The organism is Blastococcus sp. SYSU D00922, assembly GCF_054050495.1.
Genome location: NZ_JBJGZL010000001.1, coordinates 1 through 55,538, shown reverse-complemented (window position 1 = coordinate 55,538; position 55,538 = coordinate 1). Strand labels below are relative to the sequence as shown.

Annotated in this window: 58 protein-coding genes and 1 rRNA gene (1 of these 59 running past the window's edge); 30 read left to right on the top strand and 29 right to left on the bottom strand. The window is 74.2% G+C overall.

All coding sequences use genetic code 11. From position 1 onward, the window contains the following. From ACI78T_RS00295 to ACI78T_RS00280, 4 genes are all read right to left on the bottom strand, one after another. A protein-coding gene (locus ACI78T_RS00295) for a right-handed parallel beta-helix repeat-containing protein (protein WP_456556095.1) crosses the window boundary here: on the bottom strand, positions 1-1,078 show its 5' end (the start). The gene continues 1,469 nt to the left of window position 1, outside the view; the window shows 1,078 of its 2,547 coding nt (coding positions 1-1,078); its start codon is at positions 1,076-1,078; its stop codon lies beyond the left edge, outside the window. Positions 1,079-1,230: 152 nt separating this feature from the next. Beyond that, positions 1,231-1,635, bottom strand: coding sequence for a rhodanese-like domain-containing protein (locus ACI78T_RS00290; protein WP_456556094.1), 405 nt, complete (start codon positions 1,633-1,635; stop codon positions 1,231-1,233). Beyond that, positions 1,635-2,849 carry an MFS transporter gene (locus ACI78T_RS00285; RefSeq protein WP_456556093.1) on the bottom strand — a complete coding sequence of 405 codons (1,215 nt, stop codon included), beginning with the start codon at positions 2,847-2,849 and terminating at the stop codon, positions 1,635-1,637. The genes ACI78T_RS00290 and ACI78T_RS00285 overlap by 1 nt, the downstream gene beginning before the upstream one ends. Positions 2,850-3,001: 152 nt before the next feature. Then, complete coding sequence (locus ACI78T_RS00280; RefSeq protein WP_456556092.1) at positions 3,002-4,816, bottom strand: phosphoenolpyruvate carboxykinase (GTP); 1,815 nt, start codon at positions 4,814-4,816, stop codon at positions 3,002-3,004. Between the two features lie 234 nt (positions 4,817-5,050). Between ACI78T_RS00280 and ACI78T_RS00275 the strand changes: the two genes are divergently transcribed. Then, positions 5,051-6,211: an NADH:flavin oxidoreductase/NADH oxidase gene (locus ACI78T_RS00275; RefSeq protein ID WP_456556091.1), complete on the top strand. Its 1,161-nt coding sequence runs from the start codon at positions 5,051-5,053 to the stop codon at positions 6,209-6,211. A gap of 56 nt (positions 6,212-6,267) precedes the next feature. Continuing rightward, complete coding sequence (locus tag ACI78T_RS00270) at positions 6,268-6,684, top strand: hypothetical protein (RefSeq protein WP_456556090.1); 417 nt, start codon at positions 6,268-6,270, stop codon at positions 6,682-6,684. Here the strand turns inward: ACI78T_RS00270 and ACI78T_RS00265 are convergent. Next, entirely contained in the window at positions 6,669-7,178 is a 510-nt protein-coding gene (locus ACI78T_RS00265) for an SRPBCC family protein (RefSeq protein WP_456556089.1), read from the bottom strand. The two genes, ACI78T_RS00270 and ACI78T_RS00265, sit on opposite strands and share 16 nt — an antisense overlap. Next, positions 7,175-7,504 carry an ArsR/SmtB family transcription factor gene (locus ACI78T_RS00260; protein ID WP_456556088.1) on the bottom strand — a complete coding sequence of 110 codons (330 nt, stop codon included), beginning with the start codon at positions 7,502-7,504 and terminating at the stop codon, positions 7,175-7,177. Before ACI78T_RS00260 ends, ACI78T_RS00265 begins: the two co-directional genes overlap by 4 nt. Positions 7,505-7,580: 76 nt before the next feature. Here ACI78T_RS00260 and ACI78T_RS00255 point away from each other — a divergent pair, with 76 nt between their 5' ends. The 3 genes from ACI78T_RS00255 to ACI78T_RS00245 all read left to right on the top strand — a co-directional run bounded on the left by ACI78T_RS00255 (position 7,581) and on the right by ACI78T_RS00245 (position 9,077). Beyond that, a complete protein-coding gene (locus tag ACI78T_RS00255; RefSeq protein ID WP_116450744.1) occupies positions 7,581-7,790 on the top strand; it encodes a hypothetical protein in 210 nt (69 codons plus the stop codon). A gap of 74 nt (positions 7,791-7,864) precedes the next feature. Further along, a complete protein-coding gene (locus ACI78T_RS00250) occupies positions 7,865-8,107 on the top strand; it encodes an acyl carrier protein (protein ID WP_456556087.1) in 243 nt (80 codons plus the stop codon). Between the two features lie 7 nt (positions 8,108-8,114). Beyond that, the gene (locus ACI78T_RS00245; RefSeq protein WP_456556086.1) at positions 8,115-9,077 is read left to right on the top strand and encodes an NAD(P)H-dependent flavin oxidoreductase; all 963 of its coding nucleotides are present in this window, start codon (positions 8,115-8,117) and stop codon (positions 9,075-9,077) included. Here the strand turns inward: ACI78T_RS00245 and ACI78T_RS00240 are convergent. The 4 genes from ACI78T_RS00240 to ACI78T_RS00225 form a co-directional block, all read right to left on the bottom strand. Next, positions 9,074-9,766: a DsbA family oxidoreductase gene (locus tag ACI78T_RS00240; protein WP_456556085.1), complete on the bottom strand. Its 693-nt coding sequence runs from the start codon at positions 9,764-9,766 to the stop codon at positions 9,074-9,076. The genes ACI78T_RS00245 and ACI78T_RS00240 overlap by 4 nt on opposite strands. 49 nt (positions 9,767-9,815) lie before the next feature. Continuing rightward, a complete protein-coding gene (locus ACI78T_RS00235) occupies positions 9,816-10,823 on the bottom strand; it encodes a cation diffusion facilitator family transporter (protein ID WP_456556084.1) in 1,008 nt (335 codons plus the stop codon). Positions 10,824-10,879: 56 nt separating this feature from the next. Then, positions 10,880-11,257, bottom strand: a complete 378-nt coding sequence (locus tag ACI78T_RS00230) for an FKBP-type peptidyl-prolyl cis-trans isomerase (protein WP_456556083.1) — start codon at positions 11,255-11,257, stop codon at positions 10,880-10,882. A 68-nt stretch (positions 11,258-11,325) separates the two neighbouring features. Next, positions 11,326-12,606 carry an MFS transporter gene (locus ACI78T_RS00225; protein WP_456556082.1) on the bottom strand — a complete coding sequence of 427 codons (1,281 nt, stop codon included), beginning with the start codon at positions 12,604-12,606 and terminating at the stop codon, positions 11,326-11,328. 99 nt (positions 12,607-12,705) lie between these two features. Here ACI78T_RS00225 and ACI78T_RS00220 point away from each other — a divergent pair, with 99 nt between their 5' ends. The 5 genes from ACI78T_RS00220 (at position 12,706) to ACI78T_RS00200 (ending at position 19,631) form a co-directional block, all read left to right on the top strand. After that, positions 12,706-13,095: a VOC family protein gene (locus ACI78T_RS00220; protein ID WP_456556081.1), complete on the top strand. Its 390-nt coding sequence runs from the start codon at positions 12,706-12,708 to the stop codon at positions 13,093-13,095. Beyond that, positions 13,095-14,798 carry a glycoside hydrolase family 13 protein gene (locus ACI78T_RS00215; protein WP_456556080.1) on the top strand — a complete coding sequence of 568 codons (1,704 nt, stop codon included), beginning with the start codon at positions 13,095-13,097 and terminating at the stop codon, positions 14,796-14,798. Before ACI78T_RS00220 ends, ACI78T_RS00215 begins: the two co-directional genes overlap by 1 nt. Positions 14,799-14,852: 54 nt before the next feature. Continuing rightward, entirely contained in the window at positions 14,853-16,094 is a 1,242-nt protein-coding gene (locus tag ACI78T_RS00210; RefSeq protein WP_456556079.1) for an MFS transporter, read from the top strand. 95 nt (positions 16,095-16,189) lie between these two features. Beyond that, on the top strand, positions 16,190-18,559 hold the full coding sequence (locus ACI78T_RS00205; RefSeq protein ID WP_456556078.1) for a heavy metal translocating P-type ATPase: 2,370 nt from the start codon (positions 16,190-16,192) through the stop codon (positions 18,557-18,559). A gap of 70 nt (positions 18,560-18,629) precedes the next feature. Further along, positions 18,630-19,631, top strand: a complete 1,002-nt coding sequence (locus tag ACI78T_RS00200; RefSeq protein ID WP_456556077.1) for a DNA polymerase III subunit beta family protein — start codon at positions 18,630-18,632, stop codon at positions 19,629-19,631. A gap of 62 nt (positions 19,632-19,693) precedes the next feature. Here ACI78T_RS00200 and ACI78T_RS00195 read toward each other — a convergent pair whose 3' ends face one another. Beyond that, positions 19,694-20,953, bottom strand: a complete 1,260-nt coding sequence (locus ACI78T_RS00195; protein WP_456556076.1) for an acyl-CoA dehydrogenase family protein — start codon at positions 20,951-20,953, stop codon at positions 19,694-19,696. Positions 20,954-21,070: 117 nt separating this feature from the next. Here ACI78T_RS00195 and ACI78T_RS00190 point away from each other — a divergent pair, with 117 nt between their 5' ends. Then, positions 21,071-21,730, top strand: coding sequence for an NUDIX domain-containing protein (locus tag ACI78T_RS00190; RefSeq protein WP_456556075.1), 660 nt, complete (start codon positions 21,071-21,073; stop codon positions 21,728-21,730). 49 nt (positions 21,731-21,779) lie between these two features. Here ACI78T_RS00190 and ACI78T_RS00185 read toward each other — a convergent pair whose 3' ends face one another. Further along, positions 21,780-23,738, bottom strand: coding sequence for an acetoacetate--CoA ligase (locus tag ACI78T_RS00185; protein ID WP_456556074.1), 1,959 nt, complete (start codon positions 23,736-23,738; stop codon positions 21,780-21,782). Positions 23,739-23,764: 26 nt separating this feature from the next. On the opposite strand from ACI78T_RS00185, the gene ACI78T_RS00180 reads away from it, so the two are divergent. The 7 genes from ACI78T_RS00180 to ACI78T_RS00150 all read left to right on the top strand — a co-directional run bounded on the left by ACI78T_RS00180 (position 23,765) and on the right by ACI78T_RS00150 (position 30,092). After that, positions 23,765-24,160 carry a DUF2237 family protein gene (locus ACI78T_RS00180; protein WP_456556073.1) on the top strand — a complete coding sequence of 132 codons (396 nt, stop codon included), beginning with the start codon at positions 23,765-23,767 and terminating at the stop codon, positions 24,158-24,160. 29 nt (positions 24,161-24,189) lie between these two features. Continuing rightward, positions 24,190-24,684 (top strand): glutathione peroxidase, encoded by a 495-nt coding sequence (locus tag ACI78T_RS00175; protein WP_456556072.1) that lies wholly within the window; start codon positions 24,190-24,192, stop codon positions 24,682-24,684. A gap of 74 nt (positions 24,685-24,758) precedes the next feature. Further along, on the top strand, positions 24,759-25,811 hold the full coding sequence (locus ACI78T_RS00170) for a FecCD family ABC transporter permease (RefSeq protein WP_456556071.1): 1,053 nt from the start codon (positions 24,759-24,761) through the stop codon (positions 25,809-25,811). Then, positions 25,808-26,875, top strand: coding sequence for a FecCD family ABC transporter permease (locus ACI78T_RS00165; RefSeq protein ID WP_456556070.1), 1,068 nt, complete (start codon positions 25,808-25,810; stop codon positions 26,873-26,875). Before ACI78T_RS00170 ends, ACI78T_RS00165 begins: the two co-directional genes overlap by 4 nt. Beyond that, a complete protein-coding gene (locus ACI78T_RS00160; RefSeq protein WP_456556069.1) occupies positions 26,872-27,693 on the top strand; it encodes an ABC transporter ATP-binding protein in 822 nt (273 codons plus the stop codon). The genes ACI78T_RS00165 and ACI78T_RS00160 overlap by 4 nt, the downstream gene beginning before the upstream one ends. Before the next feature lie 85 nt (positions 27,694-27,778). Beyond that, positions 27,779-28,783, top strand: coding sequence for an ABC transporter substrate-binding protein (locus ACI78T_RS00155; RefSeq protein ID WP_456556068.1), 1,005 nt, complete (start codon positions 27,779-27,781; stop codon positions 28,781-28,783). A 103-nt stretch (positions 28,784-28,886) separates the two neighbouring features. After that, a complete protein-coding gene (locus ACI78T_RS00150) occupies positions 28,887-30,092 on the top strand; it encodes an MBL fold metallo-hydrolase (RefSeq protein ID WP_456556067.1) in 1,206 nt (401 codons plus the stop codon). Here the strand turns inward: ACI78T_RS00150 and ACI78T_RS00145 are convergent. Next, positions 30,089-31,036 (bottom strand): LacI family DNA-binding transcriptional regulator, encoded by a 948-nt coding sequence (locus ACI78T_RS00145; RefSeq protein ID WP_456556066.1) that lies wholly within the window; start codon positions 31,034-31,036, stop codon positions 30,089-30,091. The genes ACI78T_RS00150 and ACI78T_RS00145 overlap by 4 nt on opposite strands. 244 nt (positions 31,037-31,280) lie before the next feature. Between ACI78T_RS00145 and ACI78T_RS00140 the strand changes: the two genes are divergently transcribed. Further along, complete coding sequence (locus ACI78T_RS00140) at positions 31,281-32,837, top strand: GAF domain-containing protein (protein ID WP_456556065.1); 1,557 nt, start codon at positions 31,281-31,283, stop codon at positions 32,835-32,837. Between the two features lies 1 nt (position 32,838). Here the strand turns inward: ACI78T_RS00140 and ACI78T_RS00135 are convergent, their stop codons facing one another. Further along, positions 32,839-33,702 carry an Fpg/Nei family DNA glycosylase gene (locus tag ACI78T_RS00135; protein ID WP_456556064.1) on the bottom strand — a complete coding sequence of 288 codons (864 nt, stop codon included), beginning with the start codon at positions 33,700-33,702 and terminating at the stop codon, positions 32,839-32,841. Between the two features lie 115 nt (positions 33,703-33,817). On the opposite strand from ACI78T_RS00135, the gene ACI78T_RS00130 reads away from it, so the two are divergent. Then, on the top strand, positions 33,818-35,029 hold the full coding sequence (locus ACI78T_RS00130) for a glycosyltransferase family 87 protein (RefSeq protein ID WP_456556063.1): 1,212 nt from the start codon (positions 33,818-33,820) through the stop codon (positions 35,027-35,029). Here the strand turns inward: ACI78T_RS00130 and ACI78T_RS00125 are convergent. Genes ACI78T_RS00125 through ACI78T_RS00115 form a run of 3 tightly spaced genes read right to left on the bottom strand, consistent with a single transcriptional unit; the run spans position 35,019 to position 37,463 of the window. Beyond that, positions 35,019-36,512 carry a malic enzyme-like NAD(P)-binding protein gene (locus ACI78T_RS00125; RefSeq protein WP_456556062.1) on the bottom strand — a complete coding sequence of 498 codons (1,494 nt, stop codon included), beginning with the start codon at positions 36,510-36,512 and terminating at the stop codon, positions 35,019-35,021. The two genes, ACI78T_RS00130 and ACI78T_RS00125, sit on opposite strands and share 11 nt — an antisense overlap. A gap of 37 nt (positions 36,513-36,549) precedes the next feature. Further along, positions 36,550-36,990 carry an SRPBCC domain-containing protein gene (locus tag ACI78T_RS00120; protein WP_456556061.1) on the bottom strand — a complete coding sequence of 147 codons (441 nt, stop codon included), beginning with the start codon at positions 36,988-36,990 and terminating at the stop codon, positions 36,550-36,552. Continuing rightward, positions 36,987-37,463, bottom strand: coding sequence for a DUF309 domain-containing protein (locus tag ACI78T_RS00115; protein WP_456556060.1), 477 nt, complete (start codon positions 37,461-37,463; stop codon positions 36,987-36,989). The genes ACI78T_RS00120 and ACI78T_RS00115 overlap by 4 nt, the downstream gene beginning before the upstream one ends. A 108-nt stretch (positions 37,464-37,571) precedes the next feature. On the opposite strand from ACI78T_RS00115, the gene ACI78T_RS00110 reads away from it, so the two are divergent. The 5 genes from ACI78T_RS00110 to egtE are packed head-to-tail and all read left to right on the top strand — an operon-like array spanning position 37,572 to position 41,562. Beyond that, positions 37,572-38,390 carry a DUF4397 domain-containing protein gene (locus tag ACI78T_RS00110; RefSeq protein ID WP_456556059.1) on the top strand — a complete coding sequence of 273 codons (819 nt, stop codon included), beginning with the start codon at positions 37,572-37,574 and terminating at the stop codon, positions 38,388-38,390. Positions 38,391-38,401: 11 nt separating this feature from the next. Next, the gene (locus tag ACI78T_RS00105; protein WP_456556058.1) at positions 38,402-39,058 is read left to right on the top strand and encodes a sortase domain-containing protein; all 657 of its coding nucleotides are present in this window, start codon (positions 38,402-38,404) and stop codon (positions 39,056-39,058) included. Between the two features lie 44 nt (positions 39,059-39,102). Continuing rightward, positions 39,103-39,705: an RNA polymerase sigma factor gene (locus ACI78T_RS00100; protein WP_456556057.1), complete on the top strand. Its 603-nt coding sequence runs from the start codon at positions 39,103-39,105 to the stop codon at positions 39,703-39,705. Beyond that, positions 39,686-40,441: an anti-sigma factor domain-containing protein gene (locus tag ACI78T_RS00095; protein ID WP_456556056.1), complete on the top strand. Its 756-nt coding sequence runs from the start codon at positions 39,686-39,688 to the stop codon at positions 40,439-40,441. Before ACI78T_RS00100 ends, ACI78T_RS00095 begins: the two co-directional genes overlap by 20 nt. Continuing rightward, positions 40,441-41,562 carry an ergothioneine biosynthesis PLP-dependent enzyme EgtE gene (gene egtE / locus ACI78T_RS00090; protein WP_456556055.1) on the top strand — a complete coding sequence of 374 codons (1,122 nt, stop codon included), beginning with the start codon at positions 40,441-40,443 and terminating at the stop codon, positions 41,560-41,562. The genes ACI78T_RS00095 and egtE overlap by 1 nt, the downstream gene beginning before the upstream one ends. Positions 41,563-41,610: 48 nt before the next feature. On the opposite strand, the gene ACI78T_RS00085 is transcribed toward egtE, so the two are convergent. From ACI78T_RS00085 to alc, 4 genes are all read right to left on the bottom strand, one after another. Further along, the gene (locus ACI78T_RS00085; RefSeq protein WP_456556054.1) at positions 41,611-42,984 is read right to left on the bottom strand and encodes an 8-oxoguanine deaminase; all 1,374 of its coding nucleotides are present in this window, start codon (positions 42,982-42,984) and stop codon (positions 41,611-41,613) included. Between the two features lie 76 nt (positions 42,985-43,060). Beyond that, positions 43,061-44,647, bottom strand: a complete 1,587-nt coding sequence (locus ACI78T_RS00080; RefSeq protein WP_456556053.1) for a methyl-accepting chemotaxis protein — start codon at positions 44,645-44,647, stop codon at positions 43,061-43,063. 82 nt (positions 44,648-44,729) lie between these two features. Continuing rightward, positions 44,730-45,041, bottom strand: coding sequence for a DUF4333 domain-containing protein (locus ACI78T_RS00075; RefSeq protein ID WP_456556052.1), 312 nt, complete (start codon positions 45,039-45,041; stop codon positions 44,730-44,732). An 80-nt stretch (positions 45,042-45,121) separates the two neighbouring features. Then, positions 45,122-46,243 carry an allantoicase gene (alc, locus tag ACI78T_RS00070; RefSeq protein WP_456556051.1) on the bottom strand — a complete coding sequence of 374 codons (1,122 nt, stop codon included), beginning with the start codon at positions 46,241-46,243 and terminating at the stop codon, positions 45,122-45,124. An 85-nt stretch (positions 46,244-46,328) separates the two neighbouring features. On the opposite strand from alc, the gene ACI78T_RS00065 reads away from it, so the two are divergent. Then, entirely contained in the window at positions 46,329-46,487 is a 159-nt protein-coding gene (locus ACI78T_RS00065) for a hypothetical protein (RefSeq protein WP_456556050.1), read from the top strand. Here ACI78T_RS00065 and allB read toward each other — a convergent pair whose 3' ends face one another. Genes allB through ACI78T_RS00030 form a run of 7 tightly spaced genes read right to left on the bottom strand, consistent with a single transcriptional unit; the run spans position 46,488 to position 52,164 of the window. Beyond that, positions 46,488-47,798 carry an allantoinase AllB gene (allB, locus tag ACI78T_RS00060; protein WP_456556049.1) on the bottom strand — a complete coding sequence of 437 codons (1,311 nt, stop codon included), beginning with the start codon at positions 47,796-47,798 and terminating at the stop codon, positions 46,488-46,490. Continuing rightward, positions 47,795-48,499: an urease accessory protein UreD gene (locus ACI78T_RS00055; RefSeq protein ID WP_456556048.1), complete on the bottom strand. Its 705-nt coding sequence runs from the start codon at positions 48,497-48,499 to the stop codon at positions 47,795-47,797. The genes allB and ACI78T_RS00055 overlap by 4 nt, the downstream gene beginning before the upstream one ends. Continuing rightward, complete coding sequence (ureG, locus tag ACI78T_RS00050) at positions 48,496-49,167, bottom strand: urease accessory protein UreG (RefSeq protein WP_456556047.1); 672 nt, start codon at positions 49,165-49,167, stop codon at positions 48,496-48,498. The genes ACI78T_RS00055 and ureG overlap by 4 nt, the downstream gene beginning before the upstream one ends. A gap of 18 nt (positions 49,168-49,185) precedes the next feature. Further along, entirely contained in the window at positions 49,186-49,812 is a 627-nt protein-coding gene (locus ACI78T_RS00045; protein WP_456556046.1) for an urease accessory protein UreF, read from the bottom strand. Further along, complete coding sequence (locus ACI78T_RS00040) at positions 49,812-51,533, bottom strand: urease subunit alpha (RefSeq protein WP_456556045.1); 1,722 nt, start codon at positions 51,531-51,533, stop codon at positions 49,812-49,814. The genes ACI78T_RS00045 and ACI78T_RS00040 overlap by 1 nt, the downstream gene beginning before the upstream one ends. Further along, a complete protein-coding gene (locus ACI78T_RS00035) occupies positions 51,533-51,865 on the bottom strand; it encodes an urease subunit beta (RefSeq protein ID WP_456556044.1) in 333 nt (110 codons plus the stop codon). Before ACI78T_RS00035 ends, ACI78T_RS00040 begins: the two co-directional genes overlap by 1 nt. Beyond that, positions 51,862-52,164 carry an urease subunit gamma gene (locus tag ACI78T_RS00030; RefSeq protein WP_135100328.1) on the bottom strand — a complete coding sequence of 101 codons (303 nt, stop codon included), beginning with the start codon at positions 52,162-52,164 and terminating at the stop codon, positions 51,862-51,864. The genes ACI78T_RS00035 and ACI78T_RS00030 overlap by 4 nt, the downstream gene beginning before the upstream one ends. 173 nt (positions 52,165-52,337) lie before the next feature. On the opposite strand from ACI78T_RS00030, the gene ACI78T_RS00025 reads away from it, so the two are divergent. From ACI78T_RS00025 to ACI78T_RS00010, 4 genes are all read left to right on the top strand, one after another. Beyond that, a complete protein-coding gene (locus tag ACI78T_RS00025) occupies positions 52,338-52,700 on the top strand; it encodes a GntR family transcriptional regulator (protein ID WP_456556043.1) in 363 nt (120 codons plus the stop codon). Beyond that, positions 52,697-53,629, top strand: a complete 933-nt coding sequence (locus ACI78T_RS00020; RefSeq protein WP_456556042.1) for an ABC transporter ATP-binding protein — start codon at positions 52,697-52,699, stop codon at positions 53,627-53,629. Before ACI78T_RS00025 ends, ACI78T_RS00020 begins: the two co-directional genes overlap by 4 nt. Then, complete coding sequence (locus tag ACI78T_RS00015; RefSeq protein ID WP_456556041.1) at positions 53,626-54,324, top strand: hypothetical protein; 699 nt, start codon at positions 53,626-53,628, stop codon at positions 54,322-54,324. Before ACI78T_RS00020 ends, ACI78T_RS00015 begins: the two co-directional genes overlap by 4 nt. Before the next feature lie 91 nt (positions 54,325-54,415). Beyond that, a complete protein-coding gene (locus tag ACI78T_RS00010; protein WP_456556040.1) occupies positions 54,416-55,351 on the top strand; it encodes an alpha/beta hydrolase family esterase in 936 nt (311 codons plus the stop codon). 67 nt (positions 55,352-55,418) lie between these two features. On the opposite strand, the gene rrf is transcribed toward ACI78T_RS00010, so the two are convergent. After that, positions 55,419-55,535 (bottom strand): 5S ribosomal RNA (rrf, locus tag ACI78T_RS00005). Positions 55,536-55,538 lie beyond the last annotated feature (3 nt).

Sequence of the window (55,538 nt, the reverse complement as noted above, 5' to 3'; positions counted from 1 at the left end):
GCCTCTTGCCGGCGGGCACGGTCACGGTCTCGTGGTACGTGCCGCCCCGGAGGACGACGGTGGCGCCCGACGGGGCGGCGGCGATCGCGCGGCCGAGGGTGCGCCAGGGTGCGGCGGCGGTGCCCGCAGCGGCGTCGTTGCCCGACGGCGCGACGGAGTAGGCCCCCGTCGGCACCGGGTACCGCGCGGTGCCCACGGTGGCAGATCCGGCCGCCGCGGTCGCGCGCGCTGTCGGCGCCGGGCCCGGACCGGCCACCGGCGACTGGGGCGGGGGCGGCGGCGCTGCGGGCTCATCGGGCGCGGGTGGGACCACCGGAGCGGGTGGGACGGCCGGAGCAGGGTCACCCGGCGCGCCGGTGGTGACCGCGACGTCGTCCACCCGCAGGGTCAGGGGCACCGAGCCGCGGGACAGGTAGCTGTCGAGCCCGACACCCCCGGCCGCCTGCCACCCGGTCGTGCCGTCGACCGCGGACACCGTCCACGACGCGGGCTCGGCCGCCGAGGCCTGCCACACCTTGGCCCGCACCGTGCTCGGCGAGACACCGGAGACCTGCACGCGCACCCGCACGGGCTGGGAGCCGGCGACGGCCGGAACGGTCACCGGCTGGACGAGAACGGTCTCCGTCCAGCGGATGTCGTGCCGGGTGAGGGCGGTGGTCACGCCCCCGTCGGGCAGCCAGCGGACCTTCGCCTGGTACTGGCCGACACCGGGCACCTGGCGGCCCGCCACCGACACGAACAGCCCCGTCCCGGTCGGCAGCCGGCTCGGCGCCAGCGTCGTGACGATGTCGGTCGTCGTCCCGGAGACGGGGAGCCCGGCGCGCTGCGTGACACCGTCCGTCGTCATCGAGATGGTTCCGGCGCCGCCGGAGACGGCGAAGCGGGACGTGTCGCTGACGGTCCACCGCCCGCCGGTGTCGGCCGCCCCCCAGCCTCCGCTCACGGAGCGGGAGAAGGTGTCGGCGGCGGCCGGACCGGCGGCCTGGGCCGGCGCACCGATGGCGCCGAGCGGCGCCAGCGCGGCGACAGCGACCAGGACGACGGCTCGGCGCAAGCGGGACGGGACAGGTGCGGGCACGGGTGCAGGCGTGGCCATACGGCGAGGTCCAGACGTGGGAACGGCGATCCGCGGGGGGAAGCTGGGACCCTGTTGCGTCCGGACTGCTTCCGGACCGGGGCCAAGACCCTACGCGACGCCTGCGGTCCGTGGGGCCCGTGTGGCCCGCGGGATCAGGCCGCTGCGCCCGCCCGGCGCACCCCGACGACCGGCAGCCCGGCCGCGGCCCAGGCCTCGAAGCCACCGACCACGTCGACGGCGCGGTGGAGCCCGAGCGTGCGCAGGGTGTCGGCGACGAGGCTGGAGCTGTACCCCTGGTTGCAGATCACGACGACGTCGAGGTCGTAGCCGGTCACCTGCGGGATGCGGTCCCGGCTCGCCGGGTCCAGCCGCCACTCGAGCACGGTGCGGTCGACGAGGACGGCGCCGGGTACGTCGCCGTCCCGGCTGCGCTGCTCCCAGGGCCGGGTGTCGACGAGGAGGGCGCCGGCGGCCAGGCGGGCCGCCGCCTCCTGCGGGGAGACGCGGTCGATGCGGCGGCGCACCTGCGCGAGCAGCTCGTCGATGCTGCGCGCCATCAGCGGACCAGGGCGGGGGACGAGGAGTGCTCCGCCGGGATGTGCAGCAGCTTCTGGCAGGCCACGACGACCACGGCGGCGATCGCGGCGGCGACGGTGGCCACCAGGAACGAGGCGTTCGCCCCCCAGACGTCGACGATCTTCCCCGCGACGGAGGCGCCGACGGCGACCCCGAGGCCGAGCGCGGTGCCGATCCAGGTGAACGCCTCCGTCACCGCCGAGCGGGGCACGAGCAGCTCGGCGAGGGTGAACGAGCTGATCAGCGAGGGCGACACCGCCACGCCGGCCACCACCACGAACGGGAGCATCAGCCAGACGTCGGTGACCAGCATCAGCGGGATGCTCAGCAGGGTCAGCAGGACGAGGACCCCGGCCAGCCGGATGCGCAGCGGCAGCCGCCAGTGCACCGTGCCCCAGCCGATGCCGCTGGCCATGGACCCCACCGCCAGCCCGGCGATGAGGACGCCGGACAGCGACTTCGCGTCCTCCTGGTCGGCGAAGGCCACCAGCGCGATCTCCAGGCAGCCGAGGATCGCGCCGACCGCGGCCCCCACGACGAACAGCACGCGCAGGCCCTTGGTACGGATGGCCGAGGGGCCCTGCCGCGCCTCGTGCCCGTGCGGCGGCGGTTCCGTGCGCCCCTGGGCGGCGAACAGCAGGCTGCCGACGGTGGCGAGGGTGAAGGCGGTGACGACGCCGCTGGTCGAGTGCCCCGTCGTGGACAGGAACGTGACCAGCACCGGGCCGACGATGAAGACGAACTCGTCGACGACGGACTCCATCGCCAGCGCCGTCGGCAGGCGGTGGCTGCCGCGCAGGAGGTGCGTCCAGCGCACGCGGATCATCGAGGAGACCGGCGGGATGCAGGCGCCCGCGAGGCCGGCCGAGGCGAAGACCGTCCACAGCGGCCAGTCGTCCTTCACCGCGGCGAGGAAGCAGATCCCGGAGACGACGAAGACCGCCAGCACCGGGAGCAGGACCCGCCGCTGGCCGTGGGTGTCGGCCCACCGGCCCAGGAGCGGACCCGCCGCGGCGGTCGTGACGGCGCCGGCCGCGGCGACCGCGCCACCGAGGCCGTAGGAGCCCGTCTCGTCGGCGACCAGGAGGACGCAGCCCAGCCCCACCATCGACAGGGGCAGCCGGCCGATGAACGCGGCGAGCACCATCGGCAGGGCGTGCGGGGTGCGCAGCACCTGCAGGTAGGGATTCGCCACGAGCGGGGGAGCCTCCGTCACACGTCATGGGGCATCGCCACGCTACCGATCCCGGACCCGCCCGTCTCGTCGGGACGCCGGCGGGGCGGGCGGCCGCGGACGAGGAAGGGCCCGGACCGCCACGCTGCGGTCCGGGCCCTGGTCTCGTGGGTTCAGGCGAGCCGGCTCTTGAGGATCTCCAGCTCGTCCCACATGGTGCTGGGGAGCTTGTCGCCGAACTTCTCGAACCACTCGGTGATCTGCGGGATCTCCTCGCGCCACTCCTCGGGCTTGACGGCGAGGGCCTTCTCGACCTGCTCGGGCGTCATGTCCAGACCCGAGACGTCGAGCGAGTCGACCGTCGGCACGTGGCCGACCGGGGTCTCGACGGCGGCCGCCGTCCCCTCGAGGCGCTCGACGACCCACTTGAGGACCCGGCTGTTCTCGCCGAAGCCCGGCCACAGGAAGCCGCCGTCCTCGTCGCGGCGGAACCAGTTCACGTAGAAGATCCGCGGCAGCTTGGTCGAGTCGGCCTGCTTGCCGGTGTTCACCCAGTGGGCGAAGTAGTCACCGGCGTTGTAGCCGATGAACGGCAGCATCGCGAACGGGTCGCGGCGGACCACGCCGACGGCGCCGGTGGCCGCGGCCGTCGTCTCCGACGACAGCGTCGCGCCCATGAACACGCCGTGGTTCCAGTCCCGGGCCTCGCTGACCAGCGGGATCGTGGTCTTGCGGCGGCCGCCGAACAGGATCGCCGAGATCGGCACGCCCTTCGGGTCCTCGTACTCCGGCGCCAGGATGGGGCACTGGGTGATGGGGGTGCAGAAGCGGCTGTTCGGGTGGCTGGACAGCTCGTCGCTCTCCGGCGTCCAGTCCCGGCCCTTCCAGTCGGTGAGGTGCGCGGGCGGCTCCTCGGTCATGCCCTCCCACCAGATGTCGCCGTCGTCGGTGAGGGCGACGTTGGTGAACACCGAGTTGCCCTTGTCGATGGTGCGCATCGCGTTGGGGTTGGTGTCCCAGCCGGTGCCCGGCGCGACGCCGAACAGGCCGTACTCGGGGTTCAGTGCGTAGAGCCGACCGTCCTCGCCGAACCGCATCCAGGCGATGTCGTCGCCGAGGGTCTCGACCTTCCAGCCGGGGATGGTCGGCTCGAGCATCGCCAGGTTGGTCTTGCCACAGGCCGACGGGAAGGCGGCGGCCACGTAGTAGGTCTTCTGCTGCGGGCTGGTCAGCTTGAGGATCAGCATGTGCTCGGCGAGCCAGCCCTCGTCGCGGGCCATGACCGAGGCGATGCGCAGCGAGTAGCACTTCTTGCCCAGCAGCGCGTTGCCGCCGTAGCCCGAGCCGTAGGACCAGATGGCCCGCTCCTCGGGGAAGTGCACGATGTACTTCGTGTCGCTGCAGGGCCACGGCACGTCGTCCTGGCCGGGCTCCAGCGGGGCGCCGAGGGAGTGCATGGCCGGCACGAACGGCCGGTCCTCGCCCATGGCCTCGAGGATGTGCGAGCCGATGCGGGCCATCACGCGCATGGAGACGACGACGTACTCGGAGTCGGTGAGCTCGACGCCGAACATCGGGTTCTCGGCCTCGACCGGGCCCATGCAGAACGGGATGACGTACATCGTCCGGCCGCGCATGGAGCCGCGGTACAGCTCCGTCATGATCGACTTCATCTCGCCCGGGTCCATCCAGTTGTTGGTCGGCCCCGCGTCGGCCTCGTCGACCGAGCAGATGTAGGTGCGGTCCTCCACCCGCGCGACGTCGCTGGGGTCGGAGGCGCACCAGAAGGAGTTGGGCTTCTTCTCGAGGCGGGTGAAGGTGCCGGCGTCGACCAGCTTCTGGGTCAGCCGCTCCCACTCCTCGTCGCTGCCGTCTACCCACACCACCTGGTCCGGGGTCGTCAGCTCGGCCATCTCCCGGACCCATGCCAGGAGGCGGGCATGCGTGGTGGGTGCGTTGTCGAGACCGGGGGTGGCCACTGAAGTCACGGCGTCTCCATCCTCTGGGTAGCCGGGCGGATCCGGCACCGGCGCTGGTGCTTGGCTCTGTCTGCGGGCCCCGGCATCGGTGCTGGGTGCAACGATCGGGATCAGGTGAGGTTACCGACGTTCTAGACGTCTGTAACCGTGAGAGATGTTACGTCTAGGACGTCTGGTCTTCAGGTCGGAAGGCCCTGGTGGAGGGGTGGAAGACGACGCCCCGCAGGCGTGTTGGCTCGCAGCGTGAGCACCCCAGCCCTCTTCACGCCTCTGACCCTGCGCGGCGTCACGCTGCCCAACCGGCTCGTCGTCGCGCCCATGTGCCAGTACGCGGTCACCGACGGCATCGTCGGCGACTACCACCTGGCCCACCTGGGCCGGTTCGCGCTGGGCGGGTTCGGGCTCGTCGTCGTCGAGGCGACGGGAGTGACCCCCGAGGGCCGGATCAGCCACGGGGACACCGGCCTGTGGTCCGACGAGCAGGTCCCGGGGATGGCGCGGGTCGTCGACTTCCTGCACGCGCACGGGTCCACGGCCGGCATCCAGCTCGCCCACGCCGGCGCCAAGGCCTCCAGCAAGCGGCCCTGGGACGGGGAGGGACCGGTGACGCCGGAGAACGCGTCCCCGGGCGAGGAGCCGTGGCAGACGGTGTCCGCCAGCGCCGTGCCGGTGGCGCCGGGCTGGCCCACCCCGCACGCGCTCACCGTCGACGAGCTGGCCGAGGTCCGCGAGGCGTTCGTCGCGGCCACGCGGCGCTCCCTGGCCGCGGGGTTCGACGTCGTCGAGGTGCACGCCGCCCACGGCTACCTGCTCAACCAGTTCCTCTCCCCGCTGACCAACCGCCGCGACGACGAGTACGGCGGCTCCCGCGAGGGCCGCATGCGGTTCCCGCTCGAGGTGGTCGAGGCAGTACGCGCCGTCTGGCCCGAGGACCGACCCCTGTTCGTGCGCGTCTCCTCCGTCGACGGGTCGAAGGACGGCGTCACCGTGGAGGACACCGTCGCCTTCGCGCGGGAGCTCAAGGCGCGCGGTGTCGACGCGATCGACACCTCCGGCGGGGGCCTCGGCGGCGGCTGGCAGCACCCGATCGGCTACGGCTACCAGGTGCCGCACGCCGCGCGGATCCGCGCCGAGGCCGACATCGCCACCATGGCGGTCGGGCTCATCGTCGATGCCCGTCAGGCCGAGGCGGTCCTGGAACAGGGCTTCGCCGACCTGGTGGCCGTCGCGCGCGAGGCGCAGGACGACCCGAACTTCGCCGCGCGTGCCGCGCGGGAGCTCACCGGCAGCCACGACGTCTACCCGGTGCAGGCCGGCCCCCGGTTGGCCTCGCGCGACCGGCTGCTCGGCCGGCTCGGCCCGTGGACGGGCCCGCACCCGGTCCAGGTGACCGAGCCCGTCTGAGAGCGGGCGCGCGGAACACCCCACGAGGACGGCGACAGCCCCTACGGTGCGGCGCCATGGCGCACCGCAGGGCGCTCGTCGCCGCCTCCGCCGTCCAGCTCGCCGCCGGCCTCGCCGGCCAGGTGGTCGCCCTCCGGCGGCGCAAGCACTACGACATCCCGTTCATGACCGGCAGCCCGGCGAACGTCGGGCGGGACTCCTGGTGGCTCGGCACCGCCTTCAGCGCGCCGTCCTACATGCTCGGGAGCCAGGCGTGGGCCATCGCGACGCTGCGCCGGAGGCCGGAGGAGCGGGCCCGCGCGGCGCTCCGCCTGCTCGGCACCAGCATGATCCCCGGCTACCTGCTGGAGCGGCAGTGCCGGCGACGGCTCACCCCCGGCAGCCTGGACCGGGTCGAGACGCCCATCGTGGCCGTGGGCCTGGCCGGCTCGGTGGCCATGGCGCTGCTCGGCCGTCCTCAGCTGCGGCCGTAGCCGGGCCCCACCTCGGCCAGGAACGCGTCCCAGTCCCCCGGCGCCGAGGTGCCGGCGACCTCCGCGCCGAACTTGTCCAGGTACCAGTGCCAGCCCATGGCGAAGTCGACGACGTCGGCGTCGGCGGGGAAGACCTGGACGAAGCGCAGCCAGGTCCGCCCGTCCTCGGCGGTCAGGTCGAGGTCGACGCGCCAGTTCTCCGTCTGCTCCTGCGTCCACTCGACGACCAGGCGGCGGGGCGGGTCGCACTCGAGGATCGTCATCGGCTCCCCGGTGTGCTCGCCCTCCTCGTGCGTCATGACGAAGGTCCCGGTGCCGCCGGGGCCGCGGGCGCCGTCGTAGCGGCCGATCCAGCGGGCCAGGCGCTCCGGCTCGGTCAGCGCCGACCAGACGTCCTCGATCGGATCGGGCCAGGAGCGGCGGAACTCCACCCGTTGCCGCCCGTCGTCCAGGCGGGTGACGGCCCCCCGGCGGGCCTCCGGATCCTGTGTCATGCGCCGTCTCCTGTCCGTCGGGCCCGCCGTCCGCGGGCGATCTCGGTGTCCAGTGCGTCCAGCCGCCGCGCCCAGAGGTCGCGGTAGGGCTCCAGCCAGTCGTCGATCTCGCGCAGGGGCCGCGGGTCGAGCGCGTAGAGCCGCCGCTTGCCGTCGGCACGCGAGGTGACCAGGCCCGCCTCGCGCAGCACGCGGAGGTGCCTGCTGACCGCGGGCCGGCTGACGGGGAAGCGGTCGGCGAGGTCGCCGGCCGCGACCTCGCCGTGGGCGAGCAGGGCCACCAGCTCGCGCCGCACCGGGTCGGCCAGGGCCGCGAGCGCCTCCACAGCACATGCGTAACACATCGGTTACGCGTTTCGCCAGAGGTTTCCGCCCGTGGACGGCCGGGGCATGCGAGCGGGCATGTCCGTCACCGATCCCGACGTCCCGGATCCGCTCAACGACCCCCGCACCCTCCAGGCCGATCCCGGCGCCCACGGCCAGGGCGACGACCTCGCCTCGGCCGCCGACGACCCCGAGACGGCCGGCGAGGACGAGCTGGCCACCAGCCAGAACCTCCCCGACGAGGCCGGCGGCGGCGACGTCACCGGCGGGATGGCGTCCGAACCCTGACCTCCATGTGACGGAGCGGTCCGTCGCGGGTATCCGCGCGCCCGTACCGACCGCTCCGAGCACGAGGAGGACCGATGGCCACGGGTGAGACCGGTTTCGAGGACGTCTACTACGACCTCATCTCCGTCCAGTACCACTCGCTCAAGGCCGGGCACGACTACGGCCAGTACGTCCGGGACGCCGAGAACGCCGGCCTCGACGACGTCGCGGCGTTCTTCCGCGAGGTGATGGATCAGGACTCCGCGCGGGCCCGGCGCTGCCACGAGTTCCTGGGCCGGCTGCAGGGCACCGACCAGGCCGGACCGGCCGCGCAATGATGGCCGGGTGATCCGGACCCCGCTGACCCGCTGGTTCGACCTGACGACGCCGGTCATCGGTGCGCCGATGGCCGGCGTCTCCGGCGGGGCGTTGGCCCGCGCCGTCTCCGAGGCCGGTGGCCTCGGCATGATCGGGGTCAGCGGCCGGCACAGCGCCGAGTTCGTCACCGAGCAGTGCGCGCTGCCGGCGGAGGCCCAGCTGCCCTTCGGCGTCGGGCTGATGATCTGGACGCTCGCCGACCGACTCGAGCTGTTCGAGGCGACGGTCGCCGCGCAGCCGAGCCTGGTGTCGATGTCCTTCGGGGACCCGGCGCCCTGGGTCGGGCCGCTGCACGACGCCGGGATCGCGGTGGCGGCGCAGGTGAACACCGTCGCCGACGCCCGGCGCGCGGTCGACGCGGGCGTCGACGTCCTGGTCGCCCAGGGCAGCGAGGCCGGCGGGCACACCGGGCAGCGCGCGCTGCTGCCGCTGCTGCAGGAGGTCCTGGCGCTCACCGACCGGCCGGTGGTCGCGGCCGGCGGCATCGCGACCGGCCGCGCGATGGCGGCGATGCTGGTCGCCGGGGCGGCCGGCGTCTGGGTCGGGACGGCGCTGCTGGCCTGCACCGAGGGGCTCAACGGCCCGGCCGCCCGCCACCGCATCCGCGAGGCCACGGGCGACGAGACCGTGCTGACCCGGGCGTTCGACGTCGCGGAGGGCATCGCCTGGCCCGAACGCTGGCCCGGCCGGGCGCTGGTCAACGACTTCAGCCGGGAGTGGCACGGCCGGGAGACCGAGCTCGTGGCCGACGACGCCGCGAGGGCCCTCGTCGTCGAGGGCCGGCGCACCGGCGATCCGGCGCACGCCCCGCTCTACGCCGGGGAGGCGGTCGGCCTGGTCACCGCCGAGCGGTCAGCCGTGGACGTCGTCCGGGAGCTGGACGCCGACGCCGAGAAGTCGTTGCGCGCCGTGTCGACGCTGCTGGGCTAGACGGCGCAGGTCCCGTCCTCGCAGCCCTCGGCCGCGGGGACGGTGAGCAGCGGGTGCGCGTCGGCCCAGGCCCGCTCGAGGATCTGCAGCAGCAGCTCGGCCGGCTGGGCGCCCGCGGCGCCGTACTTGCGGTCGACGACGAAGAACGGGACGCCGGTCGCGCCGAGCGCCTGGGCCGTCGCGCCGTCCTGGCGAACTGCCGCCAGGAAGCGGCGGTCGGCCAGCGCCTCGCGGACCTCGGTCTCGTCGAGGCCGACCTCGAGGGCCAGCGGCACCAGGTCGTCGACGGAGAAGACCGTGCGGCCCTCCTCGAAGTACGCGTGCAGCAGGCGCTCCTTGAGCTCGTTGCGCTTGCCGTGCTCATCGGCGAGGTGGAGGAGCTCGTGGGCGAGGAGGGTGTTCCCGCTGATCCCGTCGGCCAGGTGGTACTCGAGGCCCTCCCCGGCGGCGATCTGCTCGACGCGGGCCATGTTGGCGCGCATGTCCTCGACGCCGGCGCCGTATTTGGCGGCCAGCGCGGGGAGCGTCGGGTGCGTCTCGCCCTCGGGGACGGAGGGGTCGAGCTGGAAGGACCGCCACACGACCTCGACCTGGTCCCGGTGCGGGAACTGCTCGAGGGCGCTCTCCAGGCGGCGCTTGCCGATGTAGCACCAGGGACACACGACGTCGGACCAGACCTCTACCTGCATGCTCGGCGCAACCTCGTTGCCGCTTCAAGCATTCCGGCCGCGGCGCGGGTCACCCGGCCGGAGGCGGGTGCACCTCCGCGCGGGCCCGGCCGTCGCCCCGGGTGGGGTCCAGGAAGACGTACCGGACGCCCGAGTGCCTGGCCACGAGCCGTCGCTCGGCCTCGTCGGAGGCCCCTTCGATGTCGGCGACCGTCACGGTGTCGTCGAAGTCGACCTTCGCCATCACGATGAGCTGGCCGGGGCCGATCACCGTCGTGAGCAGCACCGGCACGTCGCTCACCTGGTCCAGCGCGGCGATCTCCTGGCGGAGCTGTTCCTGCAGGGCCGGCGGGATCGACTGGCCGATCAGCAGCGAGACGTTCGCCCGGGCCAGCGCGCCGGCGACGACCAGGAGGAGCACGCCGATCGCGATGGCGGCCAGGCCGTCCCAGACCGGGTCGCCGGTCACGTGCTCGAGGGCGAGGCCCGCTCCGGCCAGCACCAGACCGACGAGCGCGGCGCTGTCCTCGAAGGTCACCGCCTTGACCGTGGTGTCCGACGTCTCCCGCAGGTAGCGGCGGGGCGTCGTCCCCCACGTGCGGGCGGAGCCGCGGACCTGGCGCACCGCCTTGAGCCAGGAGGCGCCCTCCAGCACGAAGGAGATCGCCAGCACGACGTAGGCGATGAGCGGGTCGCCCTGCTCCTCGCCCTCGAGGATGGTGGTGACGCCCTGCCAGAAGGAGAACCCGGCGCCGAGGGTGAACGTGGCCAGGCAGGCCAGCAGCGCCCAGAAGTAGGTCTCCCGGCCGTAGCCGATGGGGTGCCGCTCGTCCGGCGGCCTGCCGCCGCGCTTGAGCGCGACGAACAGGAGCACCTCGGTGATCGTGTCGGCCAGCGAGTGGGCGGCCTCGGAGAGCATCGCCGAGGAGTGGCTGATCAGGCCACCGACCAGCTTCGCGACGGCGATGCCGAGGTTGGCCAGCCCCGCGACGAGGACGGTGCCGGTGGACTCGTTCCCGGTGCTGTCGGTGGAGTCCTCGGCCAGGACGTGGTCGGGAGCCGGCGCCGGTTGCGTCACCGCCGCGCGATGCCCCGCGGGAGGTCACGCCATGCGCGTCCTCCCGCGGGTCGTGCTCAGCGGATGCCGACGAGGTCCACCACGAAGACGAGGGTGGCGCCGGGCTTGATCACGCCGCCGGCTCCACGCTCGCCGTAGGCCTTGTGCGCCGGGATGGTGAGCCGGCGGCGGCCGCCGACCTTCATGCCGACGATGCCCTCGTCCCAGCCCTGGATGACCATGCCCACGCCGACCCGGAACTCCAGCGGGTCGCCGCGGTCCCAGGACGCGTCGAACTGCTCGCCGCCGTCGTGGGTGACCCCCACGTAGTGCGCGCTCACGAGGTCCCCGGCCTTGGCCTCGGGGCCGTCGCCGACGACCAGGTCCTCGATCACCAGGTCGTCGGGGGCGGGCCCGGTCGGCGGCTCGACGTCCGGTCGGCTCAGCTCGGCCACGGTTCTCCCTCCTGCACCGGGTCTCTCCCGGCACCGCACCCATCCAAGCAGCGCCGGTGGGGGCCCGCTCAGACCCGGTCGAGCGGTCCGGCCCCCGCCGGCGTCGGGACGACGTCCAGCGGGTGGGCGGTCTCGTCGGCGGGCAACCGCGCGGCGAGGATCGTGATCACGGCGAGGACCGGCGGCCCGAGCCCGGCGAGGAGGAACGTCGCGGTCAGCCCGATGACCTCGCTCACCGTGCCGGCCAGCGCCATCGACAACGGCATGAGGCTCAGCGAGAGGAAGAAGTCCAGGCTGGAGACCCGGCCGAGCAGCGCGGGCGGCACCCGGCGCTGCAGGAGGGTGCCCCAGATGACCATGCCCGCCTGGAAGGTCCCGCCCATGACGGCGCCGGCCAGGATCATCGGCCAGAGGTCGGTGGCGAAGGCGAAGACGACCATCGGCACGCAGCCCACGCCCCACAGCGCGTTCATCACCGACAGGTAGCGCCGGGGCAGCCGCAGGGAGGCGACCGTGAGCGACCCGACGGCCCCGCCGATGCCCCACGCGGCCAGCACCCACGCGTGCTGGCTGGGCCCGCCGCCGATCTCGCGGATCGCGAAGGGCACCAGCACCTCGAACGGCCCGATGAACAGCAGGATCATCAGCGCGGCGAACAGGAGCGTCGCCAGCAGCCACCGCGTGCCGACCATGTAGACGAAGCCCTCGCGCACGTCACCGAGCAGCGAGCTCTCGCCGGCGCCCTCCCGGCGCACCGGCGTCCGCGGCAGGGCCGCGAGGCAGGCCGCGGCGGCCAGCGAGGCCACGGCCGTCACCGCGAGCGCCGCGCCCGGCGAGAAGGCGGCGACGAGGAAACCCGCGGCCGCCGGCCCGGCGGCCTGGGCCAGCACCGGGCGGACGACGCCCTCGAGCCCGTTGGCGGCGAGCAGGTCGCCCTCGGGGACGAGCGCCGGCAGCAGCGCCGAGTAGGCCGGGTAGTACATGCCGAGGAGGACGCCGTCGACCAGCGACACCGCGCCCAGCTGCCACAGTTCCAGCACCCCGGCCAGCGAGAGGGCCGCGGCCACCGCCACCACGGCCGCCTGCAGCAGCGCGACGGCGAGCAGGATCTGCCGCTGCGGGATCCGGTCGGCGAGCGCGCCCCCGAGCAGCGTCGTGACCAGCATGCCTCCGGCACTGAGCCCCGTGACCAGCGAGAGCGCCGCGGGTCCGCCGTCCAGGGCCATGACCTGCCAGACCATGCCGATGGCCCACAGCCCCTGGGTGAGCAGCGCGAAGACCAGGGACAGCGCCAGGAGGCGGTAGGAGCGGTGCCGCAGCGGCGACAGCGCCCGCGGCAGGGTGGTCACCCCGTCATCGTCGGCGAGGGGTACGACGGGTTGCACCCGATTTCGCGGTCGGCGCAGGCCCGGGTGCTTCCCGTCCCCAGCCGCCACTAGCGTCGCGGCATGCTCGATCACCTGGCACTGCAGTGCACCGACGTCGGCGCCGCGGCGGACTTCTACACGCGCGTGCTCGCGCCCTGCGGGGTCCGGGAGCTGATGCGCTACGAGTCGCCGGGCGGTGGCGCCGTCGTCGGGCTCTGCGGGCCGGACAGCTTCCCCCGGCTGTGGCTGGGCACCGCCGTCGACACCGGCCACCGGCCGGTGCACCTGGCCATCTCGGCGCCCTCGCGCGAGGCCGTGGACGCGGTGTTCGCGGCGGCACGCGACGCCGGGACGGAGATCCTGCACGAGCCGCGCGTCTGGCCGGAGTACCACCCGGGCTACTACGCCGTGTTCTTCCGCGATCCCGACGGCAACAACGTCGAGGCGGTCCACCACACGTTCCCCGGCTGATGGAGCCTGCCCCGTGGTGGACCAGCGCGGTCGCCTACCAGGTCTACCCGCGCTCCTTCCAGGACTCCGACGGCGACGGCATCGGTGACCTCGGCGGCGTCCTGCGGCGGCTGGACCACCTGAGCGACCTGGGCGTCGACGTCCTCTGGCTCTCGCCGGTCTACCCCTCTCCTCAGGCCGACAACGGCTACGACATCAGCGACTACCAGGGCATCGACCCGCTGTTCGGCACGCTCGAGCAGCTCGACGAGCTGATCGCCGCGCTGCACGCGCGCGGCATGAAGCTGCTGATGGACCTGGTGGTCAACCACACCAGCGACGAGCACCCGTGGTTCGTCGAGTCCCGCTCGTCGCCGTCCTCACCCAAGCGCGACTGGTACTGGTGGCGGCCGCCCCGGGCCGGGTTCGCCGGCGGCGACCCGGGTGCCGAGCCGACGAACTGGCAGTCGTTCTTCTCCGGCCCGGTGTGGGAGTTCGACGAGGCCAGCGGCGAGTACTACCTGCACCTGTTCGACCGGAAGCAGCCCGACCTCAACTGGGAGAACCCGGAGGTCCGGCAGGCGGTCCACGCGATGATGCGGTGGTGGCTCGACCGCGGGGTCGACGGCTTCCGCATGGACGTCATCAACATGATCAGCAAGGACGTCGCGGAGGACGGGCACCTGCACGACGGCCCACCCATCCCAGGGACGTCGCTCGGGGACGGGTCGGCGTCCTACCTCTGCGGGCCGCGCATCCACGAGTTCCTGGCCGAGTTGCACCGCGAGGTCTTCGCCGGGCGTGACGGAGCGTTCCTCACCGTCGGCGAGATGCCGGGCGTGACCGTCGAGGAGGCGCGGCTGTTCACCGACCCCTCCCGGGCCGAGGTGGACATGGTCTTCCAGTTCGAGCACGTGGGGCTCGACCATGGGACGTCGAAGTGGGACCTCCGCCCGCTCCGCATGCGCGACCTCAAGGCGTCGTTCGGCCGCTGGCAGGCCGGCCTCGCCGACGTCGGCTGGAACTCGCTGTACTGGGACAACCACGACCAGCCGCGGGCGGTCTCCCGGTTCGGCGACGACAGCCCGGAGTACCGGCGTGACTCCGCCACCTGCCTCGCCACGCTGCTGCACCTGCACCGCGGGACGCCGTACGTCTACCAGGGCCAGGAGCTGGGGATGGCGAACTTCCCCTTCGCCTCCGTGGACGACTTCCGCGACGTGGAGTCGGTCAACCACTTCGGGACGGCGATGGTCGCGGGCGAGGACCCGGCGCGCCTGCTCGAGGCGCTGCGCCGGATGAGCCGGGACAACGCGCGCACGCCCGTCCAGTGGGACGCGTCGCCGAACGCGGGCTTCACGACCGGGACGCCCTGGCTGCCGGTCAACCCCGACCACGTGCGGTGGAACGCCGAGGCCCAGCGCGGCGACCCCGATTCGGTGCTCGCCCACTACCGGCGGCTGATCGCCCTGCGGCACGAGGAGCCGGTGGTCGCGCTCGGCGACTTCGCGATGCTGCTGCCCGAGCACGACGACGTCTACGCCTTCACCCGCACGCTCGGGGACCGCGTGCTGCTGGTGATCTGCAACGTCAGCCGGACGCCGTACCGCCTCGCCGACCTGCTCCCCCAGGCGCTCGAGGGCCGACTGGTCCTCGGCAACCTGCCCGACGAGGACCCGGAGCTCCTCCGCCCCTGGGAGGCCCGGGTGCTCGACCTCGCCTGAGTCCGGGTAATGGTGTCGGCGGATCGGCACCGTTCCGCCTAGGGTTCCCTCCTCGTGGGCCGGATCGTCGACGCAGTGCTCCCGGCCCGGATGGGGACGTCCTTCCGCTGGCTGGTCGGCTCGGCGTGGGTCGGCAACCTCGGCGACGGGATCGCCCTCGCCGCCGGGCCGCTGCTGGTCGCGTCCCAGACGTCCGACCCGTTCCTCGTCGCGCTCGCCGGCCTGCTGCAGCGCCTGCCGTGGCTGCTCTTCGGTCTCCACGCCGGCGTCCTGGCCGACCGGGTCGACCGGCGCCTCGTCGTGGTCGCGGTCGACCTGGTGCGCGCGCTGGTGCTCGCGGTCCTCGTCGGGGCGCTGGTCACCGGCACCGTGGACACGACCGTCGTCCTCGTCGCGATGTTCCTGCTCGGCACCGCCGAGGTCTTCGTCGACACCACCAGCGCGACCCTGCTGCCGATGGTCGTGCCGCGCTCGGACCTGGGCATCGGCAACGCCCGCATGATGACCGCCACCATCACCATGAACCAGCTCGTCGGCCCCTCGGTGGGGGCGGCGCTGTTCGCGCTCGGCATGGCGTGGCCGTTCGTCGTCCAGGCCGTCTGCCTGCTGCTCGGCGCCCTGCTGGTGTCCCGGATGCTGGTGCCGCCGCTGCCGGCGGCGGAGGGCCCCCGGCACGTGGGCCGCGACATCGCCGAGGGCTTCCGGTGGACGTGGGCGAATCCCGCCGTCCGCACGCTGACGCTGGCGATCGTCACCTTCAACGTCACGTACGGCGCGGCCTGGTCGGTGCTGGTCCTCTACGCCACCGACCGCCTGGGGCTCGGCCCGATCGGTTTCGGCCTCCTCACCACGGTCGGCGCGCTGGGCGGGATCGCCGGGACGGCGGGGTACGACTGGCTGGAGCGCCACGCGAGCCTCGCGGCCGTCATGCGGGTCGGGCTGGTCGTCGAGACCTTCACGCACCTGGGGCTCGCGGTCACCACCACGCCCTGGGTCGCGATGGTGATCATGTTCGTCTTCGGCGTGCACGCCTTCGTGTGGGGGACGACGTCGCGCACCGTGCGCATGCGGGCGGTGCCCTCCCACCTGCAGGGCCGGGTCGGCAGCCTGTACTCGATCGGGGTCTTCGGCGGCATCGTCGCCGGCCAGGCGCTCGGCGGGGTCATCGCCCGGATCTGGGGCATCACCGGCCCGTTCTGGTTCGCCTTCGTCGGCTCGGCGGTCATCCTGGCGCTGATCTGGCGGGAGCTGGCGCACATCGCCCACGCCGACGAGAGCGCCCTCTCCTCCGCCTGACCACCGCCACTCCGGATCGGGCAGGACCGGCCCTTGCGCATACCCCCCGGGGGTACTACCTTCTGCCGCGTCGGCGACCTGCGGGAGGAGAGACCATGAGCACCCAGGAGACGACGGCGGTCCTCGAGGTGTCAGGAGTGCACTGGGCCTCGGAGAAGTCCGTGATCGAGGCCGTGCTGGGCCGGCGCCCAGGGGTGCTGCGGGTGGAGGGCAACCCCGTGGCCCAGACGGCGACGGTCACCTACGACCCGGCGCTGACCTCGATCGAGCAGCTGTCGGGCTGGGTCCGCGACTGCGGCTACCACTGCGCCGGGCAGTCGGTCCCGCAGCACATCTGCTCCCCCGCCGCCGAGCCGCACGGCGAACCGCACGCCGGAGGCCACGAGGGGCACGGCGCCATGGCCCCCCAGGACGCGATGGGCCACGGCGGGCACCACGGCTCGATGTCGATGGACGACATGGCCCGCGACATGCGCAACCGGTTCCTGGTCGCCGCGGTGCTGTCGGTCCCGATCCTGCTGTGGTCCCCCATCGGCCGGGAGGTCATCGGCTTCACGGTGGCGGCGCCGTTCGGCCTGCGGGACGACGTGTTCTCGCTCCTGCTGTCGCTGCCCGTCGTCTTCTGGTCGGCCTGGATCTTCTTCGACGGCGCCTTCCGCGCACTGCGCGCCCGGACGCTCGACATGATGGTGCTGGTGGCCGTCGCCGTGGGCGCGGGCTGGCTCTACAGCGTGGTGATCACGCTGACCGGTGGCGGCGAGGTCTTCTACGAGGCCGCGACCGTGCTGACCGCGTTCGTCCTGCTCGGCCACTGGTTCGAGATGCGGGCGCGGGGCGGGGCCAACGACGCGATCCGCACCCTGCTCGAGCTGGCACCGCCACGGGCGGTGGTCCTGCGGGACGGCCGGCCGGTCGAGGTCCCGACCGCGGAGGTGGTGGCCGGCGACCTGCTGCTGGTGCGGCCGGGCGCGAAGGTGCCCGTGGACGGCGTGGTCGAGGACGGCGAGTCCGAGGTCGACGAGTCCATGGTCACCGGCGAGAGCCTGCCGGTGCACAAGACGGCCGGGGCGGAGGTCATCGGCGCCTCGGTGAACACGACCGGCACGCTGCGGGTGCGCGCCACGAAGGTCGGCGCCGACACCGCGCTGGCTCAGATCGTCGCCCTCGTCCAGGAGGCGCAGAACTCGAAGGCCCCCGGGCAGCGGCTGGCCGACCGGGCCGCCTTCTGGCTGGTGTTCGTCGCCCTCCTCGGCGGCGGGCTGACCTTCGCCGCGTGGTTGCTGTCGGGCGCCTCCGTCGCCACCGCGATGCTGTTCGCCATCACCGTCGTCGTGGTCACCTGCCCGGACGCGCTCGGCCTGGCGACGCCCACGGCGATCATGGTGGGGACCGGGCTGGGCGCGCAGCGGGGCGTGCTGTTCAAGACGGCGACCGCGCTGGAGACGTCGGCGCGCATCGACACCGTCGTCATGGACAAGACCGGCACGCTGACGCGCGGCGAGCCCGAGGTGACCGACGTGGCCGTCGACGGGATCGACGAGGACGACGTCCTGGCGCTCGCGGCGGCCGTCGAACGGGAGTCCGAGCACCCGCTGGCGACAGCCGTGGTGCGGTACGCCGAGGCACGAGGGGCCCCCGTGCTGGCCGCCGAGCGATTCCGCACGGTCCCCGGCCACGGGGCCTCGGCCGAGGTGGCGGGCCGCCGGGTCCTCGTCGGCAGCCCGAAGCTCATGGCCGACGAAGGCGTGGAGCTCGGGGCGCTCGCCGCCCGCCGCGACGAGTGGGCCGGGAGCGGCCGGACCGCGGTGCTGGTCGCCGTCGACGGTCACACCGCCGGCGTGATCGCCCTGGCGGACGCCGCCCGCCCCACCTCGGCGGCCGCCGTGGCGGCCCTGCACGAGGCCGGGGTGGAGGTCGTCATGCTCAGCGGCGACAACCAGGCCACCGCCCGACGGATCGCCGACCAGCTCGGCATCGACTCCGTCATCGCCGAGGTCCTGCCCGGCGACAAGGCGGCGAAGGTCGCGGAGCTGCAGCAGACCGGCCGCCGGGTCGCGATGGTGGGCGACGGCGTGAACGACGCGCCGGCGCTGGCGCAGGCAGATCTCGGCATCGCGATCGGCGCGGGCACCGACGTCGCCATCGAGACCGCCGACGTCGTCCTGATGCGCTCCGACCCGCTGGACGTCCCCACGGCTCTCACGATCGGACGGGGCACGCTGCGCAAGATGCGGCAGAACCTCGGCTGGGCGATCGGCTACAACGCCATCGCGCTGCCGATCGCCGCCGGCGTCTTCGAGCCGGCCTTCGGGCTGGTGCTCCGGCCGGAGATCGCCGCCCTGTCGATGTCGGGGTCGAGCTTCCTGGTGGCCGTCAACGCGCTGCTGCTCAAGCGGCTGCGCCTGCCGGAACGGCCCGAGGAGGCGCCCGCGCCGGCGCCGGACCGCGTCCCCGCGGCACGCTGATCGACGTCGGCGCGTCCTGGTTGACTCTCGACCTGGTCGAGGCCGGACGGTCGGTCATGTGGAGGAACACGTGCGGGGGATCGGTCAGACGGCCCGGGAGTCCGGGCTGACGGTGAGCGCCCTGCGGTTCTACGACGGCGCCGGGCTGCTGGTGCCGGCTCGCGTGGACCCGCGGAGCGGCTACCGCTGGTACAGCGACGACCAGGTGCTGACCGCCCGCCTCATCGCCCGGTTGCGCCGGGTCGGGCTGCCGCTGGCCGACATCGGCCGGGTGCTCGAGCACCGCCGGGACCCCTCGGTGGTGGACGAGGTCCTCTCGGCGCACCTGACGCGCCTCGAGGACGGCCTGGCCGACGCCCGCCGTGAGCTCTCCGCAGCCCGAGCCCTACTCGACCAGGAGACGCACGTGACGACCGTCCGCACCACCGCCGCCGAGCTCGCCGCCGCCCTGCGCGCCGTCCGCTACGCCGTCGGCACCGACCCCGAGCTGCCCATGCTCACCGGCGTCCTGCTGGACGCCGACGACTCCGCCGCCCGGCTGGCCGCGACCGACCGCTACCGCCTGGCCGTCTCGACGCTGAGCAGGGCCGAGGTCAGCGGGACCGTCAGCGCCCTGCTCCCCGTGGCCCTCGTGGACGACGTCCTCGCCGGCCTCGCCGGGGACGGCCCGGTCACCCTCCGGGTCGACGGGGACGACGTCACGGTCGAGCCGCCCGGGCGCACCGTGACCGGGCGGCGGCTGGACCACGACTTCCCCGACTACCGGCGCGTGCTGCGCGACTCCGCCACCCACCGGCTCGACGTCGACGTGGCCGCCCTGCGCGAGCAGCTGGCCGCCGCGCCCACCCGCACGGTGCCGACCGGCCCGGACGGCACCGAGGAGACGGCCACCGTGCTCACCCTCGGCCCGGTCGAGATGGGCGTGAACCGCGAGTTCCTGCTGGAGGCGCTCGAGGTCGGCAGCGGCGGGCAGCTCGTGCTGGAGCTCGACGGGCCGATCGCCCCGCTGGCGCTGCGCGACCCCGCCCGCCCGGACGACGTCAGCATGCTGATGCCGATCCGCCTGCCCTGAGGCGCCGCTGTGCGCTGGTCCACCTCATCCGCGCCCGATGAGGTGGACCAGCGCACACCCGCTCAGCTCAGGGGCGAGCGCGGGAGAAGGCGGTCGCTGATGATCCGCTTCTGGATCTCGCTGGTGCCCTCGAAGATCGTGGTCAGCCGGGCGTCACGCCAGTGCCGCTCCACCTGCCGCTCGGTGGTGTAGCCGTTCCCGCCGTGCAGCTGCATGGCCTGGTTGGTCACCCGCACCGACATCTCGGTGGCCTCGAGCTTCACCATCGAGGCCTCCTTGTGCACCGGCAGCCCGAGATCGAGCAGGTGGGCGACCTGGCGGTAGAAGGCGCGGGACTGCTCGATCTGCGCGGCCATCTCGGCGACGGCGAACCGCAGCGCCTGGAAGTCACCGATCGGGTGGCCGAACTGCTCGCGTTCCTGGAGGTAGAGGATCGAGTCCTCGAGCGCGGCGCGCGCCAGCCCGACGGCCCGCGCCGCGGTGTGCACGCGAGCGGTGTTGAGGAACTTCTGCGCCTCGGCGAACCCGGCCTGCTTCGCTGCCTCGCCCTCCTCGTCGCTGTCCTCGCGGGCGGCCTTCGCCTGGTCGATGACGTTGTCCTTGGGGATGCGGACGCCGTCGAAGGTCAGGTCCCAGGTGAGGAAGCCGTGGTAGCCGATCTTGTCGATCGGGTGCCCGGAGAGCCCCTCGGGGAACTCGCCGCGCTTCTTCTCCAGCAGCAGGTTCAGCAGGCCGGCCGATCGCGACTCGCCCTCCTCGGGGTCGCGCTCGCGCACCAGCACCTGGATGAAGTCGGCGGCCTTGGCGTTGCCGCACCAGCGCTTGCGGCCGGTCACCACCCACTCGTCGCCGTCGAGCACGGCCCGGGTCTGGACGCCGGCGAGGTCGGAGCCGGCGTCGGGCTCCGACAGCGCGATCGCGCCGATCCAGTCGCCGCGGGCGCTGCGGGCCATGAGCTCGTGCCGGCGGTCGGCGTCGGGCACCGCGGTACCGAGACCCTGCGAGCGGGCCAGGATGCTGGCCGTCGACATCCACGCGCGGGCCAGCTCCTCGCTGACCATGCAGTACTCGAAGACGCCGAGCCCCAGCCCGCCCTGCTCGGCGGGCACGGTGATGCCGAAGTAGCCGAGCTCGGCCAGGCGGGCGAGCAGCAACGCCGGGATCTCGCCCTTCTGCGGGTCGAGCTCGTTCGCGACCGGCAGCACCTCGTCCATGGCGAACCGGCGGGCCTGCTCCTGCAGCTTCTCCCGCTCCGGCGTGTGCCACGGCGGCAGCAGCACCGGCGGCTCGGGCTGCAGCGTGTCGTTCTCGCTCGACGTCATCGTCGGTCGTCTCCACTCGTCAGGCGGATGATCACGTACACCTTGGCCGGTGCACCTTCCCGCCGCACGCCGTCGTCACCCGCGAGGTGAGCAGCTTCACCCGGCATGATCACGGGCGTGAGCGTCCCTGGCATCGACGTCCCCGACTCCCGCGGCCGCACCGGCCTGGACCGGGTCGGCCGCGACCTGACCGGCAACCCGGACGTCGTCGTGGAGGACGTCGAGCTGCTGGCCGCCGCCTGGCACGTGCTCCGGCGGACGACGATCCGGCGGCGGCGCAGCGACGGCGAGTGGGTGACCGAGCAGCGCGAGACCTACGACCGCGGCAACGGCGCGACCCTGCTGCCCTACGACCCCGAACGCCGCACCGTGCTGCTCACCCGCCAGTTCCGGTACCCGGTCTACGTCAACGGCCATCCCGACGGGCTGCTGGTCGAGGCCGCCGCGGGTCTGCTCGACGACGACGCGCCCGAGGTGGCCATGCGCCGGGAGGCGGAGGAGGAGCTCGGCGTCACCCTCGGCGAGGTGCAGCACGTCTTCGACGTCTTCATGAGCCCCGGCTCGGTGACCGAGCGCCTGCACTTCTACGCGGCGGCCTACCGGCCGGGCGACCGCACGGGCGCCGGCGGCGGGCTGGAGGAGGAGGGTGAGGACATCGAGGTCCTCGAGCTGCCCTTCGACGAGGCGCTGGACATGGTCGACGACGGCCGGATCGCCGACGCGAAGACGGTCATGCTGCTCCAGTGGGCCGCCCTGCGGGGGCCGTTTCGCACGTAGAGGACCTTCTGTACCGAAAGTCCCGGGACTTTCCGTACAGAAAGTCCCTCTAGCTGACGCGGTCCTGGGCCAGGCGGATGTAGTGGTCGACCAGCGAGGCGTCGTCGACCGCTCCGGTGTTCACCGCGCGGGCCGGGTCCACGCCCTGGAACAGCTTCTTTAGCGGCACCTCGAGCCGCTTGCCGGTGCGCGTGTGCGGCACCCCGGGCACCGCGATGATCTCGTCGGGCACGTGCCGGGGCGACGCCTGCTCGCGGATCGCCGCCCTGAGCCGCCCGGCCAGCTCGTCGGTGAGCTCCTGCCCCGGCGCGAGCTGCACGAACAGCGGCATCCAGTAGCCGCCGTCTGGCTGCTCGACGCCCAGGACGACGCAGTCCAGCACCTCGGGCACCGACTCCACCGCCGCGTAGATGTCCGCCGTCCCCATCCGGACGCCGCCGCGGTTGAGCGTGGAGTCCGAGCGGCCGGTGATGACGCAGGTCCCGCGCTCGGTGATCTCCAGCCAGTCGCCGTGCCGCCAGACGCCGGGCCACGGCTCGAAGTACGCCTCCCGGTACCGGGTGCCGCCCGGGTCGTTCCAGAAGTACAGGGGCATCGAGGGCATCGGCTCGGTGACCACCAGCTCGCCGAGCTCGCCGACGACCGGGGTGCCCTGCTCGTCCCACGACGCGACCGCCACCGCGAGGTTCGGGCGCTGCAGTTCCCCCGCGATCACCGGCAGCAGCGGGGAGCTGCCGATGAAGCCGGTCGCGACGTCGGTCCCGCCCGAGGCCGAGGTGAGCTGCAGGTCCGTGCCGACGGCGTCGTAGACCCAGTGGTAGGAGGCCGCGGGCAGCGGCGAGCCGGTGCAGCCGAGCACCCGCAGCGCGGAGAGGTCGTGGTCGTCGCGGGGCCGGACGCCCGCCTTCTGGCAGGCCGCCAGGTACCCGGGGCTCGTGCCGAGGAGGGTGACGCCGACCCGCGCGGCGAGGGCGAACTGCGCGTCGACCGTCGGGTACGCGGGTGCGCCGTCGTGGACCACCGCCGTCGCCCCCGACAGCAGCGAGGACACCACGACGTTCCACATCATCCAGGCGGTCGACGTGTACCAGTAGAAGCGGTCGCCGGGGCCCAGGTCCTGGTGCAGCAGCCCGGACTTCAGCTGCTCCAGCACGACCCCGCCGTGCGAGTGCACGATGCCCTTCGGCAGCCCCGTCGTCCCGGACGAGTACAGGATCCACAGCGGGGAGTCGAAGGGCAGCGCCTCGAACGCCGGCTCCTGCTCGTCCCTGACGGCATCGGCCCAGGGCAGCGCGCCCTCGGGCACCTCGGACGGGAAGAGCCGGGGCACGGCGATCGTCGTCCGCACCGTCGGGAGGCCCGCGCGCAGCTCGGCGACGACGTCGCGGCGGTCGTGCTCGCGCCCGTTGAACCGGTAGCCGTCGACGGCGACGAGGACGACGGGCTCGATCTGGGCGAACCGGTCGAGGACGGCGCGGGTGCCGAAGTCGGGCGCGCACGAGGACCAGACCGCGCCCACCGAGGCGGCGCCGAGGAAGGCGACGATCGCCTCCGGCACGTTGGGCAGGTAGCCGACGACGCGGTCGCCGCGCCGCACCCCGAGCCGGCGCAGCGTCGCGGCGAAGGCGCCGACCTGGCGGCGCAAGGTCGCCCACGGCACCTCGACCGGTTCGGCGTCCTCGGCCACCACGACCAGCGCGGGGCGCTCGTCGCTGGCGTGCCGCAGCGCCTGCTCGGCGTAGTTGACCGTCGTCCCGGGGAACCAGACGGCGCCGGGCATGCGGCGGTCGGTCAGCACCCGGTCGTCGGGGACGTCGAGGACGCCGGTCCAGCGGGCGAGGTCGCCCCAGAACTGGTCGAGGTGCTCCACCGACCAGCGCCACAGGTCGTCGTAGCGGGTGGGGTCGCCGAAGGAGAGCCCGCGCCGCTCCTCCACCCAGCGGGCGAAGGCGGCCATCCGGGTGGTCCGGATGCTCTCCGGGGTGGGTTCCCACAGCACGTCGGTCACGCCTCGACCATGCCATCCTGGGCCCCGTGCAGCCCGACGAGCGCAACGTGCTGGGCGGGCCGCTCGAGCCGTGCGGGACCGAGCCGCTGACCGGCTTCTACCGCGACGGCTGCTGCACGTCCGGGCCCGAGGACGTCGGCTCGCACACCGTCTGCGCCGTCGTCTCCGCGGACTTCCTGCGGCTGCAGCGCGAGCTGGGCAACGACCTGTCCACCCCGCGACCGGAGTACGGCTTCCCCGGCCTGCAGCCGGGGGACCGCTGGTGCGTGGTGGCCGTGCGGTGGCTCCAGGCCTACCAGGCGGGCGCGGCGGCCGGCGTGGTCCTGGCCGCCACCAACGCCCGCGCCCTGGAGGTCGTGCCGCTCGAGGCGCTGCGCCAGCACGCCGTCGACGTGCCCGACGACATCCGCGGCCTGGAATGAACGGACGGCGGGCGGCGCTGGCCGTTCGCATGAGCGACCTCCTCGACCTGCCCGTGGCCACCCTCCAGGGGCAGCCGACGACGTTGCGCGAGCTGACCGGCGGCCGGCCGGCGCTCGTCGTGAACGTGGCCAGCCGGTGCGGGCTCACCCCGCAGTACGCCGCCCTCGAGACGCTGCACGAGGAGTACGCCGCCCGCGGCTTCACGGTCATCGGCGTCCCGTGCAACCAGTTCCTGGGTCAGGAGCCCGGCTCCGCCGAGGAGATCGCCGAGTTCTGCTCCGCCACCTACGGCGTGACCTTCCCGATGACCGAGAAGGTCGAGGTGAACGGCGAGGGCGCGCACCCGATCTACCAGCAGCTCACCGCCACGCCCGACATCGACGGCAAGGACGGCGACGTCGCCTGGAACTTCGAGAAGTTCGTGCTGAGCGGGCAGGGCGAGGTCGTCGCCCGCTTCCGGCCGCAGACCCTGCCCGACGCTCCCGAGGTGCGCGCCGCGATCGAGTCGGTGCTGCCCGCCTGACCTCGGGCTTCCCGGCGACCCGTACCGGGTAGGTAAGGTAAGCCTTCCTTATCGCTCAGTCCCGGGAGCCGCACGTGACCGCCGCGACCGCTGCCCCGCTCCGGGGCCCAGCGGCGGTGCAGCGTCCCGCCCGCCGGAGGCGGTGGGTCGGGCTGCTCGTCCTCCTCGCCCTCACCGTGGTCGCCAGCCTCGCCAGCATCGCCGTCGGCACGCGCTCGATCGGGCTGGGCGAGGTGTGGCGGTCCCTGCTCGACAGCGGGCTGACCACCGAGGAAGCCGTGATCGTCCGCCAGCTCCGCGTACCGCGGACGGTCCTGGGCCTCATGGTCGGGATGGCGCTCGGCGTGGCCGGCGCCCTCATGCAGGGGCACACGCGCAACCCGCTGGGCGACCCCGGCCTGCTCGGCGTGACGGCGGGCGCGAGCCTGGCCGTCGTCCTGTCCATCGCGTGGCTGGGGATCGGCACGCCGTCGGGCTACGTCTGGTTCGCCTTCCTCGGCGCTCTGGCCGGCACCGTCGCGGTCTACGTGCTGGGTTCCGCCGGTCGCGGTGGCGCCACGCCGGTGACGCTGGCCCTGGCCGGGGCCGCGCTGTCCGCACTGCTCTACGGCCTGGTGCGTGCCGTCCTGGTCTCCGACCAGCAGACCCTCGACCAGTTCCGCTTCTGGGTGGTCGGCGCGCTGGCCGGCCGGGACGCCGACGTCGCATGGCAGGTCGGCCCGTTCATCGCGCTCGGCCTGCTGCTCGCCGTCGTCAACAGCCCGGCGCTGAACCTGCTCGGCCTCGGCGAGGACGTGGCCCGCGGCCTGGGGCAGCGGATCTGGCTCGCACGCGCCGTCGGGCTGGCGGCCATCACGCTGCTGGCGGGCGCCGCGACGGCAGCCTGCGGGCCAATCGCGTTCGTCGGGCTGGTCGTGCCGCACGCCGTCCGCGCCGTCACCGGCCCCGACCACCGCTGGCTGGTCCCCTGTTCCGCCCTGGCCGGGGCGGTCCTCCTGCTGACGGCGGACGTGATCGGCCGCGTCGTGGCGCGGCCGGGCGAGCTGCAGGTCGGCATCGTGCTCGCCCTCATCGGGTCACCGTTTTTCATCGCCCTGGTGCGCCGGCGGAAGACGGCCGGGCTGTGAGCGTCGGGACGGCGCCGGCACCGCTGCGCACCGGCACCGTCGTCCGCGTCGGCCGGGTGTCGGGCATCATCCGCTGGCGACAGCTGGCCGTGCCGCTGGCCGCGTTCGTCGTCCTGGTGCTGCTGTCGGCGGTGAGTCTCGGCCGCGGCGACTTCCCGATCAGCGTGCCGGACGTGCTGCGCACGCTGGTCGGCCTCGGCGAGGGGGCGCAGGACTTCATCGTCCTCGAGCTGAGGGCTCCGCGGATCGCCGTCGGCCTGCTCGTGGGTCTGGCGCTCGGCGTCGCGGGCGCGCTGTTCCAGACCTTCGCCCGCAACCCGCTCGCCTCCCCCGACACCCTCGGCATCACCATGGGCGCCTCGGTCGGCGCGGTGGCCGCGATCGTGCTGAGCTCCGGCAGCGCGGCGGCCGGCCTCGGCATACCGTTCGCCGCCCTGCTCGGCGCGCTGCTGGTGGGGGTCCTGCTGTTCGTCCTCACCTGGCGGGCCGGCATCGACGGCTACCGCCTGGTGCTGGTCGGCATCGCGCTCTGGTCGGTGAACACCGCGCTGGTCGACTGGCTGCTGACCAACGCCGAGATCTACGACGCCGCCTCGGCCTACGTGTGGATCACCGGCTCGCTCAACGCCCGCACCTGGGAGAACGCGCTGCCGCTCGCCCTGGCGCTGGCGGTGCTGCTGCCCCTGGCGCTCGCTGCCAGCCGCTCGCTCGCCGTCCTGCAGTTCGGCGACGACACCGCGCGGGGGCTCGGCGTGCGGCTGCCGGTGGCGCAGACCGCCGTCGTCCTGATCGCCATCGCCTGCGTCGCGTTCGCCGTGTCGGCCGCCGGGCCGATCACGTTCGTGGCGCTGGTGGTCCCCCAGATCGCGGTGCGGCTGACCGGCGGCTCCCGCCCCCCGCTGCTGGCCTCCGGGCTGCTGGGTGCGGCGCTCGTGGTGGGCGCCGACCTGGTGACCCGCACCGTGCTGCCCGAGGCGCTCCCGGTCGGGATCCTGACCGCCGTCCTCGGCGCCCCCTACCTGCTCTGGCTCCTCGTCCGCGGAAGGCGGCGATCGACGGTATGACTCAGGTGCTGAGCCCACGCACGGATGACGGACGGGTCCGTCTCGCCGCCGAGCAGGTCACGCTGGCCTACGACGACCACGTCGTCGTCCGCGACCTCGACCTGCAGCTGACCGAGGGCTCGTTCACGGCGATCGTCGGGCCCAACGGCTGCGGCAAGTCCACCCTGCTCCGGGCCCTCGGCAGGCTGATGCGCCCGACCGGCGGGCAGGTGCTGCTCGACGGGCAGGCGATCGCCAGGACGCCGACCCGCGAGGTCGCCAAGGTGCTCGGCCTGCTCCCCCAGTCGCCGATCGCGCCGGACGGGCTGACCGTCGCCGACCTGGTGGCCCGCGGCCGGCACCCGCACCAGAGCTGGCTGCGGCAGTGGTCGCGGGACGACGAGGCCGTGGTCACCGAGGCGCTCACCTGGACCGACATGGCGGAGCTGGCCGACCGGCCGGTCGACGAGCTCTCGGGCGGGCAGCGGCAGCGGGCCTGGATCTCGATGGCGCTGGCCCAGGGCACGGACCTGCTCCTGCTGGACGAGCCGACCACCTACCTCGACCTGTCCCACCAGATCGACGTCCTCGAACTCGTCAGCCGCCTGCACGCCGAGCGCGGGCGCACGGTCGTCGTCGTCCTGCACGACCTCAACCTGGCCGCGCGGTACGCCCACCGGCTGGTGGCCATGAAGGACGGCGCCCTGGTGTCCTCCGGCCGCCCGGAGGAGGTGCTGACCGAGCAGCTCCTGGCCGACGTCTTCGACCTGGAGGCCCGCGTGCTGCCCGACCCGGTGGCCGGCACCCCGATGGTCGTGCCCGTCCGCCGCCTGCGCTGACCCCTCTTCCAACGCTTAGTTAGGCCAGGCTAACCTTCCTCGTGACCGGGGATGATCATGCATCCCCTCACCCGAGGGAGTTCCGTTGCACCGCACCTCTCGCCGCCTGCTCGGCGGCTTCCTGGCCCTGGGCGTGACCGTGGGCCTGACCGCCTGCGGCGCCAGCGCAGACGACACCGGCACCGCGTCCGCCGACGGCGGCTGGTCGTTCACCGACGACCTGGGCACCACCGTCGAGCTCGACGAGGCGCCCACCCGCATCGCCGGGCTCAACGACCTGGCCGCGTCGCTGTGGAACTACGGCGTGGAGCCGGTGGCCACCTTCGGCCAGACGTCGGCCGAGGACGACGTCGCCTTCGAGGGCCGGGACCTCTCCGACGTCGCGATCGTCGGCAGCGCGTACGGCGAGATCGACCTGGAGGCGCTCGCCGCGGCGGACCCCGACCTCATCGTCACCACGATCTACCCCGTCGACTCGACGGGCGAGATCCCGGAGGGCACCGCGGGCTACGGGTTCAACGACATGGCGCAGCAGGAGCAGGTCGCCGAGATCGCGCCGATCGTCACCATCGCCTACCGGGGCTCGGCCGCCGAGGTCATCGAGCGGGTGGTCGACCTGGCCGAGGCGCTCGGGGTCGACACCGAGGGCGGAGAGGTCGCCGACGCGCGCGCCGACTTCGAAGCCGCGTCCGAGCAGCTCACCCAGGCGGCCGCCGGCGGCGTGAGCGTGCTGCCCGTCTACGCCACCGAGGCCGACGGCTGGTGGATGGCCAGGGCCGCCGACGACCCGCAGCTGAAGCTCTACCAGGACCTCGGCGTGAGCTTCGTCGACCCGGGTGGCGAGGACTACTTCTGGCACTCCGTCGGCTGGGAAGAGGTGCCGAACCACCCGAGCGACGTGCTGCTCTACTCGCTGCGGTTCAGCATGTCGCCCGAGGAGATCGCCGCGCAGCCCACCGCGGCGCTGCTCCCCGCCGTCCAGGCCGGGCAGCTGCACCCGTGGAAGTACATCGGCCCCGACTACGTCGCCCAGGCCGCCTACATGGAGGAGCTGGCCGACTACCTCACCGAGGCGCAGAAGGTCACCTGACCCCGACCTGAGGGGCCGAAGTGGCCACTTCGGCCCCTCCGGGGGCGGGGAACGTCGGGTGGTTCACAGGTCCTGCGCAGTTCCGGCTGGGATGCTGGGGGACGTGCCGTCCCGCATCGCCGTCCGCGCCGCCCTCGTCGCCAGCGTCCTCGCCGGTCCCGCCGGGTTCCTGGCCGCCGCCGCGTGGGGGCTGCCCACAGCGCTCGGGGCGCACCGCCGCCGCCTGGCCCCCGTGGTCCGCCGCTCCAAGCAGTTCGCCGACGGCAAGTTCCACAACAACATGCCCACACCGGCGCTCTCGCCCGCGAACACCCGCGACGGGCTGCTGCGCCAGTGGCACGAGGAGCGGCACGTCGGGCTGCCCGGCGGTCCCATCCCCCTGGCGACGGCGGAGCTCCCGGCCACGGCGGCCGAGCTCGCCGTCACCTGGCTGGGGCACGCCAGCGCGCTGCTCGAGGTCGACGGGCAGCGCATCCTGCTCGACCCCGTGTGGGGCTACCGCGTCTCGCCGTCCCCGGTCTTCGGGCCGACCCGGCTGCACGAGCCGCCGATGCCGGTCGAGGACCTGCCCGACGTCGACGCGATCGTCATCTCGCACGACCACTACGACCACCTCGACCTGCCCACGGTCCGGGCCCTGCTGACGACGCAGACGGCGCCGTTCGTCGTCCCGATCGGGATCGGCGAGCACCTGCGCAAGTGGCACGTGCCGGAGGACCGCATCGTGGAGCTCGACTGGGACGAGACCCACGGCGTCGGCGGGCTGACCCTCACCTGCACGGAGGCGCGGCATTTCTCCGGGCGCTACTTCTACCGCGACACGACCCTGTGGGCCTCGTGGGCGATCACCGGCCCGCGCCACCGGGTCTTCTTCGGCGGCGACACGGGCTACACCCCGGCGTTCGCCGGCATCGGCGCCCGGCTGGGCCCCTTCGACCTCACCCTGCTGCCGATCGGCGCCTACAACGACGCCTGGCACGCGATCCACATGGACCCGGAGGAGGCCGTGCGGGCGCACGGCGACCTCGGTGGCGGCGTCCTGCTGCCGATCCACTGGGCCACCTTCAACCTCGCCTTCCACCGCTGGGCCGAGCCGGTGCAGCGGCTGCTCGCCGCCGCGCGCCGGACCGGCGCCGAGGTGGTGGTCCCGCAGCCCGGGGAGCGGATCGACGTCCTCGACCCGCCGCCGCTGCGCGACTGGTGGACGGCGGTCGGCTCGGCGGCCCCGGAGGAGCACGGCGACGGCGGCGTGGGGTCCTCGGTCCTCGCGCGGACGGTCACGCGCCTGCTGTCGCTGCTGCCCGGCTAGGCGCTGCGCCGCAGCACCAGCTGCGAGGGGAAGAACACGGTCCCGCCGGCGTCCGCCCCGTGCAGCGCCCCGCGCGCCGCCGCCGCGGCGATCTGCTCGACCGGGTGCGTCGCGGTGGTCAGGTCGGTCAGGGCCGCGGCCGGGATGTCGTCGAAGCCGACGACGGCGACGTCGTCGGGCACCCGCCGGCCGTGCCGGCGCAGCACGGAGAGCACCCCGAGCGCCACGTCGTCGCAGCTGGCCAGGACGGCGTCGGTGTCCGGCCACCGGGCGAGGATCTCCGCCGCGCCGTCCTCGCCCGCCCGCACGTCGAAGCCCCCGGCAACGGTGCGGGGCGGCAGCCCGGCGGCCTCGGCGGCGGCCCGGAACGCCTCCCGGGGGTACTCGGTGCACGGCAGCCAGTCCGGCCCGGTGACCATCGCGATCCGCCGGCGGCCCGTGGCCACCAGGTGCGCGACCGCCGACGTCGCCGCGACCGCGCCCTCCACGTCGAACGAGGGCACGACGGGGCTGCCCACGCCGATGGAGACCACCCGGCCGCGCAGCGCCGACGGGAGCCCGGCGAGCAGCTCGTGCGTGGTGTTGACCAGGACGACGCCGGCGACGGTCCGGTCCCGGGCCAGCGCCTCGACCGCCGCCTGGGGGCGGTCCCGCGGGAGGCGCCGCACCGTGGCGCCGAGCCCGTCGGCCTCGCAGGCGCGCGCCGTCGCCATCAGCACCCGCGCGGTGTACTCGCACTCGAGGATGGCGTCGGACGTGCCGGTCACGGCGACGACGACCCGGGTCCCCGCACCGCTGACGAGCGCGCGGGCGATCGGGTCGGCGACGTAGCCCAGGGCCTCGGCCGCCGCGCGCACGCGGCGCAACGCCTCGGCCGACACGGGGCCCGAGCCGGTGATCGCGCGGGAGACCGTGGCGCGCGAGACCCCCGCGGCCCGCGCCACGTGCTCGAGGGTCGCCGGAGGCCGCGCGCCGTCCCGCACCCACCCGTCGTACCACCTCGACGCTCCCAGCAGCAGCCCCCGGACGGCTGGAACCGCTCCCAGTCGCTGACTTGACGGTCTCCAGTCACGGGCGTGTCGCTCATCGGATTGTGCGCGACCTTTCTATGGTTCAGGGGCGCCGCAGCCCGAACCCGCTGGTCAGCGAGCCGTTCATGTTCCGCAACGCCGCAGACGAGGAACCACCATGCCCCTCTTGGGACGCCGCTCGCCCGCTCCCGACCCCGCTCAGGACGTGATCGCGGAGGCACGGCAGAACGTCGCCGCGGTCACCGAGGTCGTCACCGCCCTCGCCGGCGCGGCCACCTCGGCGGACGCCGTCCGCCTCGCGCTCGATCTGGTGCGCGAGCGCTTCGGCTGGGCCTACGGCTCCTACTGGCGCGTCGACCCCGGCGACCGCGCCCTGCACTTCGTCCAGGAGACCGGCGACGCCGGGCAGGAGTTCCGCGAGGTGACCCTGGCCGCGTCCTTCCGCGAGGGCGTCGGCCTGGCCGGCCGCGCATGGCGGGCACGCGACCTCGTCTTCGTCGAGGACCTCGCCCAGGTGACCGACTGCGTCCGGGCGCCGGCCGCCCGGCGGGTCGGGGTCCGGAGCGGCATCTGCTTCCCGCTCCTGGAGGACGGCGTCGTCACCGGCACCATGGACTTCTTCGCCACCGAGACCCTCTCCCCCTCGCGGGAGCGCTTGGACACGCTGCGCGCCATCGGCCGGCTGGTGTCGCAGACGATCGAGCGGGTGCTCGCCGGGGAGCGGCAGGCCGAGGCCGCCGAGGACATGACCGCGGTCAACCAGGTGCTCCGGGCCATCTCGGCGGCCGCGACGCCGGACGAGGCCATGGCCCGGTGCCTGGACACCATCCGCGCGGGATTCGGCTGGGCGTACGGCTCGTACTGGCGGGTCCGCGACGAGGACCGCGCGCTGCACTTCGTGCTCGAGTCGGGGAACGCCGGCCAGGAGTTCCGCGACGTCACGATGGCCGCCTCCTTCCAGGAGGGCGTCGGCCTGGCCGGCCGCGCCTGGCGGGCCCGCGACCTGGTCTTCGTCGAGGACCTCGCCCAGGTCACCGACTGCGTCCGGGCACCGGCCGCCCAGCGCGCGGGCGTGAAGTCCGGCGTCTGCCTGCCGATCGTCGTCGGCGGCGCGGTGGTGGGCACGATGGACTTCTTCGCCACGGAGACGTTGCAGCTCTCGCCCGGCCGCGAGGACGCGCTGCGCAACACCGCCTACCTGCTCGGCCAGGGGATGGAACGCTTCGCCGCCGCCCAGAAGCTCGAGCGGGCCGGCCGCGAGTTGCTGGAGTCGATCGGCGAGGTCGAGCGCAACGTCCTGTCGGCGACCAGCGTCGCCGGCGAGGGCATGCGCCTCACGCAGGAGGCCAACGACCAGGTCGCCGGCCTCGGCGAGTCCAGCGCCGACATCGGCAAGGTGGTGAAGACCATCCGCGGCATCGCCGACCAGACCAACCTGCTGGCGCTCAACGCCACGATCGAGGCGGCCCGAGCGGGCGAGGCGGGGCGCGGGTTCGCCGTCGTCGCCAACGAGGTCAAGGAGCTCGCCGCCGAGACGGCCCGCGCCACCACCGACGTCGACGCCAAGGTCTCGGCCATCCAGGAGCAGGTCGAGCGCGTGGTCGCGGCGCTCGCCGCCATCAGCAGCTCGGTGCAGAGCATCAACGAGACGCAGTCGGTGATCAGCGGCGTGCTGACCGAGCAGTCGGCCGTGACGAGGGCGATCCTGGACTGACCTAGCGCAGGAGCTTGGACATCCGGCGGTCGGCGAGCGGCTTGCCACCGGTCTGGCAGGTCGGGCAGTACTGCAGCGACGTGTCGGCGAAGCTCACCTCGCGGACGGTGTCACCGCAGACCGGGCAGGGCAGGCCGGTGCGGGCGTGCACCTGCAGGCCGGACCGCTTCTCACCCTTCATCGTCGCCGCCTTCTGGCCCAGCTGGCGGCCGAGCGCCTCGGTCAGCGTCTCCCGCATCGCGTCGAAGAGACGGACCAGTTCGTCGTCCTTGAGCTTGTCGGCGCCCTTGAACGGCGAGAGGTGCGCCGCGTGCAGGATCTCGTCGGAGTAGGCGTTGCCGATGCCGGCGATGAGGGTCTGGTCGGTGAGCGCGCCCTTGAGCTGCCCGGACCGGCTCGCCATCAGCGCCGCGAACTGCTCCCGGTCGACCTCCAGGGCGTCCGGCCCGAGCCGCGCGATGCCGGGGACCTCGGCGGGCGAGCGGACGACGTAGACCGCCAGGCCCTTGCGGGTGCCCTGCTCGGTGAGGTCGAAGCCGTTGCCGTCGTCGAGGTGCACCCGCAGGGCGAGGGGGCCCTTGCCGGGCTTGGGCGGGGCGGTCGGGAGGCCGGTGCGCCAGTGCAGCCAGCCGGCGCGGGCGAGGTGGACGACGAGGTGCAGCCCGGAGACGTCGAGGTCCAGGAACTTCCCGTGCCGGGAGGCGCCGGTGATCTCCAGGCCCGCCAGCGCGCTCAGCGGCGGATCGAAGGTCTTGATGGCCTGCACCGACGCCAGGTCGGCCCGCGCCAGAACGCGGCCGACGGCGTTCTCCCGCAGGAACGCCGCCAGCGCCTCCACCTCGGGCAACTCGGGCACGACGACCATGATCCACGCTCACGGGGCCGGGCGTCGTCCCACGTCCGGGTGTTCCCGGCGCCGGGCGGGTACCACCGGGACCTCGCCCGGCCCCGGGCGCGGGACCCGAACGGAAGCAGGTCGCGTGCGGCTCCACCTCCCTCGTGCGGCGCTCCCCCCGTCGTCCCGGGCGCCCCGCGAGCCGGCGGCGGTGCGGCGACTGGCCCGGGCAGTCCTCTGGCCGCTGGCCATCGGCTCGCTGCTGCACGTCGCCGTGCGGTCGTCCGTCGGGACGGCCTCCGACCTGGCCATCCTCTGGCGCGGCGGCGCGAGCCTGGTCGACGGCGGCCCGCTCTACGACTCGCACCTCGAGTTCATCTACCCGCCGCTGGCCGGCTGGCTGCTGGCACCGCTGGGGCTGCTGCCCTTCGGCGGCGCGGTGGTCGTCGTCGTGGTGGGGGGTCTGCTGGCCGCGGTGGCCGCCGTCGTGCTCCTGCTGCGGCTCGTGGGCGTCCGCGCGGACTCACCCGTCCTGCCCGGCGTCCTGCTGCTGCTCGCGAACAGCAGACCGCTCGTGGGGCTCCTGGCGCAGGGCAACATCGACACCGTCCTGCTGCTGGCGGAGTCGGTCGTGATCGCGCTGCTCATGGCCCGCCGCGACGTCGCGGCCGGGGCGCTGCTCGGCGCGGTGTGCGCCGTCAAGCCGACGCTGGCCCCGGTGCTCCTCGCCCTCGTCGTGCTGCAGCGGGGACGGGCCCTCCTGTCCGCCGTCGGCACCGGAGCGGCGCTGACCGCCGTCGGGCTGCTCACCGTGCCCGACCGGAACGTCTTCTTCACCGGCGTGCTGCCACTGCTGGCGGAGGGGAACCGCGACCAGCTCGCCCCGTTCAACAGGTCGATCCACGGCGCGGTCGTCGAGCTCGGGCTGTCGCCCGCGCTGGGTGCGGTCCTGCGGGTGGCCGCCTTCGGCCTGGCCTGCTGGGTGGCCTGGCGACGTCGGCACGGCGCGGCGGCGCCGCTCGAGGTCGTGCCGCTGCTGATGCTCGGCACCCTGCTCGCATCGACGTTCACGTGGGCCAACTACGGCATCTACCTCCTGCCGCTGCTGGTGACAGCGGGCCTGCGGGACAGCCTGGTGCGCAGCTGGCCGGCGTGGGCGGCGGTCTACCTGTTCGCCACCACCGACCCCTGGCATCTCGAGGACCTGGCCGTGCTCCCCGACACGCTGCTGCGGCTCCTGCCGCTGTGGGGCTGGCTCCTGCTGCTCGGGACGTGCGCCGTGGCGGCGCTCCGCTCGCGGGGTGCCCTCGGCGCCGCGGACGAGGAGCCCCTCGTCCCGGAGGCCGTCAGGACGTGAGCCCCGCCTCGTCCCGCACGTGCGCCGTCGCACCCGGCTCGTGCCGCGCCTGATCGGCGACGGCGGCAGCCACGGCCGTGGTGACGGCCGGGTCGAAGACGCTCGGGATGATGAAGTTCGCGTTCAGCTGGTCGTCACCGACGACGGCGGCCAGCGCGTCGGCGGCCGCCAGCAGCATCCCGTCGCTGATCTCCGTGGCGCGGGCGTCGAGCAGGCCGCGGAAGACGCCGGGGAAGGCCAGCACGTTGTTGATCTGGTTCGGCAGGTCCGAGCGGCCCGAGGCCACGATCGCCGCGTGCTCGCGGGCCCGCACCGGGTCCACCTCCGGCGTCGGGTTGGCCATCGGGAAGACGATCGCGCGCTCGTTCATGCGGGCGAGGTCCTCGACCTCGAGCACGTTGCCGGCGCTGACCCCGATGAAGACGTCGGCACCCTCGAGGGCGTCGGGCAGCTCGCCCCGCTCCCCCGCCGGGTTGGTCAGCTGCGCGAGCTGCTTCTTGGCCGGGCCGAGCCGGTCGTCGTCCGGGGAGAGGATGCCCTCGCGGTCCCAGACCAGCACCTTCCCGGCGCCGGCCTTCAGCAGCAGGTGCACGATCGCCGTGCCCGCCGCGCCACCGCCGGCCACCACGATCTTCACGTCGGGCAGCTGCTTGTCCACGACCCGCAGCGCGTTCTTCAGCGCGGCGAGCGCGACGATCGCCGTCCCGTGCTGGTCGTCGTGGAAGACCGGTATGTCGAGCTTCTCGCGCAGCCGCTTCTCGATCTCGAAGCAGCGGGGAGCGGCGATGTCCTCGAGGTTGATGCCGCCGAAGCCGGGCGCGATCAGCTCGACGGTGCGCACGATCTCGTCGACGTCCTGGGTGTCGAGGCAGATCGGCCACGCGTCGATGTCGGCGAACCGCTTGAACAGCGCCGCCTTGCCCTCCATGACCGGCATCGCGGCGCCGGGCCCGATGTCGCCGAGCCCGAGCACTGCGGACCCGTCGGTGACGACGGCGACGGTGTTGCCCTTGATGGTCAGCCGGCGCACGTCCTCCGGGTGCTCGGCCAGCGCGAGGCAGACGCGGGCGACACCGGGCGTGTAGGCCATCGAGAGGTCGTCACGGGTCTTGAGCGGCACCTTCGAGGCGACCTCGAGCTTGCCGCCGAGGTGCAGCAGGAAGGTCCGGTCGCTGACCTTGCGCACCTTCACGCCCGGGACGGCGCGCAGCGCCTCGACCATCTCCTCGGAGTGCGCCGCGTCGGCCGCGGAGCAGGTGACGTCGACGGTGAGCCCGTCGGGCCGGCTGTCCACCACGTCGATGGCGGTGACCGCGCCCCCGGCGCTGCCGACCGCCGTGGCGATGCGGCCGATGCTGGCCGGATCGCCGTCCGAGGTGAGCCGGACGGTGATCGAGTAGGAGGCGGACGTCACCGGTCCCCGGGGGACGGCGGCGGGAACGGGCTCGGCGGCGCCGGCAGCGGGCGCGGTCTCGGTGCTCATGACGGCGTCCATCGTCTCACCGCCCCGTGCGACCCCTTCAGGTCGACGGGCGTGAGACTCGTCCCTCCGCCTTGGCCTTGAGCCCGGCGCAGAACTGCCGGAACGACGGGTTCAGGTCGGGGGTGCTGCGGCGCAGCAGCCCGGCGAGCGGGCCGGTGTGGTCCTCCCGGACGGTCAGCACGGTGCCGCCGCCGTCCTGCGCGTCGAGCAGGTAGGTCCGCTCGATCACCGCCAGCCCGGCCGGCAGACCCCCGCGCCAGCGCATCGCCTCCTGCGGGCGCAGCTCGGTGACCGTCGCCGTGAAGGGCCGGTTGCGGATCATCGTGGCGTAGACGGTGATCGGCTCCCCCAGGGCGACGGTCCCCTCGACCCGGTCGACGCCGGAGTCCCAGTCCCGCCAGCCGCCGACGTCGGTCAGCAGGGCACAGACCTCGGCCGGGCTCGCGTCGATCCGGGTGACCGCCTCGAAGCTCCTCACGGGTGCCGAGTCTGCTCCGCCGCCCCGCCGTCGGCCACCGTCAGCCGCGGCGGACCGTCGCCCGGAGCCCGGGCCCACGCCACCAGCCCCGGGACGTCGATGCCGTGCGGCGGGGCCGCGGCGTAGGGCGCCAGGTTCCCGGCGGCGCGCTCCAGCAGCGTGGTGGCGCCGCGGCCGTTGCCGCGGGCGGCGTGCGTGAGGCCGACGGCGAACTGCGCGAGGCCGCGCCACAGGCCGCGCTCCTCCTCGACGGCGGACTTCCACGCGTCCTCCAGCACCTCGTGGGCGTGGAACGGCCGTCCCGCGTCGAGCAGCGCCTGGGCCTCGGCGAGCGCCTGCGCCGGCTCGCGGACGACGCCCTCCGGCGCCCGCTCCTCGCCGACCGCGCCGTAGGGCAGCGGCCGGCCCAGCGCATCGCGGGGACGGGCGTTGCGCGCCCGCCCCTCGGCGTCGCGGTCCCGCGGGGTGCTCACCCGACGAGTGTGCTCCCGCGAATTTGGTTGAGCGCGATGCATCCGGGTCGCGGGGCCGCTGTGAAGGGAGGGGTGACAGGCAGTTCCGCTCGGAGAGAAGGACATCCCATGAGCCCGACCCGCACGTCCCTGCGCGCCGCCGGTGCCCTCGGTGCCGCCGGTGCGCTCGTCCTGCTGGCCACCCCCGCGACGGCCGCCGACACCGCAACCGTCTCGATCCTGCACGGGGTGCCCGACACCCCCGTCGACGTCTACGCCAACGGCGAGCGGCTGCTCGACGACTTCCAGCCCGGCACCCTCACCGACCCGTTGCAGCTCCCGGCCGGCTCGTACGACCTGGCGCTGTTCCCGGCCGACGCCGCCGACGGCTCCGGTACGCCGCTGCTGTCGGCGAACGGCGTCGCGGTCCCCGCGGGCGCGAACGCCACCGTGGTCGCCCACCTGACCGCGGAGGGCCAGCCGGCCCTGACGCCGTTCGTGAACGACACCTCCCCCGTGCCGGCCGGACAGGCGCGGGTGACCGTGCGGCACACCGCCGCCGCCCCCGCCGTGGACGTGCGGGCCGGCGGGCAGGTCGTCGTCCCGGGCCTGGAGAACCCGGACGAGGCCAGCCTGACGGTGCCGGCGGGCACGGTCAGCGCGGACGTCGTCCTCGCGGGCACCGGCACCGTGGCCATCGGCCCCGCCGACCTCTCGCTCGCCGAGGGGGCCACCACGATCGTCTACGCCTGGGGCTCCGAGGACGCGGGCTACGAGCTCGCCGTCCAGACGATCAGCGGTGCGCACTCCGCGCCGTCGGGCGTGCCGGGCGGCACGGCCGGTCTGGCCGACGACGGCTCGCTGCCGGCGCCGGTCGCGGCCCTCTCGGTGATCGGCCTCGTGGCCGCCGGTGCGGGCGCGCTGCGCCTGGCCCGCGGCCGCGCCTGAGAGAGACCGCCGTGCGTCCCGCCGTCGCCACCACCGTCCTGGGTCTCGCCCTCGCCGTCGGCGCGCCGACGACCTGGGCGCTCACCCGGCCGGCCGCGACGGCGGGCGCACCGGTGGAGCAGGTCCTCCCCGTCCCGGCGTCCCCCAGCGCCGGGCCGGGGAGCCCGGGTGCGCTGCCCGAGGTCACGGCCCGGCCGGCGTCCCCGGACGACCGGGAGCAGCGGCCGCCACCGGTGCGCCTGGCGGTTCCCGCCCTCGGGGTCGACACCGCTGTCGATCCCGTCGGCGTGGAGCCCGACGGGCAGATGACCATCCCGGCCGAGGTGGACCGGGTCGGCTGGTACCGCTTCGGGCCGGCTCCCGGGGACGACGGGTCGGCGGTGATCGCCGGGCACGTCGACGACCGCGAGCAGGGGCTGGGCGCGATGGCGCCGCTCCGGGACGCCCAGGTGGACCAGGAGGTGTCGGTGACCGACGCGGCCGGGACGACGACGCGCTGGCGGATCGTGTCCCGCGAGCTCGTCCAGAAGTCGGTGCTCCCGCTCGACAGGTTGTTCGCCCGCGAGGGCCCCGCCCGGCTGACGCTGATCACCTGCGGCGGGCCGTTCCTCCCGGAGTTCGGCAGCTACCGGGACAACGTCGTCGTGGTCGCGGAGCCGGTCCGGTGAGCCTTCTCGCCGTCAGGCCGGAGGACATGGGTAGCGTTCCGGTCGTGGGAACGGACCCGGGCGTGGCGCAGCCGGGCGCCCCCGACCCGGACGACCGCGAGCTGGGTCGCCGGTTCGCGGCCGGGGACGAGCAGGCGCTCGCCCTCGCCTACGAGCGCTTCGCCGGGCAGATCCACGGCATGGCCGTCCGGGCGTTCGGCCCCGGGCCCGACGCCGAGGACGTCACCCAGCAGACCTTCGTCTCGGCGTGGACCGGCCGGGCCGGCTACCGGCCGGAGAAGGGCCCGCTGCCGGGCTGGCTGGTCGGGGTCGCGCGGCACAAGATCGCCGACACCTGGGCGCGCCGGGACCGGCAGCGGCGCGAGGCCGAGGCGGCGATCTCCGAGGCCCAGGCCGGTCCGGCCGACCGGGTCGCCCCGGGCTTCGACAGCCAGGTGGCCGACCGCGTCCTGGTCCTGGACGAGCTGGAGCTCCTCGGCCAGCCGCAGCGGGGGATCATCGAGCTGGCCTTCTTCGAGGACCTCACGCACGCCCAGATCGCCGCCCGCACGGGCATCCCGCTGGGCACCGTGAAGTCCCACATCCGTCGCACGCTGGAACGGCTCCGCAGCAGGTTGGAGGTGGACGGTGCAGCACTGCACGCCTGAGCAGCTCGCGCTCGCCGCGCTCCGCGAGCCGCTGCCCGCCGACGACGCCGCTCACCTGGCCGCCTGCGAGCGGTGCCGGGCGGAGGTGGCGTCGCTGCAGCGCGCCGTCGACGCCGTCGCCGTGCCGCAGTTCGCCGCGACCGGACCGGCCGTTCCCCCGCCGCCGCGCGTCTGGGACGCCATCGCGGCGGCGACCGGCGTCTCCGCGACGCCACGTACCGAGGGTGCCCGGCAGGAGCCGGCCGCCGAACCGGAGCCTGAGCCCGAGCCCGAGCCGCAGGACGCCCAGGTGCTGCCGCTGCGGCCCCGGCGACGGCCCGTCCTCCTCGTCGCGGCCGCCGTCGTCGCCGGTGCCGTCGTCGGCGCCGGGGTCGTGGCGGTGGTGCAGGGCCGGGACGACGGCGAGCAGGTGACCGCCGTGGACCTCGATCCGCTGGCCGACAACGACGCGTCGGGGCGGGCCGAGGTGGTGCAGCTCGACGACGGCTCGCGCGTGGTGCAGGTCGACCTCGACGCCCCCGCGCTGGACGACGAGTACTACGAGCTCTGGCTGATCGACCGCGACGTCGTCGGCATGGTCCCGCTGGGCGTCGTCCGCCCCGGCAGCCAGACCGTGGAGCTCCCGGCCGATCTCGACCTCGGGCAGTTCCCGCTGGTCGACGTCTCGGTCGAGCCGCTGGACGGCGACCCGCAGCACTCGGGCGTCTCCGTCGCGCGGGGCGAGCTCGACACCTGATGCCCTCCGGTCTCCTCCACGACGACCTCGGCGCCGCCTGGCGCAAGGCCCGTCCCCGTCCGGCCGGCCGGCACCTCGACAGCGCCGCGTCCAGCCGGCAGAGCCACCGTGCCCTCGAGGCCGCGGCCCACCACGCGCGGCACGAGGCCGAGCTCGGCGGCTACGTCGCCGAGGCGACCGCGGCGGACCTGCTGCAGCAGGGGCGCTCGGTGATCGGCGGGCTGGCCGGCATGGCCGCCGCCGACGTCGCCTTCGTCGGGTCGGCGCAGTCGGCCCTGGTGGCGCTGCTGCGCGGGTGGCGGCTCCCCGCCGGCTCGCGGGTCGCCTGCCTGCCCGGTGAGTACGCGCCGAACGTCGCCCAGTTCCGCGCGTTCGGGCTGTCCCCGGAGCACCTGCCCGTGGACGGCGACGGGCGGGCCGACGTGCAGGGGGTCGAGGGGCTGCTGGCCGACGACCCGCCGTCCTTCGTCCACCTGACCCAGATCCCCAGCCACCGCGGCATCCTGCAGCCGGCACCGGAGCTCACCGCCCTGTGCCGAGCCGCCGGCGTGCCGCTGGTCATCGATGCCGCCCAGTCGCTCGGCCACGCGGACGTCGACCTCGGCGCCGACGTCGTCTACGGGACCTCCCGCAAGTGGCTGGCCGGCCCGCGCGGCGTCGGGGTGCTCTGCGTCCGGCCCGCGCTGGCCGCCCGGCTCACCCCGGTGCTGCCCGGCCCCGAGGACGAGCCGCCGATGCGGGCCTTCGAGTCGGGCGAGGCGTACGTCGCGGGGCGGATCGGGCTGGTCGTCGCCGTCGGCGAGCACGTGGCGGCCGGACCCCATCGGGTGCGCGAGCGGCTGGCCTCGATCGGCGCGACGACCCGCGCGCTCCTCGACGGCGTCGGCGGCTGGCGGGTGGTCGAGCCGGCGGACGAGCCGACGGCCACCACCACGCTCCTTCCGCCGGACGGGGTGGACGTCGTCAGCGTGCGCAGCCACCTCCTTACCGAGCACGGCATCGTGGTGAGCGCGATCGGTCCCGGCCGGGCTCCCGACGAGATGACCGGCCCGGTGCTGCGGGTCTCGCCGCACCTGGACGTCGCCCTCGAGGACCTGGAAGCCCTCGCCGCCGCCCTCTAGGGACTTCCTGTACAGGAAGTCCCCGGACTTCCTGTACAGAAAGTCCCGTCAGTGCTGCATGCGCTCCGAGACGCGGCGGTGGACGGCGAGCTGCTCCTCGAGTCCCGGGTGCACGGGGACGCCGTCCTCCACGACCAGGCGGCCGCCGACGACCGTGTGCCGCGCCGAGACCGGCCCGCAGCGCAGCCACGCCTCGACCGGGTCGGACAGCGCCCCGGCGAACCGCGGGCCCTCCAGACCCCACACCACGAGGTCGCCGCACGCCCCGACCGTGAGCTCGCCGATCTCGCCGGCGCGCCCCAGGCACGCCGCCCCGCCGCGCGTGGCGATCTCGAGGGCGTCGCGCGCCGACATCGAGCCCGCGCCGTGGCGCAGCTTGCCCTGCAGCATCGCCGTCCGGGCCTCCAGCCACAGCGACGCGGAGTCGGCCGACGCCGAGCCGTCGACCCCCAGTCCCACCGGGGCGCCGGCGGCCCGCAGCTCGGCGACCGGCGACAGCCCGCTGCCCAGGATCATGTTCGACGACGGGCAGTGCGCGGCGCCCACCCCGGCCGCGCCCAGCCGCCGCACCTCGTCGTCCGAGGGCCAGACGACGTGCGCCAGCCACGTCCGGTCGGTCATCCAGCCGACGTCGGCCAGGTACTCGACCGGACGGCGGCCGAACGTCTCCAGGCAGAACGCGTCCTCGTCCTGGGTCTCGCACAGGTGGGTGTGCAGCCGGACGTCGAGCCGCTCGGCCAGCTCCGCGGTGCGGGTCATCAGCTCGGTCGACACGCTGAACGGCGAGCACGGTGCGAGCGCGATCCGGGTCATCGCCAGGGGGGAGCGGTCGTGGTGGGCCTCCACCAGGCGCTGCGAGTCGGCCAGGATCTCCTCGTCGTCCTGGACGACGGAGTCCGGCGGCAGCCCGCCGTCCTTGACCGACAGCGACATGGACCCGCGCGTGAAGTGCGACCGCATGCCGAGGTCGCGGGCGGCGGCCACCTCGGCGGAGATGAGGTCGCCGGCGCCCGACGGGTGGACGTACAGGTGGTCGGTCGAGGTGGTGCACCCGCCCAGCGCGAGCTCGGTGAGGCCGACGTAGGCGCTGACGTAGGCCGCCTCCTCGTCCAGCCGGGCCCACAGCGGGTACAGCGTGACCAGCCAGTCGAACAGGCCGCCGGTCAGCGCGGGCGCGAAGGCGCGCGTCAGGTTCTGGTACAGGTGGTGGTGGGTGTTCACCAGGCCCGGCGTCACCAGGCAGCCGCGCGCGTCGATCGTCCGGACGGCGTCCGGCCTCGGGTCACCCGCGCCGCCCAGCCCGCTGATCGCCCCGCCGGTCACCGCCACCCAGCCGCCGGGGATCTCGCGGCGGGCGTCGTCGACGGTGGCGACGAGCTCGGCGTCGGTGATCAGCAGGTCGGCGCGCGCAGGGGTCTCCACGCCTGCATCCTGCCCAGCCGGTGTTACGGCCCGGCGTCGGCCCCGGGCGGCCGGTCGGGCCACCCGGGGCCGAGGGTCAGACGGTGAACTGGGCGACCCGGCCCTGCAGGTCCCCGGCCATCCCGACCAGTTCCTCGGCGATGGACCGCGACTGGTCGATCCGGCCGGCGCTGGTCTCCGCGGAGGCGGCGACCGCCTCGGCACCCGCGGCGATGTCCCTGCTGCCCTGCGCGGCGACGCCGATGTTGCGGTCGATGGCCGCGGCGGCAGCGCTCTGCTGCTCGACCGCGGCCGCGATCGTCGACTGCAGGCCGTTGATGCGGCCCACCGTGTCACCGATCCGGCCGATCGCCTGCACGGCCTGGTCGGAGTCGGCCTGGATCGCCTGGATCCGGCGGGACACGTCCTCGGTCGCCTTCGCGGTCTCCTGCGCCAGCTCCTTGACCTCGTTCGCGACCACCGCGAAGCCCTTCCCGGCCTCCCCGGCGCGGGCTGCCTCGATCGTGGCGTTGAGGGCCAGCAGGTTCGTCTGCTCGGCGATGCCGGTGATCACCTTGATCACGTTGCCGATCTCGGCCGACGAGTTGCCGAGCTGGGTCAGCGTCGTGTTGGTGCTGTCGACGATCGCGACAGCTTCGCCGGCGACGGTGGCGGCCTCGCGGGCGGAGTGCGAGATGTTGCCGATCGAGGCGGTCATCTCCTCGGCCCCGGAGGCCAGCTCCGCCACGTTGCCCGACACCGCCGCCGCGCTGCCGGAGACCGACTGGGCGTGCTGGGCGCCGGTGCTCGACGCCTCGACGACGCCGGCCGTGACGCGGGTCAGCTGGTCCACCGAGCCGGCGATCGCGCTGGCCGAGGCGACGACGCCCGAGACCATCTCGCGGATGCGCCCGAGGCCGTCGGACAACGCGGCGCTCACGCGGCCGAGCTCGTCGTCGGAGTGCCGGGTGATCGTGTGCGTCAGGTCGCCGCGCGCGAGGGCGTCGACGGCCTCGCGGACGGGGGCGAGCCGGCCGCGGATGTCCCGGGAGATGAGCACGGCCAGCGCGGCGGCCAGCAGCAGCCCGATGCCGAGCAGGGTCAGCGTGAGCAGCCGGGCGAAGCCGAAGTCGTCGGCGATCTTCTCCCGGCTGACCGCCTCGTCGGCGACGAGTGCGTCGGAGAACTCCGCCAGGTCCGCCTGCAGGTCGAGGTAGGCGGCGGTGGCGGCGTCACCCAGCGTCTGGGCGTTCGGGTCCTGGGCCGCGGTCGCCTGGCGGTAGGCGAGGTCCTTGGCCGCCATGTCCTCCCAGCCGGCGGCGATGCCCTCGGCCACGTCCTTCAGCTCGGCGGGGGTGTTGGCCAGCAGCGCCGCGACGTCCTCGTCGGTCGCCTGCTTCGACTCCTCCTGCAGGCCCGCCTGGAGCGCGACGATGTCGGCCTGACCCTGCACGGCGGCGAGGGCGGCCACCAGGCCGTGCACCGAGTAGGCCTGGAAGTCGTCGGTCAGCTTGCGCAGGTCGGCGAGGGGCCGCACGTCCCGCGCGGCCAGGCTCTCCACCTGGTCGTGCACCGAGTTCGACTGCGTCACGTTCACGACGCCGAGCACCACCATCACCCCCGCGACGGCCAGGAAGGCGGCGATCAGGCGCGCACGCATGCTGCGGCGGAGGAAGGACGGCATGAGGACCACGGTCGAGCTCCTGGGCTGGGGCGGACGGACCCAGGGGATATCGGCAGATCCGGAGCCGTTTCGACCCTTCCCGCTACTCGACCGGCTCCTCGTCCACCTCGACGTCGAAGTTGGCGGTGTCGCCCTCCACCGAGGTGACGGTCACCGTCACGCCGTACTCCTGGTCGTCGCCGTCCACGCTCAGCGTGCAGCGGGTCTCGGCGCCGACCTCGGCCTCCAGGTCCTCGGGGCAGTCGACGTTCGGGCGCGCGCCCACCTCGGCCTCGAGCGCGTCCTCCGCGCCGTTCGCGACGTCGTCGGCGGCGAGGGAGCTGGAGCCGCACGCGGCGAGCCCGGCGGCGAGGAGCGGGGCGGCGAGCAGCAGGCGCAGACGGCGGCGGGACACGGGCGGCTCCTCGGGCACGGGGTGGAGGCCGCCGACCCTAGCGGCGCGGCACCGCTCGCCCCACCGGTTCGCGCGCGGTCTCAGCGGGGCGGACCGTCCAGCAGCCGGGCGACCTCGGGCGGCAGGTCGCCGGAGAGCGGTCGGGCACCGACGAGCCGGCCGGCCACCTGCGGCGGCACCTCGGCCGAGCCGAGGACCTCCAGCGCCTGCAGGTCGGGCAGCGCGTCGAACCAGCGCCGTCCGAGCGCGGCCCGGCCCGCCGCGGTCGGCCGGCCCCAGAGCCGCAGCCGCGCCATGCCGCCGTCGGGGAACACGTCCAGCCGCACCCGGTCGACACCCGGCGCCCCGTCGAGCACGAAGCGGTGCCGGGTGTCGGGCTGCAGGCGGGTGCGCGGGAGGAGAGGCACCTCGCCGTCCGGCCCGACGCCGGTGAGCGACGCCGTCCCGGGCGCGTTGTGCAGGAACCAGCTGGTGTCGAGCTCGGCGAGGGTGACGACGCCCTCGCAGGCCAGCGCCACCTCGACCCAGTCGTTGCCGCCGCCGCGGCGCCGCGCGGTCTCCCAGCCCTCTCCCATGTTCCGGGCGAGGCCGGGCGCGATCAGCTGCTGCGGGCGGCCGTAGAACTCGTCGCTCACCCCGGTGACGACGGCGCCGTTCTCCAGCGCCGCCAGGTCGAACGGGCCGGCGTCGAGGAACCGCGGGTCGGGCAGCGCGGTGCCGTGCACGCGGAACCGGGCCACCCCGCCGTCGGGGTGGATGTTCAGCCGGACGTGGGTGACCCGGCGGCCGGACTCGACCGCGAAGGCGTTCGCCGTGTCCCCGGCGAGGTCCGAGAGGGGCAGCAGCGGCTGCCAGTCGGCCTTGAGCAGCTCGTCGACCGAGCAGTGCCCCTCGATCGCCGCGCCGTCGACGGAGGCCTGCGGCGGGTAATTGCCGGTGAAGAACGCGGTGTCGACGACGACGCCCGCGACGACGCCCGGCACCCCGAGCCGGACGACGGCCCAGTCGTGACCCGGGGTGCGCCGGCGGCGGGTCTCCCAGCCGTCGTAGACCTTGCCCTTGTGCCCGAACTCGGTGCGCGCCCCGGCGGGCTCCGGCCGGATCAGGTTCTCCCGCTCGGCGAACGACTCGTCGTTGGCGGCCACGACCGCGCCGCCGAGCGCGCGGCCGGCGAGATCGGGCAGGCGGGTGAAGTCGGACATCGCGCTCCCTGTTGCGCTGCGGACGGGCGGGGATCACTGTGGCACGCGCCCGTGCCGGTGCCCCACATCCGTCGGAGGAACTGCCATGACCACGCCCGACAACGACGACTTGAAGGCCAGGGCCAAGGACTACGTCGAGCACCTGCCGGCCGAGACCGCGCTCGGCAACCCGGACCCCGAGGGCGGCGACCGGTCGGACCCGAAGACCTTCGACGAGACGAGCCCCAAGGGCAGCGAGGCCTAGTCAGGCTCCGCGCACCAGCAGCCGCCCGACGGGCTCGCCGTCGGAGAGCCGGCCCCGCAGCCAGGTGCGCCGGACGACGCCGTGCAGGTCGCGCCCGGCGTAGGGGGTGACCGGGTTGCGGTGGTGGAGGTCCCCGACGGCCCAGCGCTCCTCCGGCGCGAACGCCACGAGGTCGGCGTCCTTCCCGACCGCGATGGCGCCCTTCCCCGGCAGCCCGGCCAGCCGGGCCGGCGCCTCGGCCATCCACCGCACCACGTCCGCCAGCCCGGCCCCGCGGGCCCGCGCGCCGCTCCACACCACCGGGAGCGCCACCTGCAGCGACGCGATGCCGCCCCACGCCGCGCCGAAGTCGCCGACGTCCAGGCGCTTCAGCTCCGGGGTGCACGGCGAGTGGTCGCTGACGACGAGGTCGACGTCGCCGTCGACGAGGGCCGCCCAGAGCGCCTCGCGGTGGCCGGCCTCCCGGATCGGCGGGCAGCACTTGAACGACGTCGCCCCGTCCGGCACCTCCTCGGCGGCGAAGGTCAGGTAGTGCGGGCAGGTCTCGACGGTGATCCGCACGCCGTCGGCCCGCGCCTTCCGCAGGATCGGCAGGGCGTCGGCGTCGGCCAGGTGGACGACGTGGGTGCGCGCGCCGGTGTCGCGGGCGGCCTCGACCAGCCGGCCGATCGCGGACTCCTCCGCGGCGCCGGGCCGGGACGCCAGGAATCCGGCGTAGCTCGGCCCGCTGGGTTCCGGCGCCGCCGCGATGACGTCAGCGTCCTCGGCGTGCGCGATCAGCAGCCCGTCGAAGCGGGCCAGCTCGGTGAGCGCCGCGCGGAGCCCGGCGTCGTCCAGGGGCGGGAACTCCGGGACGCCGGAGTCGAGCAGGAAGCACTTGAACCCGACGACGCCGGCCTCGTGCAGCGGGCGCAGCTGGTCGACGTTGCCCGGGACGGCGCCGCCCCAGAACGCCACGTCCGCCGCCACCTGCCCCTCCGCCACCTCCCGTTTCACGTGCAACGCCTCGAGGGTCGTCGTCGCCGGGACCGAGTTGAGGGGCATGTCGACGATCGTGGTGACGCCACCGGCGACGGCGGCCCGGGTGGCGGAGGCGAAGCCCTCCCACTCGGTGCGCCCCGGCTCGTTGACGTGCACGTGGCTGTCGACCAGCCCGGGCAGGAGCACCTCGTCGTCCGGCAGCGTGACGGCGGACCCCGGGGCGTCGTCGAAGGCGGTGACCGCGGTGATCCGGCCGTCCGCGGTGTGCACCGCGGCAGCCCGCTCCCCGTCGGGCAGCACCACCCGCCGGGCGCGGACGACGAGGCTCACGCGGCCACCCCGATGCCCGGCCCGAGCTGCTCGGCCGCCCGCACCACCCGGTGCAGCTCGCTGCCCCAGGCCGTGGTCACCCATCCGCCGGGCAGCGGCAGCCGGACGGCGTCCTCACCGGTCAGGACGTCCGCTGACGTTCCGATGTGCACGGTTGATGCATAGGCCCGCGGGGCCACCGGGGGCAACCACGCGGGCTCGCCCGGCCCGAGCCCGACGGTGGTGTGCAGGAGCGGCCGGCCGTCCCGTTCGACCCGCATCGTCCCGGTCCAGCGGCCGGGCTCCTCGCCCGAGCGGCCGAGCAGGACGTGCTCGGTGGCGGTGAGCACGGCGGAGCCGCCCAGCGTCACGGCCAGGTCCGCGACGTGGTGGGCGCCGACCGCCACGACCGTCGGCTCCAGCCGCAGGTCCAGCGTCCCGGCGACCTCCGCGGTGATGCGCTGCACCGACGGCAGCGGATCCCCGCGCGAGGGCAGGGCGACCGCCGCCGCCACCGAGCGCACGGACAGCGCCGCGCCCTCCTCGACGACGAGGGACACGTGCGCGTCGTCCCCGCCCAGCGGCCCGAACGCGGTCGCCACCAGGTGCACCGACGAGGGCCCGGTCCGCCGGACGGCCAGCTGCCCGCTCGCCCGGACGACCGGCAGCACGGTGCGGCCGCCCGGACCCGCGCGGGCGACGACCTCGACGACGGTCCTCACGCGTGCTGCATCGCCCGGGCCCGGATCTGCTCGCGCACCCACTCGGCCACCGTCGCCACGGACGGGTCCTCGCGCAGCGAGATCAGGTGCGTCGGCTTCCCGCCGCGAACGGCGGCGGAGTCGCGGCGCATCACGTCGAGGTCGGCGCCCACGAGCGGCGCGAGGTCGGTCTTGTTCACCACGAGCAGGTCGGCGGCGGTCACCCCCGGTCCGCCCTTGCGCGGCACCTTGTCCCCGCCGGCGACGTCGATGACGAAGATCTGCACGTCGACCAGGCCGTAGCTGAAGCTCGCGGTCAGGTTGTCGCCGCCGCTCTCCACGAGCACGAGCTCCAGCCCCGGGTGACGGGCCTCCAGCAGCTCGACGGCGTCGAGGTTCGCGGTGATGTCGTCGCGGATCGCCGTGTGCGGGCAGCAGCCGGTCTGGACCGCCTCGATCCGGTCGTCGGGCAGGACGGCGTTGCGGCGCAGGAAGTCGGCGTCCTCGGTCGTGTAGATGTCGTTGGTGACGACGGCGAGGTCGTACTCCACGCCCAGCGTCCGGCACAGGGCCGCGGCCAGCGCGGTCTTGCCCGAGCCGACCGGGCCGCCGAGGCCGACGCGCAGCGGGCCGTGCCGGTGCTCGCGCGGCGCGTCCACGTAGTCGTCGAGGTTGTGGTCAGGTGGCATGCGTCCTCCAGGTGAGCGTCATGAGGCGAAGTAGCGGTCGTTCCGGGCGAGGTGCACCTCGGCGAGCAGGTCGAGCAGGGGGTCGGCGGCCGCCGGCAGCCCTTCGACGGCGGCGACGGCGTCGATCTCCGGGGCCAGCCGTGCGGTGAGGGCCGCGACGGCGAGCGGGTCCATGGCCAGCAGCCGCTGGGCCGCCGTCGCCGGACCGCTGACCGAGAGGTAGGCGGCCGCCGCGGCGGCGTCCCGTGGTGCCAGGCCGCCGGCGCGGGCGGCCACCCCGAGGGCGAGCGGGTGGTGCGGCCGGTCGGGCAGGTGGTCCCACGACGGCGAGGGCCATGCGCGCCGGCCGACCCGCACCAGCCCGCGCCCCTGCGCCCGCGAGGCCGCGCGGAGGGCGGGGGACGGCGTCCGCGCGTCGGCCTCGGCGTCCAGCCCGTCCAGCTCGGCGGCGTCCGCCCCGCAGGCCGCGGCGGCCAGCCCGGCCGCGACCGCCCCCGCCGTGTGCAGCCGGCGGAGCAGGAACGCCGTCAGGGACGCGGGGTCGCGCACCACGCCTGCCGCGATCGCCTGCTCCACGCCGCCGGAGTGGGTGTGCCCGCCGGCGGGCAGCCGTGAGTCGGCGAGGGTGAGGAGGGCGGCCGTCATCAGAACAGGAAGTACCGCTGCGCCATCGGCAGCTCGCGGACCGGCTCGGGCTCCCACACCTCGCCGTCCACGGAGACCGTGAAGGTGTCGGGGTCGACGCGGATGTCGGGAAGGGCGGTGTTCTGCGGCATGTCCTCCTTGGCCAGCCGGGAGGTGTCGGCGACGGCGACCAGGCGACGGTCCACCGCCAGCCGGTCGGCCAGCCCGGCGTCGATCGCGGCCGGCGCCACGAAGTGCATCGACGTCAGGGCAGGGACCTTGCCGTAGGCGCCGAACATCGGCCGGGGGAGCTGCGGCTGGGGCGTCGGGATCGAGGCGTTCGCGTCGCCCATCTGCGCCCAGGCGATCATCCCGCCCTTGAGGACGACGTGCGGGCGGACGCCGAACGTCTTCGGGTCCCACAGCACGAGATCGGCCAGCTTCCCCGGCTCCACGGAGCCGACCTCGGCGTCGATGCCGTGCGCCACCGCCGGGCAGATCGTGTACTTGGCGACGTACCGGCGGGCCCGCAGGTTGTCCGCCGCGCCGTCCCCGGCCAGCGAACCGCGCTTCCGCTTCATGACGTGCGCCGTCTGCCAGGTCCGCAGCACGACCTCGCCGACCCGGCCCATCGCCTGGGCGTCCGAGCCGATCATGGAGATGGCGCCGAGGTCGTGGAGGAGGTCCTCCGCGGCGATCGTCGTCGGCCGGATGCGGCTCTCGGCGAAGGCGAGGTCCTCCGGGACCGAGCTGTCCAGGTGGTGGCAGACCATGAGCATGTCGAGGTGCTCGTCGAGGGTGTTCACGGTGTGCGGCCGCGTCGGGTTCGTGCTGCTGGGGAGCACGTTCGGGTGCCCGGCGACGGTGATGATGTCCGGCGCGTGGCCGCCTCCGGCGCCCTCCGTGTGGTACGCGTGGATGCTGCGGCCGGCGATCGCGGCCAGCGTGTCCTCGACGAAGCCGGCCTCGTTCAACGTGTCGCTGTGCAGCGCCACGGGGACCCCGTGCTCCCCGGCCACGGTCAGGCACGCGTCGATCGCCGCGGGGGTGGAACCCCAGTCCTCGTGCAGCTTGAACCCGCTGGCGCCGGCCTTCAGCTGCTCGACCATCGACTCGCGGCGAACGGTGTTGCCCTTGCCCAGCAGCGCGACGTTGACCGGCAGCGGGTCCATCGCCTCGAGCATGCGGGCCAGGTACCAGTCGCCGGGCGTGATCGTGGTGGCCTTCGACCCCTCCGCCGGGCCGGTGCCGCCGCCGATCAGCGTGGTGATGCCCGAGCCCAGCGCCGTCGGCACGATCTGCGGGCAGATGAAGTGCACGTGGCAGTCGATGCCGCCCGCGGTGAGGATCTTGCCGTTGCCGGCGAGGACCTCGGTCCCCGGGCCGATGACCAGTGCGGGGTCGACGCCGTCCATCGTGTCCGGGTTGCCGGCCTTGCCGAGGGCGACGATCCGCCCGTCGCGGATCCCGACGTCGGCCTTGACGATCCCCCAGTGGTCGAGGACGACGACGCCGGTGATGACCAGGTCGGGAGCACCCTCGGCGCGGGTGGCGCGCCCCTGGCCCATCGACTCGCGGATCACCTTCCCGCCGCCGAAGACCGCCTCCTCGCCTGCGTGGCCGGGCCCGCCGGAGAGGTCGTCGGTCACCTCGACGACCAGGTCGGTGTCGGCCAGGCGCACCCGGTCACCCGTCGTCGGCCCGTAGAGCTGGGCGTAGCGCTCGCGCGACAGCTGCACCATCAGCCGAGACCGCCTTCCGCAGTCAGGCCCGGGACGACGCGGGCGCCGGCCAGCGGGACGAGGGTGACCGTCCGGGTGATTCCCGGCTCGAAGCGCACCGCCGTGCCGGCGGCGATGTCCAGGCGGTGACCCCGGGCCGCCGCGCGGTCGAACCGCAGGGCGCGGTTGGTCTGGGCGAAGTGGAAGTGCGAGCCCACCTGGACCGGCCGGTCGCCGGCGTTGGTCACCTCGAGCTCGATGCGGGGCGCCCCCGGCAGGGTCTCGATGACGCCGTCGGCCGGGATGACCTCTCCCGGGACGATGCCCCCGGCGCTCGGCAAGCCGTCGCTCACGGGATCGGGTGGTGCACCGTCACCAGCTTGGTCCCGTCCGGGAAGGTCGCCTCCACCTGCACCTCCTCCAGCAGCTCGGGGACGCCGTCCATGACGTCGTCCCGCGTCAGGACCGTGCGTCCCGACTGCATGAGCTCGGCGACCAGCACGCCGTCCCTGGCGCCTTCGAGCACGTGGTCGGTGACGATGGCGGTCGCCTCCGGCAGGTTCAGCTTCAGCCCCCGGGCGCGCCGGCGACGCGCCAGCTCGGCGGCGTAGGACAGGAGCAGGCGCTCCTGCTCGTGCGGCGACAGGTGCAACGCGGTCGACCTCCGGACGTCGTCGGAGCCCGGACGCTAACCCCGGCATGTGACGGCCCTGTTGCGTCCGCGGAGATGCACCCTTGTGCGCGACGGCCCGCTGCCTCTATGGTTCATTACATGAGTAACGAACCCAGGGACCAGCGCAGCCCTGGTGCGGTCCGGCCGGCGTCGTGAACGAGGACGCCGGCCCCATCTTCCGGCAGGTCGCCGACGAGATCGAGAACGCGATCATCGACGGCTCGCTCGCCGAGGAAGCACAGGCGCCCTCCTCCAACGAGCTGGCCGCCTTCCACCGGATCAACCCCGCCACCGCCGCCAAGGGGCTCAACCAGCTGGTGAGCGACGGGGTCCTCTACAAGAGACGAGGAGTCGGGATGTTCGTCGCCACCGGCGCCCGCGACCAGCTGCTCAAGCGCCGCCGGAGCGAGTTCGCCGACCAGTACGTCCGTCCGCTGATCACCGAGGCCCAGAAGCTCGGCATCTCCGGCCGCGAGCTCGCGGCCATGATCGATGAATGGGAGGGGCGGCGATGAGCCAGCCCACGAGCACGCCCGCGGCCGTCCTCCGCGACGTCACCATGCGGTACCGCGAGCACACCGCCCTCTCCGACGTGAGCACCGTGATCGAGCAGGACGCCATCACCGGCCTGCTCGGGCGCAACGGCGCCGGCAAGACCACGCTGATGCAGCTGCTCACCGGCCACCGCGTGCCGACCAGCGGCAGCGTCGAGGTGTTCGGCCAGAGCCCCTACGAGAACGAGGCGGTGCTCAGCCGCATCTGCTTCATCAAGGAGGGGCAGCGCTACCCCGACCACTTCCGGGTGCGCGACGCCCTGGACGCCGGGGCGCTCGTCTTCCCCGACTGGGACGCCGACCTGGCGCAGTCCCTGCTCGCGGACTTCGACCTGCCGGCCAAGCGGCCGATCAAGAAGCTCTCGCGCGGCATGAACTCCGCCGTCGGCATCATCATCGGCCTCGCCTCCCGGGCACCGGTCACGCTGTTCGACGAGCCGTACCTGGGCCTGGACGCCGTCGCCCGGCAGCTCTTCTACGACCGGCTTCTCGCCGACTACGCCGAGAACCCGCGGACCGTCGTCCTCTCGACGCACCTGATCGAGGAGATCGCCAGCCTGCTCGAGCGGGTGCTGCTCATCGACCGCGGGCGGGTCCTCCTCGACGCCGACGCCGAGTCGCTGCGCGGCACCGCGCTGACGGTGACCGGCCCCCGGGACAGGGTCGCGGCCTTCGGTGCCGGGCACGAGGTGCTGCACACGGAGAGCCTGGGCGGGCACAGCCGCTCCGTCGTCCGCCTGCGCGGCGGCGCCGACGGCCAGGACGCCGCGGCTGCCGGCCTGTCCTGGGAGCCCACGAACCTCCAGCAGCTCGTCGTCGCCATGAGCCTGCAGACCACCCGGCCCGGCCAGGCCGCCACTTCCGACGACCTCGAGGAGGTCAACCGATGAACCGCGTCCTCGCCGCCGCGCGCCTGCAGGTGGTGCACCCGCTCGTCATCTTCGGGATCCCGTGGCTGGTCGTCGGCATCAGCTTCGCCATCAACGTGGCGATCTGGGGCCTGGCCGGGCTGCGGGACGTGCCCGACGCCGGCTTCACCGGCGGAGTCCTCGCCCTCTACATCACCGTCTGCGTGGTGTTCGTCCAGGCGGTCACGCAGCTGCTGCCGTTCGCGATGGGGGTCAGCCTGAGCCGGCGCACCTACTGGCTCGGGGTCGCGCTGGTGGGGGTCCTCTCCGCGCTGGGCTACGGGATCGCGCTCGCCGTCCTCGACGCCATCGGGGACGCCACCGACGGATGGGGCGTGGGGCTGACCTTCTGGGCACCGGAGCCCATGCAGGCGGACAACTTCTTCCTGCAGGTGCTGGTCTCGGGCGCACCGATGCTCGCTTTCATCTTCTCCGGCATCGGCATGGGCGTGGTGGTCAAGCGCTGGGGGCCGAACGGCCTGTGGGCGCTGGCCCTGCTCGCCCTCCTGCTCTTCGGCGGGCTGGCGGTGCTGATCACCGGGCTCGGGGCGTGGTCCACGGTGGGCGGGTGGCTGGGCGACCAGTCGCTGGCGACGCTGTCCATCGGGCTGCCGCTGGTCGTCGGCGCGGTGGTCGCGGCGCTGTCCTTCGCGGGGATCCGCCGCGTCGTCCCCTGACCCGTGGCCCTGATGCGAGGCCCCGCCCATCCGGGCGGGGCCTCGTCGCATCCGGCCTCGGATCCGCTCCGATGCCCTAGGTTGTCGCCGCATGGGGACGGCGCGACGCGGGGGCGTTCTCCTGGCGGCCGGGGTCGCGGCCGTGCTGGTGGCCGTGGTGCTCGTCGCCCTGGTGCTGCGCAGGTCGACGTCGACCGACGAGCCGAGGGCCGTCGCACCGCTGGCAGCGGGGGCATCGAGCCAGCGTCTGGTCGTCGACGGTCTCGAGCGCTCCTACCGGGCGTACCGGCCGGCCGAGCTGCCGGCCGCCGGGGCGCCGCTGGTGCTCGTCCTGCACGGTGGGGGAGGGAGCGCGACGCAGGCGGAGGTGGCCTTCGGCTGGACCGAGCTCGCCGAACGCGAGGGCTTCGTGGTGGTCCACCCGGAGGGCGTGCGCCGGGCGTGGAACACCGACGGCGGCTGCTGCGGTCGGGCGGCCGCCCAGGGCGTGGACGACGTCGCCTTCCTGACCCGCGTGGTCGACGACGTCGCGCAGCGGGTGGACGTGGACCCTGACCGGGTTTTCGTCACGGGCATGTCGAACGGCGCGATCATGGCCTACACGCTCGCCTGCCGGACCGACGTCTTCGCGGCTGTCGCACCGGTCGCGGGCACACTGCTCGTCGACTGCCCCGACCCTTCACCCGTCTCGCTGTTCCACCTGCACGGGACCGCCGACACGGCGGTGCGCCTGGACGGCGAGCCAGGGGCCCGTGCGGGCATCGACGGCCCGCCGGTGGCCGAAGTCGTGGACCTGTGGCGCTCGGTCGACGGCTGCCTCGAGCCGTCGGTGGTGGTGGCCGGCCCGGTGCGGCGGTCGGTGAGCGGGTGCGCGGACGGGCGCTCCGTGGAGCTGGTCACCGTGGACGGCGCGGGCCACCAGTGGCCGGGGTCCGAGGCGAGACGGCCGGCGGCCGATGCGCCCTATGCGGGTCTGGACGCCACCGAGAACATCTGGCGGTTCTTCGCCGCGCACCCACGACCGTGAGGCCTGTGCTTTATCGCGATAAAGCACGAAGGGCCCCAGCGTGTGCTGGGGCCCTTCGGGAATGGTTGTCCGGCGGCGTCCTACTCTCCCACCCCGTCTCCAGGGCAGTACCATCGGCGCTGAGAGGCTTAGCTTCCGGGTTCGGAATGTTGCCGGGCGTTTCCCTCTCGCCATGGCCGCCGTAACT

What these genes read in the sequence shown, in the direction of transcription:
- ACI78T_RS00290 (WP_456556094.1), bottom strand. Translation starts at nt 1,635, where the DNA reads ATGGCGCGCAGCATCGACGAGCTGCTCGCGCAGGTGCGCCGCCGCATC.
- ACI78T_RS00270 (WP_456556090.1), top strand. Translation starts at nt 6,268, where the DNA reads ATGGCGCACCGCAGGGCGCTCGTCGCCGCCTCCGCCGTCCAGCTCGCC.
- ACI78T_RS00265 (WP_456556089.1), bottom strand. Translation starts at nt 7,178, where the DNA reads ATGACACAGGATCCGGAGGCCCGCCGGGGGGCCGTCACCCGCCTGGAC.
- ACI78T_RS00255 (WP_116450744.1), top strand. Translation starts at nt 7,581, where the DNA reads ATGTCCGTCACCGATCCCGACGTCCCGGATCCGCTCAACGACCCCCGC.
- ACI78T_RS00250 (WP_456556087.1), top strand. Translation starts at nt 7,865, where the DNA reads ATGGCCACGGGTGAGACCGGTTTCGAGGACGTCTACTACGACCTCATC.
- ACI78T_RS00240 (WP_456556085.1), bottom strand. Translation starts at nt 9,766, where the DNA reads ATGCAGGTAGAGGTCTGGTCCGACGTCGTGTGTCCCTGGTGCTACATC.
- ACI78T_RS00220 (WP_456556081.1), top strand. Translation starts at nt 12,706, where the DNA reads ATGCTCGATCACCTGGCACTGCAGTGCACCGACGTCGGCGCCGCGGCG.
- ACI78T_RS00215 (WP_456556080.1), top strand. Translation starts at nt 13,095, where the DNA reads ATGGAGCCTGCCCCGTGGTGGACCAGCGCGGTCGCCTACCAGGTCTAC.
- ACI78T_RS00205 (WP_456556078.1), top strand. Translation starts at nt 16,190, where the DNA reads ATGAGCACCCAGGAGACGACGGCGGTCCTCGAGGTGTCAGGAGTGCAC.
- ACI78T_RS00195 (WP_456556076.1), bottom strand. Translation starts at nt 20,953, where the DNA reads ATGACGTCGAGCGAGAACGACACGCTGCAGCCCGAGCCGCCGGTGCTG.
- ACI78T_RS00175 (WP_456556072.1), top strand. Translation starts at nt 24,190, where the DNA reads ATGAGCGACCTCCTCGACCTGCCCGTGGCCACCCTCCAGGGGCAGCCG.
- ACI78T_RS00160 (WP_456556069.1), top strand. Translation starts at nt 26,872, where the DNA reads ATGACTCAGGTGCTGAGCCCACGCACGGATGACGGACGGGTCCGTCTC.
- ACI78T_RS00140 (WP_456556065.1), top strand. Translation starts at nt 31,281, where the DNA reads ATGCCCCTCTTGGGACGCCGCTCGCCCGCTCCCGACCCCGCTCAGGAC.
- ACI78T_RS00135 (WP_456556064.1), bottom strand. Translation starts at nt 33,702, where the DNA reads ATGGTCGTCGTGCCCGAGTTGCCCGAGGTGGAGGCGCTGGCGGCGTTC.
- ACI78T_RS00125 (WP_456556062.1), bottom strand. Translation starts at nt 36,512, where the DNA reads ATGAGCACCGAGACCGCGCCCGCTGCCGGCGCCGCCGAGCCCGTTCCC.
- ACI78T_RS00110 (WP_456556059.1), top strand. Translation starts at nt 37,572, where the DNA reads ATGAGCCCGACCCGCACGTCCCTGCGCGCCGCCGGTGCCCTCGGTGCC.
- egtE (WP_456556055.1), top strand. Translation starts at nt 40,441, where the DNA reads ATGCCCTCCGGTCTCCTCCACGACGACCTCGGCGCCGCCTGGCGCAAG.
- ACI78T_RS00080 (WP_456556053.1), bottom strand. Translation starts at nt 44,647, where the DNA reads ATGCCGTCCTTCCTCCGCCGCAGCATGCGTGCGCGCCTGATCGCCGCC.
- alc (WP_456556051.1), bottom strand. Translation starts at nt 46,243, where the DNA reads ATGTCCGACTTCACCCGCCTGCCCGATCTCGCCGGCCGCGCGCTCGGC.
- ACI78T_RS00065 (WP_456556050.1), top strand. Translation starts at nt 46,329, where the DNA reads ATGACCACGCCCGACAACGACGACTTGAAGGCCAGGGCCAAGGACTAC.
- ureG (WP_456556047.1), bottom strand. Translation starts at nt 49,167, where the DNA reads ATGCCACCTGACCACAACCTCGACGACTACGTGGACGCGCCGCGCGAG.
- ACI78T_RS00045 (WP_456556046.1), bottom strand. Translation starts at nt 49,812, where the DNA reads ATGACGGCCGCCCTCCTCACCCTCGCCGACTCACGGCTGCCCGCCGGC.
- ACI78T_RS00040 (WP_456556045.1), bottom strand. Translation starts at nt 51,533, where the DNA reads ATGGTGCAGCTGTCGCGCGAGCGCTACGCCCAGCTCTACGGGCCGACG.
- ACI78T_RS00020 (WP_456556042.1), top strand. Translation starts at nt 52,697, where the DNA reads ATGAGCCAGCCCACGAGCACGCCCGCGGCCGTCCTCCGCGACGTCACC.
- ACI78T_RS00015 (WP_456556041.1), top strand. Translation starts at nt 53,626, where the DNA reads ATGAACCGCGTCCTCGCCGCCGCGCGCCTGCAGGTGGTGCACCCGCTC.
- ACI78T_RS00010 (WP_456556040.1), top strand. Translation starts at nt 54,416, where the DNA reads ATGGGGACGGCGCGACGCGGGGGCGTTCTCCTGGCGGCCGGGGTCGCG.